At 40.0% G+C, this 57671-nt stretch carries 60 protein-coding genes (2 of these 60 running past the window's edge); 50 read left to right on the forward strand and 10 right to left on the reverse strand.

The annotated features are described in order from the left end of the window. The 4 genes in view from PMAN_RS02985 to PMAN_RS03000 are tightly spaced (each overlapping or abutting the next) and all read left to right on the forward strand, a layout consistent with a single transcriptional unit that may run on beyond the window. Nucleotides 1-210 carry the final stretch of a class I SAM-dependent methyltransferase gene (locus tag PMAN_RS02985; RefSeq protein WP_010555899.1) on the forward strand. 459 nt of this gene lie to the left of the window's left edge, so the window shows 210 of its 669 coding nt (coding positions 460-669); its start codon lies off the left edge, out of view; its stop codon occupies nt 208-210. Further along, complete coding sequence (locus PMAN_RS02990) at nt 201-1136, forward strand: DegT/DnrJ/EryC1/StrS family aminotransferase (RefSeq protein ID WP_010555900.1); 936 nt, start codon at nt 201-203, stop codon at nt 1134-1136. The genes PMAN_RS02985 and PMAN_RS02990 overlap by 10 nt, the downstream gene beginning before the upstream one ends. Next, a complete protein-coding gene (locus PMAN_RS02995) occupies nt 1117-1761 on the forward strand; it encodes a class I SAM-dependent methyltransferase (RefSeq protein ID WP_010555901.1) in 645 nt (214 codons plus the stop codon). Before PMAN_RS02990 ends, PMAN_RS02995 begins: the two co-directional genes overlap by 20 nt. Beyond that, a complete protein-coding gene (locus tag PMAN_RS03000) occupies nt 1752-2495 on the forward strand; it encodes a WbqC family protein (protein WP_010555902.1) in 744 nt (247 codons plus the stop codon). The genes PMAN_RS02995 and PMAN_RS03000 overlap by 10 nt, the downstream gene beginning before the upstream one ends. Here PMAN_RS03000 and PMAN_RS03005 read toward each other — a convergent pair. The 3 genes from PMAN_RS03005 to pseB are packed head-to-tail and all read right to left on the reverse strand — an operon-like array spanning nt 2487 to nt 5509. Beyond that, the gene (locus PMAN_RS03005; protein WP_010555903.1) at nt 2487-3344 is read right to left on the reverse strand and encodes an aldo/keto reductase; all 858 of its coding nucleotides are present in this window, start codon (nt 3342-3344) and stop codon (nt 2487-2489) included. The genes PMAN_RS03000 and PMAN_RS03005 overlap by 9 nt on opposite strands. Beyond that, the gene (gene pseC / locus PMAN_RS03010; RefSeq protein WP_010555904.1) at nt 3341-4492 is read right to left on the reverse strand and encodes a UDP-4-amino-4,6-dideoxy-N-acetyl-beta-L-altrosamine transaminase; all 1152 of its coding nucleotides are present in this window, start codon (nt 4490-4492) and stop codon (nt 3341-3343) included. The genes PMAN_RS03005 and pseC overlap by 4 nt, the downstream gene beginning before the upstream one ends. Before the next feature lie 15 nt (nt 4493-4507). After that, entirely contained in the window at nt 4508-5509 is a 1002-nt protein-coding gene (pseB, locus tag PMAN_RS03015; RefSeq protein ID WP_010555905.1) for a UDP-N-acetylglucosamine 4,6-dehydratase (inverting), read from the reverse strand. 185 nt (nt 5510-5694) lie between these two features. Between pseB and PMAN_RS03020 the strand changes: the two genes are divergently transcribed. Continuing rightward, entirely contained in the window at nt 5695-6480 is a 786-nt protein-coding gene (locus PMAN_RS03020; protein ID WP_010555906.1) for a flagellin N-terminal helical domain-containing protein, read from the forward strand. Between the two features lie 161 nt (nt 6481-6641). Continuing rightward, nucleotides 6642-8078: a sigma-54 dependent transcriptional regulator gene (locus tag PMAN_RS03025; protein WP_010555907.1), complete on the forward strand. Its 1437-nt coding sequence runs from the start codon at nt 6642-6644 to the stop codon at nt 8076-8078. 275 nt (nt 8079-8353) lie between these two features. Here the strand turns inward: PMAN_RS03025 and PMAN_RS03030 are convergent, their stop codons facing one another. Further along, nucleotides 8354-8947: a DNA-3-methyladenine glycosylase I gene (locus PMAN_RS03030; RefSeq protein ID WP_010555908.1), complete on the reverse strand. Its 594-nt coding sequence runs from the start codon at nt 8945-8947 to the stop codon at nt 8354-8356. Between the two features lie 131 nt (nt 8948-9078). On the opposite strand from PMAN_RS03030, the gene PMAN_RS03035 reads away from it, so the two are divergent. The 31 genes from PMAN_RS03035 to PMAN_RS03185 all read left to right on the forward strand — a co-directional run bounded on the left by PMAN_RS03035 (nt 9079) and on the right by PMAN_RS03185 (nt 39599). Continuing rightward, nucleotides 9079-10191, forward strand: coding sequence for a sensor histidine kinase (locus PMAN_RS03035; protein WP_010555909.1), 1113 nt, complete (start codon nt 9079-9081; stop codon nt 10189-10191). Further along, nucleotides 10188-11654, forward strand: a complete 1467-nt coding sequence (locus tag PMAN_RS03040) for a sigma-54-dependent transcriptional regulator (protein WP_010555910.1) — start codon at nt 10188-10190, stop codon at nt 11652-11654. The genes PMAN_RS03035 and PMAN_RS03040 overlap by 4 nt, the downstream gene beginning before the upstream one ends. Before the next feature lie 157 nt (nt 11655-11811). After that, nucleotides 11812-12144, forward strand: a complete 333-nt coding sequence (gene fliE, locus PMAN_RS03045) for a flagellar hook-basal body complex protein FliE (RefSeq protein WP_008132633.1) — start codon at nt 11812-11814, stop codon at nt 12142-12144. Between the two features lie 20 nt (nt 12145-12164). Continuing rightward, nucleotides 12165-13880: a flagellar basal-body MS-ring/collar protein FliF gene (fliF, locus tag PMAN_RS03050; protein WP_010555911.1), complete on the forward strand. Its 1716-nt coding sequence runs from the start codon at nt 12165-12167 to the stop codon at nt 13878-13880. Further along, nucleotides 13873-14919 carry a flagellar motor switch protein FliG gene (gene fliG / locus PMAN_RS03055; protein WP_006792737.1) on the forward strand — a complete coding sequence of 349 codons (1047 nt, stop codon included), beginning with the start codon at nt 13873-13875 and terminating at the stop codon, nt 14917-14919. The genes fliF and fliG overlap by 8 nt, the downstream gene beginning before the upstream one ends. Nucleotides 14920-14922: 3 nt before the next feature. Then, entirely contained in the window at nt 14923-15729 is an 807-nt protein-coding gene (gene fliH / locus PMAN_RS03060) for a flagellar assembly protein FliH (protein ID WP_010555912.1), read from the forward strand. A gap of 18 nt (nt 15730-15747) precedes the next feature. Next, nucleotides 15748-17082, forward strand: a complete 1335-nt coding sequence (gene fliI, locus PMAN_RS03065) for a flagellar protein export ATPase FliI (protein WP_006792739.1) — start codon at nt 15748-15750, stop codon at nt 17080-17082. Then, entirely contained in the window at nt 17082-17528 is a 447-nt protein-coding gene (fliJ, locus tag PMAN_RS03070) for a flagellar export protein FliJ (protein ID WP_006792740.1), read from the forward strand. Before fliI ends, fliJ begins: the two co-directional genes overlap by 1 nt. A 95-nt stretch (nt 17529-17623) precedes the next feature. Then, on the forward strand, nt 17624-19915 hold the full coding sequence (locus PMAN_RS03075) for a flagellar hook-length control protein FliK (RefSeq protein WP_010555913.1): 2292 nt from the start codon (nt 17624-17626) through the stop codon (nt 19913-19915). A 57-nt stretch (nt 19916-19972) separates the two neighbouring features. Continuing rightward, nucleotides 19973-20500 (forward strand): flagellar basal body-associated protein FliL, encoded by a 528-nt coding sequence (fliL, locus tag PMAN_RS03080; RefSeq protein WP_010555914.1) that lies wholly within the window; start codon nt 19973-19975, stop codon nt 20498-20500. Nucleotides 20501-20509: 9 nt separating this feature from the next. Further along, nucleotides 20510-21601, forward strand: coding sequence for a flagellar motor switch protein FliM (gene fliM, locus PMAN_RS03085; RefSeq protein ID WP_010555915.1), 1092 nt, complete (start codon nt 20510-20512; stop codon nt 21599-21601). 20 nt (nt 21602-21621) lie between these two features. Continuing rightward, nucleotides 21622-22020 carry a flagellar motor switch protein FliN gene (gene fliN / locus PMAN_RS03090; RefSeq protein WP_006792745.1) on the forward strand — a complete coding sequence of 133 codons (399 nt, stop codon included), beginning with the start codon at nt 21622-21624 and terminating at the stop codon, nt 22018-22020. After that, entirely contained in the window at nt 22017-22400 is a 384-nt protein-coding gene (gene fliO / locus PMAN_RS03095; RefSeq protein WP_010555916.1) for a flagellar biosynthetic protein FliO, read from the forward strand. Before fliN ends, fliO begins: the two co-directional genes overlap by 4 nt. Nucleotides 22401-22404: 4 nt before the next feature. Then, nucleotides 22405-23145: a flagellar type III secretion system pore protein FliP gene (gene fliP, locus PMAN_RS03100; RefSeq protein WP_010555917.1), complete on the forward strand. Its 741-nt coding sequence runs from the start codon at nt 22405-22407 to the stop codon at nt 23143-23145. A 40-nt stretch (nt 23146-23185) separates the two neighbouring features. Continuing rightward, the gene (locus tag PMAN_RS03105) at nt 23186-23455 is read left to right on the forward strand and encodes a flagellar biosynthetic protein FliQ (RefSeq protein WP_006792748.1); all 270 of its coding nucleotides are present in this window, start codon (nt 23186-23188) and stop codon (nt 23453-23455) included. 3 nt (nt 23456-23458) lie between these two features. Beyond that, nucleotides 23459-24238: a flagellar biosynthetic protein FliR gene (fliR, locus tag PMAN_RS03110; protein WP_006792749.1), complete on the forward strand. Its 780-nt coding sequence runs from the start codon at nt 23459-23461 to the stop codon at nt 24236-24238. A gap of 9 nt (nt 24239-24247) precedes the next feature. After that, nucleotides 24248-25378: a flagellar biosynthesis protein FlhB gene (gene flhB / locus PMAN_RS03115; RefSeq protein ID WP_010555918.1), complete on the forward strand. Its 1131-nt coding sequence runs from the start codon at nt 24248-24250 to the stop codon at nt 25376-25378. Between the two features lie 73 nt (nt 25379-25451). Beyond that, nucleotides 25452-27560 carry a flagellar biosynthesis protein FlhA gene (gene flhA, locus PMAN_RS03120; protein WP_006792751.1) on the forward strand — a complete coding sequence of 703 codons (2109 nt, stop codon included), beginning with the start codon at nt 25452-25454 and terminating at the stop codon, nt 27558-27560. A gap of 20 nt (nt 27561-27580) precedes the next feature. Continuing rightward, entirely contained in the window at nt 27581-29056 is a 1476-nt protein-coding gene (gene flhF, locus PMAN_RS03125; protein WP_006792752.1) for a flagellar biosynthesis GTPase FlhF, read from the forward strand. After that, on the forward strand, nt 29049-29909 hold the full coding sequence (locus PMAN_RS03130; RefSeq protein WP_006792753.1) for a MinD/ParA family ATP-binding protein: 861 nt from the start codon (nt 29049-29051) through the stop codon (nt 29907-29909). The genes flhF and PMAN_RS03130 overlap by 8 nt, the downstream gene beginning before the upstream one ends. A gap of 26 nt (nt 29910-29935) precedes the next feature. After that, the gene (locus PMAN_RS03135) at nt 29936-30646 is read left to right on the forward strand and encodes an RNA polymerase sigma factor FliA (protein ID WP_008132612.1); all 711 of its coding nucleotides are present in this window, start codon (nt 29936-29938) and stop codon (nt 30644-30646) included. Nucleotides 30647-30685: 39 nt separating this feature from the next. Continuing rightward, entirely contained in the window at nt 30686-31069 is a 384-nt protein-coding gene (gene cheY / locus PMAN_RS03140; protein ID WP_008132609.1) for a chemotaxis response regulator CheY, read from the forward strand. A gap of 18 nt (nt 31070-31087) precedes the next feature. After that, nucleotides 31088-31855, forward strand: a complete 768-nt coding sequence (locus PMAN_RS03145; protein ID WP_006792756.1) for a protein phosphatase CheZ — start codon at nt 31088-31090, stop codon at nt 31853-31855. Between the two features lie 15 nt (nt 31856-31870). After that, nucleotides 31871-34138, forward strand: a complete 2268-nt coding sequence (locus tag PMAN_RS03150) for a chemotaxis protein CheA (RefSeq protein WP_010555919.1) — start codon at nt 31871-31873, stop codon at nt 34136-34138. Between the two features lie 59 nt (nt 34139-34197). Then, nucleotides 34198-35352, forward strand: coding sequence for a protein-glutamate methylesterase/protein-glutamine glutaminase (locus tag PMAN_RS03155; RefSeq protein WP_010555920.1), 1155 nt, complete (start codon nt 34198-34200; stop codon nt 35350-35352). After that, nucleotides 35345-36109: a flagellar motor protein gene (locus PMAN_RS03160; RefSeq protein ID WP_010555921.1), complete on the forward strand. Its 765-nt coding sequence runs from the start codon at nt 35345-35347 to the stop codon at nt 36107-36109. Before PMAN_RS03155 ends, PMAN_RS03160 begins: the two co-directional genes overlap by 8 nt. Nucleotides 36110-36111: 2 nt before the next feature. Next, a complete protein-coding gene (locus tag PMAN_RS03165) occupies nt 36112-37071 on the forward strand; it encodes a flagellar motor protein MotB (protein WP_010555922.1) in 960 nt (319 codons plus the stop codon). Between the two features lie 12 nt (nt 37072-37083). Beyond that, nucleotides 37084-37854 carry a ParA family protein gene (locus PMAN_RS03170; protein WP_006792761.1) on the forward strand — a complete coding sequence of 257 codons (771 nt, stop codon included), beginning with the start codon at nt 37084-37086 and terminating at the stop codon, nt 37852-37854. A gap of 3 nt (nt 37855-37857) precedes the next feature. Further along, entirely contained in the window at nt 37858-38658 is an 801-nt protein-coding gene (locus tag PMAN_RS03175) for a chemotaxis protein CheW (protein ID WP_010555923.1), read from the forward strand. A 24-nt stretch (nt 38659-38682) separates the two neighbouring features. Further along, the gene (locus PMAN_RS03180; RefSeq protein ID WP_006792763.1) at nt 38683-39180 is read left to right on the forward strand and encodes a chemotaxis protein CheW; all 498 of its coding nucleotides are present in this window, start codon (nt 38683-38685) and stop codon (nt 39178-39180) included. A 17-nt stretch (nt 39181-39197) separates the two neighbouring features. Beyond that, nucleotides 39198-39599, forward strand: a complete 402-nt coding sequence (locus PMAN_RS03185) for a DUF2802 domain-containing protein (protein WP_006792764.1) — start codon at nt 39198-39200, stop codon at nt 39597-39599. A 35-nt stretch (nt 39600-39634) separates the two neighbouring features. On the opposite strand, the gene PMAN_RS03190 is transcribed toward PMAN_RS03185, so the two are convergent. Beyond that, nucleotides 39635-40288, reverse strand: a complete 654-nt coding sequence (locus tag PMAN_RS03190; protein WP_010555924.1) for an OmpW/AlkL family protein — start codon at nt 40286-40288, stop codon at nt 39635-39637. 262 nt (nt 40289-40550) lie between these two features. Between PMAN_RS03190 and dapE the strand changes: the two genes are divergently transcribed. Beyond that, the gene (gene dapE / locus PMAN_RS03195) at nt 40551-41735 is read left to right on the forward strand and encodes a succinyl-diaminopimelate desuccinylase (protein ID WP_010555925.1); all 1185 of its coding nucleotides are present in this window, start codon (nt 40551-40553) and stop codon (nt 41733-41735) included. Nucleotides 41736-41790: 55 nt separating this feature from the next. On the opposite strand, the gene olsF is transcribed toward dapE, so the two are convergent. After that, nucleotides 41791-43497 carry a bifunctional ornithine lipid synthase OlsF gene (gene olsF, locus PMAN_RS03200; protein WP_010555926.1) on the reverse strand — a complete coding sequence of 569 codons (1707 nt, stop codon included), beginning with the start codon at nt 43495-43497 and terminating at the stop codon, nt 41791-41793. A gap of 155 nt (nt 43498-43652) precedes the next feature. On the opposite strand from olsF, the gene PMAN_RS03205 reads away from it, so the two are divergent. Next, nucleotides 43653-44573 (forward strand): 2-hydroxyacid dehydrogenase, encoded by a 921-nt coding sequence (locus PMAN_RS03205; RefSeq protein ID WP_010555927.1) that lies wholly within the window; start codon nt 43653-43655, stop codon nt 44571-44573. A 203-nt stretch (nt 44574-44776) separates the two neighbouring features. Here the strand turns inward: PMAN_RS03205 and smrA are convergent, their stop codons facing one another. The 3 genes from smrA to PMAN_RS03215 form a co-directional block, all read right to left on the reverse strand. Beyond that, nucleotides 44777-45355 (reverse strand): DNA endonuclease SmrA, encoded by a 579-nt coding sequence (gene smrA / locus PMAN_RS03210; protein WP_010555928.1) that lies wholly within the window; start codon nt 45353-45355, stop codon nt 44777-44779. Between the two features lie 129 nt (nt 45356-45484). Further along, a complete protein-coding gene (locus PMAN_RS19095; RefSeq protein ID WP_006792771.1) occupies nt 45485-45730 on the reverse strand; it encodes a hypothetical protein in 246 nt (81 codons plus the stop codon). A 107-nt stretch (nt 45731-45837) separates the two neighbouring features. Continuing rightward, on the reverse strand, nt 45838-46281 hold the full coding sequence (locus tag PMAN_RS03215; RefSeq protein ID WP_006792772.1) for a hypothetical protein: 444 nt from the start codon (nt 46279-46281) through the stop codon (nt 45838-45840). Nucleotides 46282-46394: 113 nt separating this feature from the next. On the opposite strand from PMAN_RS03215, the gene PMAN_RS03220 reads away from it, so the two are divergent. Continuing rightward, on the forward strand, nt 46395-46778 hold the full coding sequence (locus PMAN_RS03220; RefSeq protein ID WP_006792773.1) for a response regulator: 384 nt from the start codon (nt 46395-46397) through the stop codon (nt 46776-46778). Nucleotides 46779-46843: 65 nt separating this feature from the next. On the opposite strand, the gene rpsT is transcribed toward PMAN_RS03220, so the two are convergent. Next, nucleotides 46844-47104 carry a 30S ribosomal protein S20 gene (rpsT, locus tag PMAN_RS03225; protein WP_006792774.1) on the reverse strand — a complete coding sequence of 87 codons (261 nt, stop codon included), beginning with the start codon at nt 47102-47104 and terminating at the stop codon, nt 46844-46846. A 294-nt stretch (nt 47105-47398) separates the two neighbouring features. Here rpsT and murJ point away from each other — a divergent pair, with 294 nt between their 5' ends. The 10 genes from murJ to PMAN_RS03275 form a co-directional block, all read left to right on the forward strand. After that, nucleotides 47399-48937 carry a murein biosynthesis integral membrane protein MurJ gene (murJ, locus tag PMAN_RS03230; RefSeq protein ID WP_033034929.1) on the forward strand — a complete coding sequence of 513 codons (1539 nt, stop codon included), beginning with the start codon at nt 47399-47401 and terminating at the stop codon, nt 48935-48937. Nucleotides 48938-49020: 83 nt separating this feature from the next. Next, the gene (gene ribF / locus PMAN_RS03235) at nt 49021-49971 is read left to right on the forward strand and encodes a bifunctional riboflavin kinase/FAD synthetase (protein ID WP_006792776.1); all 951 of its coding nucleotides are present in this window, start codon (nt 49021-49023) and stop codon (nt 49969-49971) included. A gap of 5 nt (nt 49972-49976) precedes the next feature. Beyond that, nucleotides 49977-52805: an isoleucine--tRNA ligase gene (ileS, locus tag PMAN_RS03240; RefSeq protein WP_010555930.1), complete on the forward strand. Its 2829-nt coding sequence runs from the start codon at nt 49977-49979 to the stop codon at nt 52803-52805. Between the two features lie 12 nt (nt 52806-52817). Continuing rightward, nucleotides 52818-53318 (forward strand): signal peptidase II, encoded by a 501-nt coding sequence (lspA, locus tag PMAN_RS03245; protein ID WP_010555931.1) that lies wholly within the window; start codon nt 52818-52820, stop codon nt 53316-53318. Continuing rightward, entirely contained in the window at nt 53315-53755 is a 441-nt protein-coding gene (fkpB, locus tag PMAN_RS03250; protein ID WP_008132561.1) for an FKBP-type peptidyl-prolyl cis-trans isomerase, read from the forward strand. Before lspA ends, fkpB begins: the two co-directional genes overlap by 4 nt. Further along, nucleotides 53755-54684 (forward strand): 4-hydroxy-3-methylbut-2-enyl diphosphate reductase, encoded by a 930-nt coding sequence (gene ispH, locus PMAN_RS03255; protein WP_008132560.1) that lies wholly within the window; start codon nt 53755-53757, stop codon nt 54682-54684. The genes fkpB and ispH overlap by 1 nt, the downstream gene beginning before the upstream one ends. Nucleotides 54685-54724: 40 nt before the next feature. Continuing rightward, entirely contained in the window at nt 54725-55759 is a 1035-nt protein-coding gene (locus PMAN_RS03260) for a sensor histidine kinase (RefSeq protein ID WP_010555932.1), read from the forward strand. Continuing rightward, nucleotides 55756-56463: a LytR/AlgR family response regulator transcription factor gene (locus tag PMAN_RS03265; RefSeq protein ID WP_010555933.1), complete on the forward strand. Its 708-nt coding sequence runs from the start codon at nt 55756-55758 to the stop codon at nt 56461-56463. The genes PMAN_RS03260 and PMAN_RS03265 overlap by 4 nt, the downstream gene beginning before the upstream one ends. A gap of 106 nt (nt 56464-56569) precedes the next feature. Then, nucleotides 56570-57130, forward strand: coding sequence for a type IV pilus modification protein PilV (gene pilV, locus PMAN_RS03270; protein WP_008132554.1), 561 nt, complete (start codon nt 56570-56572; stop codon nt 57128-57130). Between the two features lie 2 nt (nt 57131-57132). Continuing rightward, nucleotides 57133-57671 carry the 5' portion of a PilW family protein gene (locus tag PMAN_RS03275; RefSeq protein WP_010555935.1) on the forward strand. Its footprint extends 469 nt past the window's final position, so only the first 539 of its 1008 coding nucleotides appear in the window; its start codon is at nt 57133-57135; the stop codon falls past the right edge of the window.

Raw genomic sequence — 57671 nt, forward strand, 5'->3', positions numbered from 1 at the left:
AAACACTTTGAGCATGATATAAAAAGTTCAAGTGATCTGGAATATGAAAAAACGATTCCGTTAATACATCGTTATTCTCTATGGCGCTTTTTTTCTTTTGAGCAACTAGAAAATGATTTACAGCACTGTGTCAAAAAAGTAGAAATACTTACTCAGCCAGAGAGCTTTCCTTTATCTCGTTATCGCAAGGATTTGAGGTTATGGGTTTAACTCAATTACAGAGCTTTATTGCTACTAAATTTGACCGTCGGCATGCATTATTGACTAGCTCTGGCAGCTTTGCGCTTATAGCTGCGCTAAATGCCTCACAGGCTCCAAAGGGGAGCTCAGTAATAATGCCGGCAAGCTGTTGCCCGATTGTTTTGTTTGCTATTCAAATGGCAGGGTACAACGTTATTCTGGCTGATGTTTCGTTGTGCTCTTTATCTATGGAAGTCAATAATATAGAGCCGGTTTTTAATGATTCTGTATCAGTAATATTGGCCGTTCATGGTTACGGGCACTATTGTAAAATTGATGAAATAGCAAGTTTTGCAAAACAGCACAACGTTACATTAATAGAGGATGCGTGTTTAGCGTATGGCAGTATATATAAAGGCAAACTATTAGGTAGTTTTGGCGACCTTTCTATTTTGAGTTTTGGTTATGATAAACCTATTGATAATCAATATGGCGGAGCTGTTCTGACTAACTCTGAGCGTTTATTCGAATGTGCTAAGGGGTTTTTGAATGATAATAAAATGGCTCAATTTAGTGGCTCAAAACAATTAGAAATATTAAATGACCGCTTTTTAAATTTAAATAAGCAAATGCAAGTTCGAAAAAAAAATGTGGATTATCTGCAAAAAAAGATCATTAATTCTCTTTTTGTAAAAGCGAGTTTTGATGCTGACGTAACGTATTGGCGCTACCCTTTACTCATAAAAAATAGAGCTCACTTTTTAGCTAAAGCAAAAGAGAATGGTATTACTTTTACCAAGCATTATAAATCGTTAGGTGAATTACAAACCAATGGGCATTATCCAAATGCGTCATTAATTGATGAGCAAATTATAAATTTATTTGTTCGTCCAGAAACACCTCAAGAGCAATTAACCAATATGGTAATGTTTATAAATGACTACCAAGACAAGTAATATTTTAAAGTCATATTATCAGTCTCTGTATAAAGAGTATGGTGATAGCCACAAATCAGTACAGCATGTATCTAAAGAATCACAAAACGTAAGGTTTGCGATATTCCTGGATATGATTTCATCAAGTAGTCGAGTTATTGATTTAGGCTGTGGCTTGGGTGATATGCTTTTGTATCTAAGAAAAAACGGCTTTACCGGTGAGTATTTAGGTTACGACTTTGTGCCAGAATTTATAGATGTTGCTAGTGCCAAATTTAGCTCTGATGCAAAAGCTCAGTTTGAAGTGTTTGATATATATAAAGATGAGATAGCACAAGGCTATGACCATGTGCTTATTAGTGGCGTGTTTAATAATAAAATGACTGATAATATGGGCTTTTTAACGTTAACCCTGCAAAAAAGTATTAGGCAGTGTGAGAAGTCGGTTGTTTTTAATGCGTTATCGACATTCGTGGAATTTAAAAATGAAGCTCTTTTTTATGTATCACCCTTAGAGTTATTCGAATTATGCAAAACAACAATGACACCTTTTGTCTCCCTAAAGCATGATTACGTTACTAAGCCAGGTGGTTACCCTTATGAGTTTACAATGCAATTAAGTAAAAGCGAAACAACATGTTATTGAGCATAATGCAGCCTACTTACTTACCCTGGTTAGGTTATTTTGGCTTAATTAATAGCGCCGATAAATTTGTATTTTTAGACAATGTAAAGCTTGAAAAAAGTGATTGGCACGTTAGAAATAAAATTAAGTCAGGCAGACAAGAACTTATGCTGACTTGTCCGGTAAGTACCCCAAAAGGAAGGATGACAGCAACAATTGAAAATACTCAATTTGTTAGTGCAAATCCTTGGCGAAGAAAGCATCTTAAAAGCATTGCTGAAAGCTACGCAAAAGCACCGTTTTATAGTTCGTTATTTCCACTTTTAGATTCTATTTATAAAGACGAAAGCATTACTTTTTTGGCTCAAATGAATATTAAAATTATAAGAGCATTAATGGACTATATGAATATAACGACTTCGACATTTATTGCTTCAGAGCTTGAAGACGTGTCTGGTGTTAAAGATGCTCGGCTAGTATCTATTTGTAATGAGTTAGAATGTAATAATTATTTGTCACCAGTGGGCGCGCAAGCTTACATTGAAAAAGAGTCCCCAGGCGGGGCATTAGTTAAAAATGATATTGAAGTTTTTTATCAAAACTTTACCCATCCAAAATACCCACAAGTTAAGGGGGAATTTATTTCTCATCTTAGTGTGATCGATTGCTTATTTAACATTGGGCCCGTTGAAACGGTTAAATTAATTAACACATATACAGGCACACATACTCACTACCAATCGTTATCAGTTTAATTGCCAACGTGCTGGATTAATAAATTGCTCATCAACTAGGCTAAACTCAGAGAAATCTATGTGTGATACGCTTGTTGTTAGGCTGCCTAAAATTTCGTAAAGCTGTTGTTCGCTGTTGACGCCTAAAACCACTTTATCTACTTCATTAATACTAACCACATAGTTTAATGCTAGCGATAACTTAGAGATATTTAAGTGGTTACTCAGCTTGGTGAGCTTTTCCAATAAAGGTGCAATAGGTTTAAAGTAATCTGGATGCGTGCCACTATGCATCAGCAATAACCCCTGCAGAAAGGCTGAACGAGTATGAATCTCTACATTCGCAGCTTTTAGCTGTTTTAATGAATTTGATAGAACAAAGCGCTGATCAAGAATATTTAGTGGTAACTGAATTAGATCTGCAAATGTTAATACATCATCGCTAAGCTGATGTGGTGAATATAAAGATACACCCACCTTTTTTACTTTGTTATCTGCCTTTAATTGCTTTAAGCAATCAAGCGCAACAGGGAATTGATTAAAGTCTTCAAAGCGATGAAGTAGTAATCCATATAAAGCGTCACAATTTAAGTCACAAAGAGACTGTTTAACAGTTTTTGTTATAAAATCATCAACATTGGTTAAGTCAGGTATAGGTGGAATTTTACTAACTATATTGAATGGACTTAGTGAGCACTGGCCTAGTTCGGCTTCAGCATTACCATAGGCTGATGCAGTATCAATGGTCGTTATATTTTCGCTTTTAGCGAGATTGAGTATTTTTTTTATTTCTTTGCGGTGTGTTTTGCCTAGTGTGTTACTTATTCCGTAGTCAACACCAAATTGAACAGTACCTAGTGCTAGCTTCACAGTAACTTACCAACCTCATTAATAATATAGCTTTGTTCTTGCTCTGTTAGTTGAGGATGCAAAGGTATTGTGAATGCTGTTTTATAATATTTCATCGCGTTGGGGTAGTCGCTGTCTTTAAACCCCATTGCCTTATAAAAAGGTTGAGTGTGTATTGGAATATAATGAAGGTGACTAACAATGCCTTTACTTCTCAATTGCTCAATAATATGCCTGTGAAGGTGACTATATTCGTCAGCAAGTTTAACTACGTATAAATGGTAGCTTGAATAGCACTGCGTTAGTTGTTTTAAATGCGAAAGAGGCATAGTTTCAAACGCATTAGAATATGAAATAGCGAATGCGTTTCTGGTAGTGACAAATTCATCAAGTTTATCAAGTTGGCTGAGGCCAAGTGCAGCTTGTAGTTCTGTCATTCGGTAATTAAAGCCAAGCTCTATTTGTTGGTAATACCAGGGACCATGGCTTGGCTCGGTCATTTCGTTAGGGTCATTGGTGATCCCATGACTTCTTAAACGCTGTAGTTTTTTTGCAAGCGGTTGATTATTAGTAACCGCCATACCGCCTTCAGCAGAGGTAATTATTTTCACCGGATGAAAACTAAATACGGTTATATCTGAAAATTCACAGCAACCTACTTTATTGCCATTATATTGCGCGCCAATAGCGTGTGATGCATCTTCAATGATTTTAAAACCATACTGCTTTGATAAATCATAAATGGCTTTCATATCACAAGATTGGCCTGCCAAGTGCACAGGGATAACGACTTTAGGTAAACAATTATTTTGTTTTGCGCTAATCAGCTTATCAGTAAGGGCTGATACAGACATATTGCCAGTTGCCAAGTCTATATCTACAAAATCTACTTTAGCACCACAGTAAAGCGCACAATTGGCAGAGGCCACAAAAGAAATTGGCGACGTCCAAACAGTGTCACCTTCGCTTACATTTAATGCTAAGCATGCTATATGTAGTGCCGAAGTCGCGCTATTAACAGCAATACCATATTGAGCATTACAATAGTTTGAAATAGCAGCTTCAAAAGCCGGTACTTTTGGCCCTTGAGTCAGCCAGTCAGACTGTAAAACAGTTACAACACTATCAATATCTGCTTGGCTTATTAGTTGTTTACCGTATGGAATCATTTATTTTATTCAGCTTTAACTTAATGCCTGGGTGTTAAATTCTCTAATCTCATCAATCGTCATGTAATGCGAATTATGAAGAGAGTTATATTCAAATCCTTGCTCTACCTTTTTGCCAGTCTCGCCAATTGCGTTCACGGTAAAGTCATTACTACGGCTACTAAATTTAATACCTGGGGCAATAACAAAGTGGTCGTTGTACTCGTAGGTTTCAAAACATAAATCAGCGGGGCACATAACCTCATGAAGTTTTTCACCAGGGCGAATACCAATTATTTTTAGTGGTAAGTCAGGTGCCATTGCTTTTGCAAGATCGGTAATACGAATTGAAGGGATTTTAGGAACGAAAATTTCACCGCCTAACATTCGTTCAAAATTAGTAAGTACAAAATCGACGCCTTGTTGAAGGTTTATCCAAAAGCGAGTCATTTCATCGTGTGTGATTGGAATGTGATCGCGCCCTTCATCAATAAACTTTTGGAAAACTGGCACTACAGAGCCGCGAGAGCACACCACATTGCCGTAGCGAACAACAGAAAAGGTAGTGCGGTTGCCACCTGCAATATTATTAGCGGCTACAAAAAGTTTGTCTGATGCCAGTTTTGTGGCGCCATACAAATTAATTGGGTTTGCAGCCTTATCAGTAGACAAAGCGATTACTTTTTCAACATCGTTATCAAGGGCTGCATCAATTACGTTTTCGGCCCCATTAATATTTGTTTTGATACATTCCATTGGATTGTATTCAGCAGCCGGAACCTGCTTCAAAGCAGCTGCATGAATAACGTAGTTTACACCGCGCATGGCACGTATTAATCTGTCTTTATCTCTTACATCGCCAATAAAATAACGCATACAAGGTTGGTCAAACTCTTGTTGCATTTCAAATTGCTTAAGTTCATCGCGTGAAAAAATAATGATTTTTTTTGGATTGTAACGCTCAAGTAGTGTCTTGACGTATTTTTTCCCGAATGAACCGGTACCACCGGTGATTAAAATTGTTTTGTTATCGAACATAGTGCTACCCAAATTATTTATTATTGGCGTTGTATGACACGCAAACGTGATTTTTTAATACACATCTCAATACTTTAACCACTAAGCAAGCAAAGTGCCAAGTTAATTTAGTCTAACAATGGTACAAAGGGCAAAATTTCGCAAATTAAGCTATAATTTAATCAGTCAGCACCACGGAGGCCGTTATGAAAATTCAATCAGCATCAGCTAACTTTTTAAACCAAACTCAGCAAACAAATAACAAACTTGCAGAGCAACTTGCAACAGGTAAAAAAGTAAATACCGCAGCAGATGATGCAGCGGCTTTGCAAATTATTGATAGGCTTACTTCACAGCAAAATGGTTTTAGCCAAGCTGTAAGTAATGCGTATGACGGGATTTCATATACTCAAGTAAGCGAAGCTAACTTGAGTGGTGTGAATGATGCCGTTTCGCGTATTCAAGAGCTATCAATTCAAGCGGGTAACGGTGCATTGAATGACAATGATCGTGCTGCGTTGCAAGAGGAAGTCGTGCAATTGCAAAGCCAAATATCTGAAACGTTAGAAAATGCGAGTTTTGCAGGAAAGCCTTTATTTGATGGTCAAGCTGTCTCGTTTCAAGTTGGTGCAGATGCGAATACAAACCAAACGGTAAACTCTACAGATGGTAGTTTTGCCTCTGCGTTATCAACCATTGATATTTCAACCCAGGCCGGTGCTCAAGCGGCTATTGACATCAGTAAGCAAGCAAATGATGAAATAAATGCACAACGAGCTGAGTTAGGTGCATTTCAAAATACGTTGGCAAGCACAATTAAAGGGTTAGGGACGCAGCAAGAAAATATTGCAGCCAGTCAAAGCCGCATTCAAGATACCGATTACGCTCTAGCAATTTCTCAACAAGTGTCTAATGATATTTTAGCGCAATCATCAGTTGCTCTTCGTGGCCAGGCCAACCAATCTGCCGAGTCTATTTTAGGCTTACTTTAAATATTAATACTTAATAGTTAATTCTTAAGTATGATTGAATTAACGAGTGCGTCTGTTTTTTGGCGTTTATGTCAAAAAACTGCCGCTATCACTTGCATCCGTGCTTAACTGGCTTACAATTTAGTTAATTACATTAAAGAGTGAAGCACGGCTCGCTAACTATGATCCTGATTTTAGATAATAATAACAATCGCTCTATTGGGTTAAACGCATCACTTGGTTTTATCGGTGAGGTTACTCATCGTTTAGATGAAGACAACTTTGAACAAGAGTGTGCAAAATATCAGCAGCATGAGTGCATGGTCATTTTAGGGGCTTTACAGTCTCTCGATCACGAAAACTTAATTAAGCGCTACCCAACACTTCCATTTTTATTAATAGGTGAAACGTTAAGACCATTACTTAGCATTGCTAATGTAGTTGGACTTATTTGTGAGCCATTTAATCATGAAGTGACCACACAATTGCTTCATGATTGCCAGCAGTATCATCGTATGTTGCCGGGGGAGCACAAAAATACTCAGTCACATAAATCTTTTGATGGCCTTGTAGGTGAAACACAAGCCGTAAAAGAGGTCCGTTTTTTAATTGAACAAGTAGCAAAAACAGATGCAAACGTTTTAATTTTAGGTGAGTCAGGTACTGGTAAAGAAGTGGTTGCACGTAACGTTCACTTACTTTCTAAACGAAGTACAGGACCATTTGTGCCTGTAAACTGTGGGGCCATACCTGCAGAACTATTAGAAAGTGAACTTTTTGGCCACGAAAAAGGGGCGTTTACAGGGGCTATTTCTGCGCGTAAAGGCCGTTTTGAGTTGGCGCAAGGCGGTACGCTGTTTTTAGATGAAATTGGTGATATGCCGCTACAAATGCAGGTTAAACTTTTACGCGTATTACAAGAGCGAAGCTATGAGCGTGTAGGTGGCACTAAGGCGATTCAAGCCGATGTACGTGTTATTGCTGCAACACACCGCAACCTCGAAACCATGATTGAAGCAGGCAGCTTTCGTGAAGATTTATATTACCGGTTAAATGTATTCCCTATAGAGAACCCGTCGTTAAGTGAGCGTGCTGATGACATTCCGTTACTACTTAAGGAGTTAATGCGTCGCGTAAACGAGCAAACGGGCACGACAGCTAAATTCACTGAGCGAGCGATCGAAAGCTTAAAAGAGCATGCATGGCCGGGAAATATCCGTGAGCTTGCGAATTTGGTTGAGCGCATGGTTATAATGTTCCCTGAAAAGGTAGTGGACATACCTGATCTACCCAATAAATATCGTTACATTGAGGTAGATGCTTATGAGCCTGAATATCCTGAAGAACTTATGGAAAAAGATGCCTTTAACGATATATTCAGCACTGGGTTTAGTGATTATGACAATGAGCCAGAGCCTGAATTTAACCAAGCTGGCTCAGGCGTATTACCCGAAGAGGGCATTGAGCTTAAAGAGTATTTAGCAGAGCTTGAAATAAGCTTAATTACCCAAGCTTTAGAGCGTTTTGATTACGTTGTTGCGCGCGCCGCAGAAATATTAGGTGTAAGGCGCACAACACTGGTCGAAAAAATGAAAAAGTATAACCTCTCACGAGATTAGCAGTACGAAAATGGTGAAATACTCTTTGTTATTTTTATTCATTTTTGAGCAACTAATTTACGGGCTTTGCCAGTCACGCAAGCAAGCTTGGCGTCTACAAGATAAACGCAAACTTAGACTTTGATGCTAGACGCTGAGCTTACTTGCGTGAAAAGCGTAGCTTTTAATTACTTAAACACATATCTGAAAAATGAGGGTAAATGAGTGAATATAATTAAATTTTACGTTACTTCTCAAAAGCGCAGCGCCTCTTAACCTCTTTGTGAGCAAATTACTTACCCATTAAACGCCTGTATAATTTCTTCTTTTCTAAAGCAGTCATTACTATGATCGTTAACCATACCGCAGGCCTGCATATGAGCGTATACCGTGGTAGGGCCTAAAAATTTAAAGCCGCGCTTTTTTAAATCCTTCGCGAAGGCTGTTGATTCTTTGGTGATTGCAGGCGTCTCTTCGGTATAATTTAAACTGCTTACGATCGGTTTGTTATCAACAAACCGCCATTGATACGCGCTAAAACTGCCAAATTCTTTTTGAATGTTTATAAATTGCTTGGCATTATTTATTGTGGCGTTAATTTTTAAACGGTTTCGTACGATATTTTCATCAAGCATTAAACGCTCAACATCGTATTGGGTAAACAACGCGACTTTATTTACAGCAAAATTAGCAAATGCATTTTTATACCCTTGTCGTTTTTTTAAAATGGTATACCAACTTAAGCCTGCCTGAGCCGACTCTAGCGTTATAAATTCAAACAGTGTTTGGTCATCGTAAACAGGGACGCCCCATTCTAAATCGTGATATAAAACGTAATCGGGTTTGGTGGCGTCTAACCAAGCACATCGGCATTTTATTTGATCACTCATACATATTCCTTTTTATGCGCGTCATTTTTATGTCGCGCTATTATTATTGTAAGTTAATGAAAATAATATAAATAAATTTTGGTATACATTGTGCATTAAGCTCTATATCTATACAAATTCGAGATTTGATTATGGCCCTTGCGAGCGTGCTTAAACCACAGTTTATTTCTGCAAATCAGTATAACCCATGTTTACTTCAAGAGGAGTACATAGGTGAGTTAAGCGATCTGCGTCAGCAAGCAAGTTGGCTTTCACATTTAGTTGATACCATGCCCGCAGGTGTGGTTGTGCTTGATGGTAAAGGAATGATTGCAAAGGCCAACCAAATAGCCATTGATATGTTAGGCGAACCTTTAGAAGGTGAAAAGTGGTTTAGCGTTATTCAACGCTCTTTTAGACCGCATCAAGACGATGGTCATGAAGTATCGCTAAAAGATGGCCGTTTAATTAAGCTTGATATAACAGCGTTAGCGCCCGAGCCGGGCCAGCTAATTTTAATGACCGATTTGAGTGAAACACGCCGTTTACAAAAGCGAGTTGCTCATATGCAGCGCCTAAGTGCTTTGGGTAAAATGGTGGCGTCGCTTGCACATCAGGTTCGAACCCCACTTTCAGCGGCCATGCTTTATGCTGCTAATTTGGGCTCTAAGCGTTTACCCGAGGCATCTCGCGATAATTTTCAAAGCAAGTTAATGTCACGCTTAAAAGATTTAGAAACTCAAGTAAACGATATGCTACTTTTTGCCAAAAGTGGCGACCAACAAGTTGTTGAGCAAGTGTCTATGCAGCAGTTACTCAGTGAGGTAAAAGCGGGTGCTGATGCTATGGTGACACTAAATGACAGTCATTTAGCTGTTAACCTCCCAGAGCCAGATATTCAAATAACAGGCAATAAATCAGCCATAGCCAGCGCAATTCAAAATTTAATCCATAACAGTATTCAAGTCATTGGTGCTGGCGCTGAAGTAAAATTAAGTGCTGCGACTGACGAGCAAAATCCAGATTTTGTTCGTATCAGCGTATCCGATAACGGTCCAGGTATTGATTTAACTCAAGCAGAAAAAATATTTGAACCCTTTTATACCACTAAAAGCCAAGGCACAGGGTTAGGGCTTGCTGTTGTGAGTTCGGTTGCAAACGCTCATCAGGGGCGTGTTGACGTGACTAATAATAAAGGCGGTGGAGCATGCTTTAGTTTGTTTTTACCTATTCGCACCGCATCTAAATTAGAGGAATCATTATGAGTAACACTATTTTAGTTGTCGAAGATGATGCAGGGCTTCGCGAAGCCTTAATTGACACACTCGAAATGTCGGGGATTGAATGTATTGCGGCTAATTGTGCAGAGCAAGCCATGTTATTGCTGAAAAAAGAGCAATTTTCGCTGGTGGTGAGTGATGTACAAATGGGCACTATGAGTGGGCTTGATTTACTACGCAGTATTAAGCTTAACCACCCTGAATTGCCTGTTTTAATGATGACGGCGTACGCTACCATTGACGATGCTGTTGAAGCGATGCGCTTGGGCGCTATTGATTACATGGCAAAGCCGTTTGCACCTGAAGTTTTACTCAATATGGTAAGTCGATACTTACCTGAAAAAGCAAAAGAGACCGACGGACCCATTGTTGCCGACCCAAGCAGTATTCAACTTTTAGAGTTAGCAAGTAAAGTTGCACGCTCTGATGCGAGCGTTATGGTGCTAGGCCCAAGTGGTTCAGGTAAGGAAGTGCTTGCACGGTATATTCATGATAAATCGAACCGATGCGATGCGCCGTTTGTTGCGATTAACTGTGCAGCAATTCCTGAAAATATGCTTGAAGCAACCTTATTTGGGTATGAAAAAGGCGCGTTTACAGGCGCAATTCAAGCGTGTCCTGGTAAGTTTGAGCAAGCGCAAGGCGGTACTATATTGCTCGACGAAATAACAGAAATGGATTTAGGGCTGCAAGCTAAACTACTTCGTGTGTTGCAAGAGCGCGAAGTAGAGCGCTTAGGTGGAAGAAAAACAATCCAGTTAGATGTACGTATACTTGCAACAAGTAACCGCGATTTGAAAGAAGCGGTTACCGAAAACCAATTTAGAGAAGATTTATATTACAGGCTTAATGTGTTTCCTTTGATGTGGCGACCACTTTGTCAGCGACCTGGAGATATCCTTGTATTGGCTAAGCATTTAATTGAGCGTCACTTAAACAAAAGTAAAGAGCCTATGGCTTATCTTGATAGTGCCGCAGAGAAAAAATTACTTGCTCATTCATGGCCTGGTAATGTGCGTGAGCTTGATAACGTAATACAACGTGCTTTAATACTTAGGACTGGGGATACTCTAAACGAGCATGCTATTTTCATTGAAAACATAGCGGCGACAGATTTTGTAATGGAGCCTGCATCTGTCAGCGCGCAAAATACTAGTCAGCAGCAAGTAAGTGCTACTAATAGAGATATTGACCAAGGCGCTATGAGTTCAGCTTATTATGACGAACAGTCATCTCCTGCCGAGCCAACAAAACAAGACTTATTGGCTGTTGATACGGGAAGTTATAAGGATGAGCTAAAAGATAAAGAGCATCGCATTATTTTAGAAACGTTAGCAAGATGCCAAGGTAAGCGAAAAGATGTCGCTGAAACGCTAGGTATAAGCCCTCGGACTTTACGTTACAAACTAGCGCAGATGCGCGATTTAGGTATTTCACTCCCCGCATAACATCATTTTTAGCCCTAAATTTACCCTTTGAATTTAGGGCTGTCAAAACTCTGACTTGACAAATTCCTTCCAACTCATTGAAATTATTAATTTAATTTTTTGGCATGCTTTGTGCTTTATTCATGTTAAGAGTTAACTGCATTGTCAGAGAAAAATTATGAAAATTCAAAACAGCGCTGTATTTCAAGAAATGCAATCAATGGCTTTAGAGGCTGGCCGTAATAATCAAATCGAAAGACTGCCAGTAAAAACACAAGCCTCATCAACCGCTCAATTTGGCGATATGCTATCGGATGCAATTAATACTGTGCACGGTTTGCAGCAAGACGCTAAACAAAAAGTAGTGGCGGTAGAAACAGGCGACAGAAGCGTGTCTTTGGCTGAAGCAATGATTGCTTCTCAAAAGTCGTCAGTTGCATTTGAAGCGACAGTGCAGGTTCGTAATAAACTTGTCGAAGCTTACAAAGAAATCATGAACATGCCTGTTTAACTAGGTAGTGGAGAATTATTGTGGCGCAATCTAATCAATCAACCGATCTGGCTCTTGCTACTGGTGAAATGGACCATAGCGATAGCGACGATCAACAAGAACAGAAATCAGGCTACTTAAGTTCGCTAAATGGCGTTGATTTATTGCGCCAAGTAACTTTAGTTATTGCTTTAGGCATTTGTTTGGCGATTGCTATATTTATTATTATTTGGGCGCGTCAGCCAGATATGCGCCCGCTTGGTAAAATGCAGACAGAAGAGCTTATTGAAACGCTCGACTTTTTAGATGCACAAAAAATTGAATACCAAGTAGATGGAAATGTAGTGCTCGTCCCTGAAACTGAGTATCAAAATATTAAACTTTTAATGACTCGCGAAGGGCTAGAGCAAGGCCCTACATCGGGTTCAGATATTATTATGCAAGACATGGGGTTTGGTGTAAGTCAGCGTTTAGAGCGTGAACGCTTAAAGCATGGCCGAGAACAACAGTTAGCGCGCACAATTGAAGAGCTCAATAATATTACGCGTGCACGTGTATTGCTTGCCATTCCAAAAGAAAATGTATTTGCGCGCAGAGAGAAAAAGCCTTCAGCAACTGTTGTACTTACTCTTAAGCGTGGGCGTTCGCTAGATAGCGAAGAGGTCGACTCAGTGGTTGATATGGTTGCATCGGCTGTACAAGGTTTAGAGCCGGCTCGTGTAACAGTAACGGATCAAAATGGTCGCTTACTAAATTCAGGCTCGCAAACATCGCTTGCTGCACGTTCACGCAAAGAGTACGACATAGAGCGTAAGCGTGAACAAGAATATCTTGAAAAAATAGACAGTATTTTAATACCTGTTGTAGGGCTTGCAAACTACACCGCACAAGTTGATTTAAGTATGGACTTTAGTGCTGTTGAGGAGACGCAAAAACGCTACAACCCAGATTTACCAGCAGTAAGAAGCGAAACAACATTCGAAGAAAATAATATAGGTGGTTTAGCGGTAGGTATACCTGGTGCACTGACGAATCAGCCTCCAGTAAACTCTAATATCCCTGAAGTAGCAGGACAAGGTGGCGCAGGTAGTGCAACTTCACCATCAAGAACGCATAAAGAAGCGACGCGTAACTATGAGTTAGATACAACTATCTCACATAAGCGCCAGCAAACAGGTGTGATACGCAGAATAAGCGTGTCGGTGGCCGTTGACTACATTCCAAAAGTAGGTGAAAACGGTGAAACCACAATGACACCGCGTTCAGTGGAAGAACTGTCAAATATTCGTCGTTTATTACAAGGTGGCGTTGGTTTTGACATGCAGCGTGGTGATGCACTTGAAGTGGTAACGGTTCCGTTTGTTCGCGAAGCAACTGATTTTGACATTAGCGTGCCGCTTTGGGAGCAGGATTGGTTTATGAAAATAATCCGCTTGGTACTGGGTGCATTAGTTATTATTGTACTCATAATGGCGGTAGTTAAACCGATGCTTAAACGTTTAATTTACCCAGACGATACACTTGAAGAGTATGACGAAGATGCGTTAAGTGCAGGCGTAGACATTGGCGATAGCACGTTGGATATGCTAAACAAAGACTTTGATTCTGCTTCAATTGGTTTCTCAAGCGATGGTACACTGCAATTACCAGATTTACATGGCGACGAAGACTTACTTAAAGCAATTCGTGCCCTTGTAGCCAATGAACCAGAACTATCATCACAAGTAGTGAAAGCGTGGTTAACAGAAGATGACTGATCAAGATCAAGAACAAAAACAACTTCCAGCAGCGTTTGATGTTGATAAGCTAGACGGTGTAGATAAAGCCGCTATTTTATTACTGAGCTTATCAGAGGAAGATGCAGCCCAAATACTTAAGCACTTGGAGCCTAAACAAGTTCAAAAAGTCGGCATGGCAATGGCTGCGTTAGACGACCTGTCACAGGCTAAAATAAGTGCGGTTCACAACTTGTTTATTGAGCAAATTCAAAGCTTCAGTACTATAGGTTTTCAGTCAGAAGACTTTATTAAAAAGGCGCTTACTGCTGCATTGGGTGAAGATAAAGCGGCCAGCCTTATTGACCAAATTGTTATGGGGTCTGGGGCTAAAGGCCTTGATTCTCTCAAATGGATGGACTCTAAGCAGGTGGCGAATATTATTCGTAATGAACACCCCCAAATACAAACGATTGTATTGTCTTACTTAGAGCCTGAGCAGTCCGCAGAAATTATTGCGCAGTTCCCAGAGAAAGTACGTCTTGATTTAACCATGCGAATTGCCAACCTTGAAGAAGTGCAACCAGCCGCACTACAAGAACTTAACGAAATTATGGAAAAACAATTTGCCGGACAAGCAGGGGCACAAGCTGCGAAAATGGGTGGCTTAAAAGCCGCGGCAGACATTATGAACTACCTAGATACAAACGTTGAAGGGCAGCTAATGGATTCTATTCGTGAACATGACGAAGAGATGTCTCAGCAAATTCAGGATCTTATGTTTGTATTTGAAAACTTAATGGATGTGGATGACCGTGGTATTCAAGCCATTCTACGAGAAGTACAACAAGATGTATTAATGAAAGCAATCAAAGGTGCAGACGACGGTCTGAAAGACAAAATACTGGGCAATATGTCTAAGCGTGCTGCCGATATGCTGGCTGATGATTTAGAAGCAATGGCGCCTGTACGTATTAGTGAAGTTGAAGCTGCCCAAAAAGAAATTCTATCAACGGCACGTCGTTTATCTGATTCGGGTGAAATTCAGTTAGGCGGTGGTGGTGGTGAGGAGTTCTTGTAAACCATGAGTAAACTCAAAGGGCGTCCACTTCGAGCTGAAGAAGCTGATGAATTATTAAAGCATTGGGCTATTCCCGATGTAGCACCTAACGAAAAAAGCTTTGGTAATCGTTCTACAGCGTATGGCACCCCATTGGGCGAGCTTTATAAAAAAGAATTGGCCGAAGAGATGCCGACCGATGAGCCCGAAGAGCCCGAGCTGCCAAAGCTTACTATGGTTGAGCTTGAACGCATTAGACAAGATGCTTATGAAGAAGGCCTTAAACAAGGTCATGAACAAGGCTACATTGACGGCTTTGAAAAAGGCGTTAGTGAGGGAAAAGAAGCTGGTTATAAAGAGGGGCTAGAGCTCGGTAAAACTCAAGGCCAAGAAGATATAAAACCGATTATTGAAGAGCAACTAATTAGCCTTAAAGGTATTTTAGAAGCACTTAATTCACCGCTAAAAAAAGTGGATGAACAAGCCGAGTTACAACTTATTCAATTAGCTAGCATGTTGGCTGAAGCAGTTATATACCAAGAAGTACAAACATCGCCAGATGTTATTTTACATACATTAAAACACAGTATTGATTCGTTAAATGCGCAACAAGAAAAAGTAAAAGTGCATCTAAACCCAACCGATCTAGAGGTTATAAAAGATAGCTATGGCGAGCAAACTATAGCAGACAATAACTGGCAATTAGTTCCCGAACCCACGCTTGAAAGAGGTGGATGTGAGGTTAAAACCGCGCAATCCTCGCTCGATATGACGTTAAAAACACGCGTCAAAGAAACGTTGGATAGCTTTTTGCATAATAGTAATATCTAAATATTTTTTAGGCGTACTATGTCTGTGCAAATTGCTTCTTTGAGCGAACGCTTGTCGCAATATCAACAAAACATTAAGCCCTACACACCTGCAGTGGCGGGTATTTTAACGCGTGTTGTTGGCCTTACCTTAGAGGCAAAAGGTCTGAGGGCGCCTGTTGGTAGTCAATGTAAAATTGAAACCATGAATGGTTTTGTTGACGCAGAAATTGTTGGTTTTAACGACCAAACCTTATATTTAATGCCTAATGATCATATTTCTGGCGTACTGCCAGGTGCCCGAGTAATACCCCAAGTAAATAATTTGGGGTTACCTGTAGGAATGAGCCTACTAGGGCGTGTGGTTGACGGCTTAGGCCGTCCACTCGACGGACTTGGTAAAATAAACGCTGAACATTATTTAAAGTTTGCCCAAAATACAATTAACCCTTTAGCCAGACGTCCGATCAGTCAGCCAATGGACGTGGGGGTGCGTGCTATTAACTCAGTGATAACCGTAGGGCAAGGTCAGCGTATGGGCTTATTTGCAGGCTCTGGTGTAGGTAAGTCTGTACTGCTAGGAATGATGACCAGAGGCAGCGAAGCCGATGTCATTGTAGTTGGTTTGGTTGGTGAGCGTGGTCGTGAGGTCAAAGAGTTTATTGAAGAAATTCTTGGAGAAGAAGGGCGTAAACGTTCTGTTGTTGTTGCAGCACCCGCCGATTCATCGCCATTAATGCGTTTAAAAGGTTGCGAAAGTGCAGTGACCATTGCCGAATATTTTAGAGACCAAGGTTTAAATGTGTTACTGCTACTCGATTCAGTAACACGCTACGCAATGGCTCAGCGTGAAATTGCTTTAGCAGTAGGAGAACCTCCGGCAACAAAAGGATACCCACCATCGGTTTTTGCAAAACTACCAGCCTTAGTTGAACGAGCTGGTAATGGGGGGGAAGGGCAAGGTGCTATAACAGCCTTTTTTACCGTGTTAAGTGAAGGAGATGATATGCAAGACCCAATTGCAGACGCTGCACGCGCCATACTAGACGGCCATATTGTACTTTCTCGTGAGTTAGCCGATAGCGGTCATTACCCAGCAATAGATATCGAAAAATCTATATCACGTGTTATGCCCCAAGTGGTTTCAGAGCCTCATATGCAACAAGCCCGAGTGCTTAAACAAGTGTATTCAATGTACCAACAAAATAAAGACATGATCACATTAGGCGCCTATCAAAAGGGCACTGATCCCATGCTCGACCAAGCTATAAATATGATGCCAAGAGTAAACGGGTTTTTACAGCAAGGTATGCGTGATGTGATAAGTTATGACGATGGGCTGCAAGGGCTAGCCCAATTATTAGGTCAAGGGTAATGGCTAAAAACAAATTTGACTTGCTGCTAAAACTTGAAAGCGACAAAGAAGAAAGTTTACGTATGAGTTATTTGCAAGCTAATCAAAACCTGCAAGCAAACCAGCAAAAACTTCAAGGCTTAAATGACTTTAGGCTTGAATACTCTCAACAGTTACATTTAAAAGGTCAATCAGGTTTATCAAGCGCTGGTTTTGGGCAGTATCATGCGTTTATAGCAAAAATTGAAGAGGCCATTCGGCAACAAGCAAGTACTGTAAATACGGCAAAGCAAGTTGTTTCACAGCGAAAAACGTTGTGGTTAAAACAGCAAATAAAGGCTAAAGCGGTGGCTAAATTGATTGAAAATCAAAAAATAAAAGCAGCAGCTGTGGTTGCTAAAAACGAGCAAAAAATGCTGGATGAGTTCACATCTAATCAATTTTTTCAGCGTCGCAAACTTTCTTAAGTTAGGCACGTTTATTGCTTTGTTAATGGGTGGTATTTAATTTTGGGCAATGTGCGGTGACATGTTGCCGTAACCGTATTAGGTGACTTATGGCGATGAATGATATTTCTGTTTCAATTTCGGCTGATAAAGAGTCTTTTTTAGCATTTAAAGACAGTAGCTTAGCTGATTCTGCTGATGAATCAGGTACTGAGTTTTTTACTCAGTTGCAAGACGCCCACACTACATTTGAGCCAACAAAAAAAGAGATTAATAAGCCTGAAACAGATACTTTATCTGCCACCTCAGCAGATTCCTCATCAGTTACTAATGAAAAATTAAACAGTGATTCAGATGATGAAGACATAGCCCAAATAAATTTGTCTGGAAGCGATATTCTGGAGCAGATCAATTCATCTCAACTAATGAACACTGAGGTTACAAAGCCAAGTGAAAAAGCAAAAGATATAAACCTTGCAGATACATCAAAAAATAAAACACCGCTTGTTATTGCTGATTTAAAAGAGAAACTGCCGGTTAAAGGCTATGTTGCTGTGCCAGCAAAAGATTTACCTGTTAAAGATGAAGTAGGTAAAGTAATAAGACCACATGCAACACTTACTGATAACAACACAAGCGGTGTGGCAAGTTTAGTAAATGATGAAGATATTAATGACTCGTCAAATTCACAAAGACAAAATAAAATGTCTCTTGCTCAGGCTGTTGAAGCAGAACTAAATATAAAATCGGATAAAGTTAAACACCCTGCACAAGCGCAAAGTATAACTCAGGGCTTTGATACAAAAGATAATGAAGCAGATACTAACAAAGGCATTTTTACGGATAAAATAACAGCTTCACAAAGTTCAGTGTTCTCTGACGTGAGTGTCAATTCTGATCAGACTATTTTAAAAACGGATGTTGATAAAATAGTTACTACTCAAAGCACAGTAGAGAATAGCGGTAAAGTTAACGCCAATACTTTAGCTCAAAATACCATAGCTAAAAATACAGTTGCGGAACTAACAGAAAATACGCTCACAGCAACTTCACCCAACTCAAACATAACTGAAACTGAAAAAGCAGACGCGATAAATGCACTCATTGCTAAAGATGTAAATGCATTTAAAACAGATAAAGTATTAGCAAGCCTAACGCCTGAGCAGCTAACAAAATTACAGACTGAAATTAAACCAGTAATGCTTGACGCATCAAGCAAAGCTGAAAAATTGACGGTTTTAAAGCAAATGCTTACCCAATTTATAGCGGATAATAAACAGCCACAAAGCACTGACGTTAAGTCGTCAGCCAGTGAGCAGTTCAATACGCTTTCAGGGACCGAAAAGCAGGCATTACTGACTCAATTAAATGCCTTTATTAAAGCCGAGCAGCCAAAAGGTGAACAGTTAGCGGCTATTAAGCAAGCGATTGGTGAGCTAAAAGTGTTGGTTGCGAAAGATGCGAATCAATCATCAGACACTAAATTTACGATATCGCAAAAAGCTGTAAATGACTCACAAAACTTGCCGCAAACAAATGAATCGCAAATAGACAAAGTGGTTACCTTACCGGTAAAAGGTGAAGAGATAACAAAACCAGTTACTTTTGTAGCTTCACAAACACCAAATACGGTAAACAGACCACAAAAAGTGAGTGTGAAATCAAGCTCTGAAAATAGCGCTGATCCAACTAAATTAGCAGCACAGCCTACTAGTGATGAAGAGCTTACAAAAGCGCTTGAGCAATTGCAAAAAGAGGGGCTAAAAAATACCACAGCTGAGCAGTCACCCGCTAAAGTTATGCAGTTGTTTAACCACATAACTAATGCATTAAATACAACCCAAACCAGTGCCCAAAGTTATTATGATTCGCTTGATTATGAAATGGGCTTGTTGGATCAACAAGCTATGCAAAATCAGCAGTTACAAAGTACAGCACAGACAAAGCAGGTAAGTATTGAACCTGGTATGATGCAGGCGATTAACATCGTTAAAAGTGACGCGGCCAAGTTACTACAAGAGCGCGTTAGTTCAATGCTAAGCATTAATAATAAAGAGGCTGAAATTCGTCTTGATCCACCTGAGATGGGCAGCATGCAAATACGAGTTCGTAGCGATGCAGAACAAGCACAAATTAACTTTGTGGTACAAAACCAGCAGGCCAAAGAAGCACTCGAACAATCTATGCCTCGCTTACGCGAAATGTTAGCACAACAGGGATTGGAGCTTGGTGAAAGTACTATTTCATATGGCCAGTCAGGTGGTGAAAACGCAGAGCAAAATGAATCGGGGGCGGGTGAGCAATTAGCCAAAAATGGAGCAGCAAATAGTGAAAGTGATGAGCCATCAAATAGCCCAGAACAAACTTCTGAGCAACAAACATCATCATCAATAGATTACTATGCCTAACTACTGCTATTATAATAACTAAAACAAGCAAATACCTTTGCGATGTAAGGAATCATGATGGCTGAAGAAACAAGTTTAGAAATAGAAGAAGCGCCAAAAAGTAAAAAAAAGCTGATAATTATTATTGCAGCAGTCCTGCTCGTTGTAGGTGGTGCTGCGGGTTTCTTTTTAATGTCGGGCTCGGATGAGCCTGTTGAAACATTAGATGAAGAAACGACCCTTTCAGAAGAAGCGCCAGCAGCTTCTGGGTCATCTGCAGAAATAGGCAGTGCGCTTTATGTTGCGATGCCAAGACCTTTTGTTTTTAACGTTCCGGGCTCGAGCCGAGATAGAATTGTACAAATTAAAGTGCAACTTTTGGTACGTGGTGAGGTAAATGAAGAAACAGCTAAAAAGCATATTCCGCTGATTGAAGGTAAGTTACTCAGTGTATTTTCAACCACTACTGCTGACGAGCTTAGTACCAGTGCAGGTAAAGAAACACTGCGTTTTACTGCGCTAGAGACAGTGCAAACTGCCTTAAATGACGTTGAAGGCAGCAAAGTAATTGAGCGGGTATTATTTACCGGCTTTGTAATGCAATAAGGGGTTAGCGTGAGCGACTTATTATCCCAAGACGAAATTGATGCGCTATTACATGGTGTTGATGACGTTGAAGAGGAAGATATAAACGATGGTGAAGATGGCGGGGGAAGTACGCTTCAGTACGATTTTTCTTCGCAAGATCGAATCGTACGTGGTCGCATGCCGACGCTGGAAATTGTTAATGAGCGTTTTGCTCGCCATATGCGAATTAGCCTATTTAATATGATGCGCCGCACAGCGGAAGTGTCTATTAATGGCGTTCAAATGATAAAGTTTGGTGAGTATGTTCACACTTTATTTGTACCAACAAGCTTAAATATGGTGCGTTTCAGACCTTTAAAGGGTACCGGCCTGATCACCATGGAAGCACGGTTAGTATTCATTTTGGTGGATAACTTTTTTGGCGGTGATGGCCGTTACCACGCAAAAATTGAAGGCCGTGAATTTACCCCAACAGAGCGCCGAATTGTGCAAATGTTGCTAAAAATAATCTTTGAAGATTATAAAGAGGCATGGGCACCGGTAATGGACGTGTCGTTTGAGTACCTCGATTCAGAGGTAAACCCCGCAATGGCTAATATTGTGAGCCCGACTGAAGTTGTGGTTATTAGCTCTTTTCATATTGAACTCGATGGTGGCGGCGGTGATTTTCATATTGCCTTGCCATATTCAATGCTCGAACCAATAAGGGAACTTTTGGATGCGGGTGTTCAGTCAGATACTGAAGATACCGACTTGCGTTGGAGTAAGGCATTACGAGATGAAATAATGGATGTTGAGGTTGACATGTCAACTCAGCTTTTAGAAGTTGACTTAACACTTCAACAAATAATGGAGCTTAAAGCAGGTGATATTATTCCTGTTGAAATGCCAGAGCATATAACTGTATTTGTAGAAGAACTACCCACGTTTAGAGCTAAAATGGGCCGCTCTCGTGATAATGTTGCGTTGCAAATTAGCGAAAAAATTAAACGACCTGATTCAGTTAAATCTGAGCTGCATGTATTTACCAAAGGCGGCAAGAAAATTGACTCAGATGCAGAGTTAGCAGAATTAGAAGAAGATTTACACCTTTCAGACGGTGTAGACTTAGACTGGTAATTGATTAAAAGGTTAAACGTATGAGCGATGATCAAGACACAATGGACGAATGGGCAGCCGCACTTGCTGAGGCTGAAGGCGGCGATGATGCTGGCGAAGCGCAAGTTGCCGAACTTGATGAATTAAGTGATGAAAAAAGCGAAATAACAGGCGAAGAAAAGCGCAAGCTCGATACTATTTTAGATATCCCAGTGACCATATCGATGGAAGTTGGACGCTCAAAAATTAATATTCGTAATTTGCTACAACTTAACCAAGGCTCTGTAGTTGAGCTTGATCGTGTTGCTGGTGAGCCATTAGATGTATTGGTTAATGGTACCTTAATTGCTCACGGTGAAGTGGTGGTGGTAAATGACAAGTTTGGTATTCGCCTAACGGATGTTATCAGCCAAGTAGAGCGGATCAAAAAGTTACGATGAGTGCCTTTTTTGCGCTAACAGCGTCTGTATTTACAAAAACAGAGTCAGTTACGCCTACGGGCGATTTAATTTCTATGGTGCTTTCGCTTATTGTGGTGCTAGTGCTCATTGTTGTTCTGGCTATTTTTGTAAGGAAACTTAATCCTAATTTGGCAAACAGTGATGAATTTAAAGTGGTTCGAAGTCTTCCCTTAGGCTCACGCGAACGCTTAATGGTGGTAGAAATTGATAATGCGCAGCATTTATTAGGCGTCACGCCGCACAGTATTAATTACCTTCATAAATTAGAATCACCACTGAGTGAAAAAGAAATCCCAGAACTTGCTAAGCAATTTAGTAAACTGTTAAACCCCAAATCGAAACAAAATAAAAAGAACTGAACCTATGACTAAGTGGCTGCTAATTATTTTTGCCATTGTGTTTGTTCCAAGCGTAAGCGCTGAAGGTATTGATGCGCTTACTATCACAACAAACGCAGATGGCACACAAGATTACTCGGTGACATTGCAAGTTTTAGCCATTATGACGGCGCTGAGTTTTATTCCGGCAGCCATAATCATGATGACGTCTTTTACACGTATCATTGTTGTACTCGCAATTTTACGCCAAGCAATTGGTTTGCAGCAAACGCCCTCTAATCAAGTACTGTTGGGCATGTCTTTATTTTTAAGTATTTTTATCATGGCGCCTATTTACCAAAAGGTTAATGACGTAGCCATAGAGCCTTATTTGAGTGAGCAAGTTACGTCGGTACAAGCATTGGAGCTTGCAAAAGAGCCAATGAAAGCATTTATGCTCTCGCAGGTTCGTTTAAAAGACTTAGAAACATTTGCCAAAATAGCAGGCTACGACAAGCTAGAGTCACCTGAAGAAACTCCGCTTATAGTTCTTATACCCGCATTTGTAACAAGCGAACTGCAAACCGCGTTCATTATAGGATTCATGTTTTTTATACCTTTTTTAATCGTCGACTTAGTTGTTGCGTCTGTACTCATGGCTATGGGTATGATGATGCTCTCCCCCATGATTGTTTCCTTACCCTTTAAAATAATGCTGTTTGTACTTGTTGATGGCTGGAGCTTAGTGATGGGAACCCTCGCCAAAAGCTTTGGTTTAGGCACGTAGTATGTTTTTTTTGAATGGTACTAAAAGATAGGATTACAGCATGGAACCAGAAATTTTTGTTGATATTCTTAGCGATGCACTGTTTTTAGTTATTAAATTAGTATCGGCTATTGTTGTTCCAGGTTTAATTATTGGCCTAGTGGTGGCGGTGTTTCAAGCGGCTACGTCTATCAATGAACAAACGTTGAGTTTTTTACCGCGTTTGCTAATTACTATAAGTGCATTAATTGTTGGTGGTCACTGGTTTACACAAGAACTTATGGACTTTTTTACCCGGTTGGTGTTGCTCATTCCCGAAATTGCAGGTTAGCAAGTGGAGTACCCGTTTTCAGTTGTCATTCAATGGTTGAGCGACTTTTTACTACCTTTGGTACGTATTAGTTCTATGATTATGATAATGGCGGGATTAGGCGCTAAAAATGTGCCAACACGTATAAAGCTGGGTTTATCAGTGGTCGTGACTCTTTTGGTTGTGCCTGTTCTTCCTCCAGCTACATTTACTAACTTGTTTTCGTTTGAAATGATTTTAGTGGTCATACAGCAAATGCTTATTGGAATAGCGATTGGCTTTGCTTCTACCTTGTTACTCAATACCTTCGTTTTGGCAGGTCAGATACTTGCTATGCAAACCGGTTTAGGTTTTGCCTCTGTCATTGACCCCTCAAATGGGGCCAGCGTTCCGGCTGTTGGTCAGTTTTTTCTTATTTTAGCAACACTATTATTTTTTGTATTCAATGGCCATTTAATGATGATACAGATGGTTGTACATAGTTTTGAAGTACTGCCAATTGATGGTAATTGGTGGTCAGTAGATCATTACTGGGATATTGTAACGTGGGGCGGTTGGATGTTTACAACGGCTTTAGTGCTCTCACTTGCACCATTGACGGCAATGCTAGTTATTAATATTTCATTTGGTATTATGACCCGTGCGGCGCCTCAGCTAAATATTTTTGCTATTGGTTTTCCATTCACCCTTGTTGCAGGGCTTGTCATTATTTGGGCAACACTGGGCAACTTCATCCTGCAATTTGAATTTCAGTGGCTTAAAATGATTGAACTAATGTGTACCTTAGTTGGTTGTTCACCTTAGGAGTGTGTTATGGCTGAAGATTCAGGTCAAGAAAAAACAGAAGAACCCACAGGGAAAAAAATAGAAGAGTCTAAAAAGAAAGGGCAGGTTGCTCGTTCAAAAGAATTAGGCACTATGTTTGTTCTTATATTTTCAGCTATTTCATTGTTAATGTACGGCCCTGAAATTGGTAAGGGGTTATACAATATTATGGGCAGAATGCTCAGCCTTAATCGAAATGAAACCTACGATACCACTAAAATGTTTGCGGTTTGGTCCAGTGTTGCCGACGCGCTTATTTTTCCTATGGCTATGTTTGTATTCATTATTTTATTTGCAGGCATTATAGGTAATACTTTACTAGGTGGCTTTAATTTTAGTTGGCAAGCAGCCGCTCCTAAAGCAAGTAAAATGTCTCCATTTAAAGGCTTTAAACGCATGTTTGGCCCACAAGCTGCGGTAGAGCTTACTAAAGCTATTTTAAAGTTTTTAGTGGTCGCAAGTTTTGCCTTTTTTTTAATTAATACCTTTTTTGACGAAATATTACACTTAAGCATTGAGTCTGCACCTAATAATATTATCCATGCGCTCGAAATACTCTCGTGGATGTTTTTGGCATTGTCGTGCACATTGGTGATTATTGCAGCAATTGATGCTCCGTATCAAAGTCATACTCACCATAAGCAGTTAAAAATGACACTGCAAGAAGTAAAAGATGAGTACAAAAACTCTGAAGGTGACCCTCAAATAAAAGCGCGTATTAGGCAAACTCAGAGACAAATGTCTCAAAAAAGAATGATGCAAGACGTGCCCGATGCCGATGTAGTTGTTACCAACCCAACGCATTATTCTGTTGCTCTTAAATACGACACTGAGCGAGCAGGAGCACCTATAGTGCTTGCTAAAGGCGTGGATGAACTGGCTATGCAAATTCGAAAAGTGGCAAACGGTAATGATGTACCCATTGTTGAGTCGCCAATGCTTACTCGAGCGCTTTATCATACCGCAGAAGTAGGAGAACAAATTCCTGATCAACTGTTTACTGCCGTTGCACAGGTGCTAGCTTATGTTTTTCAGCTAAAACGCTTCAATAAAGGTCGCGGAAAACGCCCGACTAAGCTTAATAAAAAGCTCCCCATTCCTGATGCCTACAGGTATTAATATTTCCCCTTTATTAACTTGGAATAGTTATTGCTAATTCTACGTAGTGTCAATTTTTTGAAATTGTAGAATTATGAGTTTTAAAGCGGTATTACAACAACTTAATGCAGATAAAAAAGAATATGCAAAAGGCGTAGGTACGCCTTTGCTTGTGCTTGCAGCTTTGGGAATGGTCATTTTACCGTTACCGCCATTTTTACTTGATATCCTTTTTTCATTCAATATTGCGTTAGCGTTGGTGGTACTACTCGTCACCGTTTACACCATGAAACCCGTTGAGTTTGGTATGTTTCCGGCCGTGTTGCTTATCGCCACAATTATGCGCTTAGCACTCAACGTAGCCAGTACACGAGTTGTACTTTTAGAGGGACATAATGGTGGAGATGCTGCGGGGAAGGTAATAGAAGCCTTTGGCTCTGTTGTTATTGGCGGTAATTATGCTGTTGGTTTAGTGGTGTTTTTAATTCTGATTATTATTAACTTTGTAGTAATCACAAAAGGTGCGGGTCGTATTTCTGAGGTATCTGCACGTTTTACACTTGATGCAATGCCTGGTAAGCAAATGGCAATTGACGCTGATTTAAACGCAGGGTTTATTAGTGCCGAGCAAGCGCGCGATCGCCGAGAAGAAGTAACCCGCGAGGCCGATTTTTATGGTTCAATGGATGGTGCAAGTAAGTTTGTAAAAGGTGATGCTATTGCGGGTATCGTCATTTTAATTATTAACATTGTTGGTGGCTTATTTGTCGGCATGATCCAGCATGACTTAAGCTTTGGCCAAGCTATGGAAGTTTACACACTCCTTACGATTGGTGATGGCTTGGTGGCTCAGCTCCCCTCATTACTACTATCAATTGGTACCGCAATTGTAGTAACACGCCAAAACGAGTCTCTCAATATGGGCGACCAGTTTAAGAAACAACTTGGCAACGAAAAATCTTTATTTATAGCCTCTGGCATATTAATTACCATGGGCTTAGTGCCTGGCATGCCTCATTTAGCATTTTTAAGCCTAGGTGCATTATTAGGTTATTTAGCTTATTACACTCAACAAAGTAAATTAAAAGTGGCTGCAGCAGAAGCCGAGGCTGCTGCAAATGGAACTGCTGGTACGGGTGTTGCCAACAAGCAAGAGCAAAAAGAACTAGGCTGGGACGACGTTCAGCAAGTAGATGTAATTGGCTTAGAAGTGGGTTATAGATTAATTCCTTTGGTTGACCAGTCTCAAGGCGGAGAGCTACTAAATCGTATTAAGGGAGTACGTAAAAAGCTTTCTCAAGAGCTGGGTTTTTTAGTTCCACCCGTACATATTCGCGATAACTTAGAGCTTGATCCTAATGCATACAGAATTACGCTTATGGGGGTATCTACCGGTGAAGGTGAACTCAAGCATGGTGATGAGTTGGCAATAAATCCAGGTCAAGTATTTGGGCCAATTAAAGGGGTCGAAACTAAAGACCCTGCTTTTGGGCTTGATGCGGTATGGATAAAACCAGATCAAAAAGACGAAGCGCAATCGCTAGGCTATACCGTGGTAGATTCAGCGACAGTTGTGGCTACACACATTAGCCAGTTGCTTACTAACAGCGCAGCATTGCTTTTAGGTCACGAGGAAGTACAGAACTTATTAGATATGTTAGGTAAAAGCCACCCTCGCTTAGTTGAAGGTTTAGTCCCTGACGTATTACCGTTAACTGTGATTGTAAAAGTACTACAAAATCTACTTAATGAAGGCGTTGCAATTCGTGATATGCGCTCAATTGTACAAACCCTTGTTGAGTATGGGCCACGTAGTCAAGACCCTGATGTGCTAACGGCTGCAGTACGTATTTCATTACGTCGATTAATCGTTCAAGACGCTGTAGGCATGTCTTCAGAAATCCCTGTCATAACCTTGGCGCCTGAGTTGGAACAGATGTTGCATCAGTCACTGCAAAATGCAGGCGACGAAGGTGCCGGTATAGAACCAGGACTTGCAGAGCGACTTCAAGTGTCACTAAATGAAGCGCATCAAAATCAAGAAATGTCCGGTGAACCTTCAATATTGCTAACGTCGGGAATGTTACGCACTGTGTTATCTCGTTTTGTTAAGTACACCATCCCGGGTTTAAGGGTGATGTCTTATCAAGAGGTACCAGATGAAAGACAGATCAAGATAGTCAGCTCTGTTGGCCAACAATAAGATTTTAAAGGGGTTGAATCATGAAAATAAAACGTTTTTTTGCTAAAGATATGCGCACAGTACTTAAAGAAGTTAAAGACGAATTAGGTGTTGATGCGGTTATTATGTCAAATAAAAAACTAGCTAACGGTGTAGAAATTGTAGCAGCAGTAGATTATGACAAAGCAGCCCCTAAAAAAGAGCAGGCACTTAGCACTCCAGCACAAAGCTCAACAAAAACACAGCCAGTGCATAATTTTGTAAAACCAGAGCCTCTTCGCGCTAAACCAGAGCCACAAGCGAAAGTAGCCGATAGTCTTCAGGCATTATTAGAGCGTCAAGCCCCACGCCCTCGTTCTGCAGAATTGGCTTCTATGTTTTCTCAATCAGGTATTGATACTACAGACAACTACCAAGAGCCAGTTCAAGAGCAGCGTCCTCGTCCTATGTTCACTAATGAACGTCAAGCTTCAGCGCGTCCGCAAACACAAGCAGACAGCCTTGGATTTGATGATTTAGAAAGTGGTTTTGATGATCTTGACAGTCCAGTGACACCTCGCCAAGAAACTAAGCATACTGAAAGTGAGCAAATTTCGTCAATGCGTGACGAAATGAATGCCATTCGTCAATTGTTAGAACATCAAGTGTCAGGGCTTATGCAACAAGACATGGCAAGACGCGATCCTACTCGTGCATGCATGATTGATCGTTTAGTCGGTATGGGAATAGATAAAGATGTTGCTGAGCAAATGGCGTGCTTTGTTCCTGACGATGTATCTCGCCAGCAAGGTTGGAAAGCACTTTTAACAATGGTTGAAGATCAGATGCAGACAACCAACAACGAGATTTTACGTCAAGGCGGTGTATACGCCTTAGTCGGCCCAACGGGTGTTGGCAAAACAACAACCGTTGCTAAATTAGCTGCACTTGGCGCACAAAAATACGGTGCAGACAAAGTCGCTTTAATCACAACAGACACATACAGAATTGGTGCTTATGAGCAACTCGCCACTTATGGCCGAATTATAGGTTGTGGTGTAAAGCAAGTAAAAGATGCTAATGAATTAGCTGAAGTTTTATATCATTTACGAAATAAACGACTAGTATTAATTGATACTGCGGGTATGAGCCAACGCGACTTGCGCTTAACAGAGCAACTTAATACGCTAATGCGTAATCAGCGTGTTGATATTCGCAGTTATTTAGTGCTCAGCGCAACATCGCAAATACATGTGTTGCAAGAAACCGTTAGGCACTTTAAAAAAGTGCAGTTAAGTGGTTGTATATTCACCAAATTAGACGAATCTTTAAGTTTAGGTGAGATTATTAGTATAGCGATTCAAAATCGCCTTCCAATAGGGTATCTTACTAACGGTCAACGAGTACCAGAAGATATTCGAGTTGCAAATGCTGAAAAACTAGTTAAAAAGGCTGAGCAACTCTATTTAAAAAGAGCAAAAGCACAACATTCAAGGCACCAAGCAGTGGCGCCAAGCACAGTAGGGATGTATGATTAACACAGTATTAGATCAAGCAAGTGGCCTGCGCAAAATGAGTCAAAACAATAACAACGGCGTAAAAGTTATCGCTGTCACTGGCGGTAAAGGTGGAGTAGGAAAAACAAATGTTTCTCTGAATACTGCAATTGCATTAGGCCAGCAAGGTAACAGAGTGTTGGTTCTTGATGCCGATTTAGGCTTAGCAAACTGTGACGTTATGCTAGGGCTACGTGTTGAACGTAACTTATCACATGTTTTATCTGGTGAATGTGAACTTGATGAAATTTTAGTTGAAGGCCCCGCAGGTATAAAGATTGTACCCGCAACGTCAGGCTCTCAAAGCATGGTTGAATTGTCGCCTTCAGAGCACGCGGGACTTATACGGGCTTTTAGTGAATTAAATACAGAATTTGATATTTTAATTGTCGATACAGCCGCAGGTATTTCAGACATGGTGCTGAGCTTTTCTCGCGCGGCACAAGACGTCATGGTTGTTGTATGCGACGAGCCCACATCGATTACAGATGCTTACGCGCTAATTAAAGTGTTGAGTCGCGAGCATGGCGTATACAAATTTAAAATTGTTGCAAATATGGTCCGCAGTATGCGTGAAGGGCAAGAGTTATTTGCTAAACTTTCCAAAGTGACCGATCGCTTTTTAGATGTATCAATGGACCTGGTTGCAACGGTTCCCTACGACGAAAATATGCGCAAAGCAACGCGTCGCCAAAAAGTTATTGTAGAGCTTTTTCCAAATTCGCCTGCGGCACTTGCGTTTCAAGCGTTAGCAACAAAAGCAGTTAAATGGCCAATACCTAATCAACCATCAGGTCATCTGGAGTTTTTCATAGAGAAACTAGTAAACGGCTAATTATGACAACATTGGTGAATAAAGTTATGGGATATCAATCAGCACAAAATTTAAATGTGATTGTTGAAAAACATGCATCACTTGTCAAAAAAGTGGCATGTCATCTTATAGCGCGTTTACCAGCCAGCGTGCAGCTGGACGATTTAATACAATCAGGAATGATAGGTCTGATTGAAGCATCTAAAAGTTTTGATGCAACCAAAGGGGCTAGCTTTGAAACTTTTGCGGGGATTCGTATTCGTGGGGCAATGCTTGACGAGATGCGACGTGGCGATTGGGCACCCCGTTCAGTACATCGTAAAAGCCGTTTGGTGGCCGAAACAATTGCTTTTTTAGAAAAAAGCTTAAACCGTGAGCCAACAGATATAGAAGTTGCTGAAAAACTTGAAATTTCGTTAAATGAGTACCATCATATCTTAAACGATGTAAATGCAAGTAAAGTACTCGGTATTGAAGACCTTGGTGTTGATGAAGATGCCATCAGTCCAGTGGGCCAAGATTTAGCGCTAGACAAACCGTTTAATAATGTTAAAAATGAGCGGTTTAACGAGTCTTTATTAGGTGCAATAAAATCTTTACCAGAACGTGATGCAATGGTGCTGTCTTTGTACTATAACGATGAAATGAATTTAAAAGAAATAGGGCATATACTCGATGTAAGTGAATCGCGTGTAAGTCAAATACATGGTCAGGCGATGATTAAGCTTAAAGCTAAAATCAATGACTGGATAAATTAGTAGTAAGTAAACAAGGTTAAGACCTCACTGGGGGATGTTTTGGATAAAAACATGAAAATTCTGGTTGTTGACGATTTTTCAACAATGAGACGTATTATTAAAAATCTGTTGCGTGACTTAGGTTTCACTAATGTTCAAGAAGCAGACGATGGGTCAACCGCTTTGCCAATGCTACAAAATCAAGTATTTGATTTTGTTGTTACCGATTGGAATATGCCAGGAATGCAGGGTATAGACCTACTTAGAGCAATACGTGCGGATGATAAGCTTAAACACATTCCAGTATTGATGGTAACGGCTGAAGCTAAAAAAGAACAAATTATAGCGGCAGCTCAGGCAGGTGTTAATGGTTATATCGTTAAGCCATTTACTGCTGGAACACTCAAAACTAAATTAGAAAAAGTATTTGAACGTTTAGGCTAATGATAGGGGGAGAGGCTTATGTCAGCACTTGCTGCGCCTCAAATAACTTTAGAACAAGCTCGTCAGCTCGTTGTTTTTCTTGAAAACGGTGAGCAAGACAAAGCCAATCAGTTAATTTTAGATACCGCTTCTAAGGAGCAATCTGAAATATTTGCTGAGGTTGGAAAGTTAACCCGTCAATTGCATGAAGCTTTAAAAAGCTTTGAGCTAGACACTCGCTTATCTGACTTAACTACCGATGCTATTCCAGATGCAAAAAAACGGCTCAATTATGTTATAGAAATGACAGAAAATGCCGCGAATAAAACAATGGATGCAGTTGAGGCTAGCCTACCAATTGCTCAACAGTTGGCAGATGAAATATCTCATATCAAACCGACATGGGATCGCCTAATGAATCGAGAGATTGAGTTAGGGGAGTTTAAATCGTTATGCCACAGCATTGATAAGTTTATGAACAATTCTCATCATAAAACCGATGAGCTGCAAAGTTTGATGACTAATGTACTTATGGCACAAGACTATCAAGATTTAACCGGCCAAGTTATTCGCCGAGTTATTGAGCTTGTTAGAGAAGTTGAAGAAAGCTTAATTCATCTTTTGACAGCCTTCGCTGATCAAAGCGAAAGCAAAGCCGAAAAAATAGAACAACAAAAAACAAATGAACCATTAGACGAACAAACTTTAGCAGGTCCAGAAGGCCCTATTATTGATAAAGAATCACGTAATGATGTTGTATCTGATCAAGATGAAGTCGATGATCTTTTATCAAGTTTGGGCTTCTAAGAGGAGAGTAACTGCATGTTTGAAGTCGATGAAGATATTTTACAAGACTTTCTTGTAGAGGCAGGAGAAATCCTAGAGCTTTTATCTGAACAGTTAGTTGAGCTGGAAAACAATCCAGAGGACACCGAATTACTCAATGCCATATTTAGAGGGTTTCACACTGTAAAAGGTGGTGCTGGGTTTTTAGCTATGACCGAGCTCGTTGACGCATGTCATGGCGCAGAGAATGTGTTCGACCTGCTTAGGCAAGGCGTACGAACGGTTAATTCGGAATTGATGGACGTAATTTTACAAGCTCTCGATACGATTAACGAGATGTTTGCCACCATTCAAAATCGTGACAAACCAGAACCCGCTGATCCCGAACTTCTTGAAACCCTTCATAAACTAGGTTTACCTCCAACAGAAGAAGAGCTTGCTGGTGACTCACCCGTTGATTCAACTGAAGAACCTCAAGCCGAGGTTATTGATGCCCCAGTTGCCGAGGAAGCCTCAGGAACTGATGAAGAAGATCCGTTTGCATTTGACGAGCTATTTAGCGGTGGAACAGTTGAACAAAGCGATGATGAAACTCAGATTGACGAAATAACAGAAGATGAATTTGAAAACTTACTAGACGAATTACATGGAAAAGGTCAAAGCCCTGTAGCTGAAAGCGCGTCCAGTAGTAGTGATGTCAGTGGAGACATTACAGATGATGAGTTTGACAACTTACTTGATGAACTTCATGGCGTTGGAAGCTTTGGTGCTGTTGCGGCCAGTGAGCCTGTAAAAGAGCAAACAGCAAGTAATAATTCTGCAGAAAGTTCTGCAACGCCTTCAACAAGTTCACCTGCAAGTGATTCTAGCGATGATGAAATTAGCGATGATGAATTTGAAGCATTGCTTGACGAGCTTCATGGATCAGGTGCGCCTAAATCAATAGAGAGCCCTGCAGCTTTAGAGCCGAAGCCCGCAGCTAAACCCGTAGCTAAGGTAAGTGAGCCTGTCAAAAAGCCTGAACCTGTAAAAGCCGCAGCCCCAAAACCTGTTCAAAAGACAGCAGACAAACCGCCAGCAAAACCGGTAGCAAAAGCGGCTCCAGCGCCTGCAGCTGTGAAAAAGCCAGCTCCTCCGCAAGCAGAAACAACAGTCCGAGTTGACACAAAACGCCTAGACCAAATAATGAACATGGTGGGTGAGTTAGTACTAGTTCGTAATAGGTTGGTAAGTTTAGCCACTAACTCAGAAAGTGAGGCAATGGGTAAAGCCATTTCTAACCTAGATGTTGTGACGGCTGATATTCAAGGTGCAGTAATGCAAACACGAATGCAGCCAATTAAGAAGGTATTTGGCCGCTTCCCTCGCGTTGTTCGTGACTTAGCACGGAGCCTTAATAAAGATATTAGCTTACAGCTTGTCGGTGAAGAAACCGATTTAGACAAAAACTTAGTTGAGGCACTTGCAGACCCGCTTGTTCACTTAGTTAGAAACTCAGTTGACCACGGAATAGAAATGCCAGCTGACCGTGAAGCAGCAGGTAAACCTCGGACAGGTAATGTAACACTTTCAGCGTCTCAAGAGGGAGACCATATTTTGCTTACCATCAAAGACGATGGTGCGGGTATGGACGCAGAAAAGCTCAAAAAGATAGCGATTGGTAAAGGGGTAATAGACCACGATCAAGCAAGTCGTTTATCGGATACTGAGGCCTACAACTTAATATTTGCACCAGGTTTTTCTACCAAAGAAGAGATCTCTGACATCTCAGGGCGTGGTGTGGGAATGGATGTTGTAAAAACTAAAATCACTCAACTTAATGGCTCAGTGAGTATTCAGTCAGAGCTAGGTGTTGGTACAATTTTAGAAATAAAAGTACCGTTAACACTTGCAATATTACCAACCTTAATGGTTGTAGTTGGCGAACAAACATTTGCATTACCATTAGCTGGTGTAAGTGAAATATTTCATTTAGATCTAACCAAAACAAATGTTGTTGATGGTCAATTAACAATTATTGTACGTAAGAAAGCGATACCGCTATTTTATCTTGAGCATTGGTTAGTTAAAGGAGCAGATCGCACTCAGCGCAAAGCGCAAGGTCATGTTGTTATTGTTCAAATAGGTACTCAGCAGGTTGGTTTTGTAGTTGATTCTTTAATAGGTCAAGAAGAAGTTGTAATTAAACCTCTTGATGCTCTTTTGCAGGGTACTCCAGGTATGGCAGGCGCAACTATTACATCAGATGGTGGAATTGCACTTATTTTAGATGTTCCAAATATGTTAAAACACTACGCTGGCTAAATCATAAAGTAGGTACACATAAGATGTGTGCCTACGTATAAATTTAATAAGAGAGCTAAATGGCCGTAAAAGTTTTAGTTGTTGATGATTCAAGCTTTTTTCGTCGTAGAGTAAGCGAAATCCTTGAACAAGACAGCGATATACAAGTTATAGGTTTTGCCATTAATGGCAGAGAGGCTGTAGAAAAAACGGCTCAGCTTCGTCCTGATATGATCACGATGGATGTAGAAATGCCTGTGCTTGATGGTATCAGTGCTGTTAAAGAGATAATGGCAAGTAACCCCACGCCAATCTTAATGTTTTCCTCTTTAACCCGTGCTGGCGCAACAGCAACACTTGATGCGCTTGATGCTGGAGCGATGGATTTTTTACCTAAAAAGTTTGAAGATATTGCACGTAATAATGAAGATGCGATAAAGCTCCTTCAAGCTAAAGTCAAAGAAATTGGTAATAAGCGCATTCCTAGAGCCTTTAAGCCAATAACACACCAGAAACCAGCGGCACGCTCTGTGCCTGATAAAACCAGTAATACTGGGTCTTCAATCAGGCAACCAGATAGAAGTTTTCAGCGTTCAACAACCGCATCGACATTAACAAAAACACAAAACAACGTACCAACTCGTGCAAGTGGCAAGCAATACAAGCTTGTGGCTATCGGTACATCTACTGGTGGTCCTGTTGCTTTACAAAATGTGCTTACGCAATTACCCGCTAATTTTCCGCATCCCATTTTACTTATCCAGCATATGCCTGCTGCTTTTACACCGGCATTTGCAGCTCGTTTAAATGGATTGTGCAAAATAAAAGTAAAAGAAGCACAGCAAGGTGATCGTCTTGATGCTGGAACTGCCTATTTGGCTCCTGGCGGGCAACAAATGATGGTTGAAGGGCGAGGTGGTTCTAAAACATTGCGCGTTTTTGAAGACAATAGCGAACGAATCACTTATAAACCCAGTGTTGACGTTACATTTGCAAGTATTGCAAAAGCTTATCAGGGAGATGTTTTAGCTATTATTTTAACCGGCATGGGGGCTGATGGTAGAGATGGCGCAAGAATGTTAAAACAAACTGGCGCCACTATTTGGGCACAAGATGAAAAAAGCTGTGTTGTTTATGGTATGCCACAAGCTGTTGCTAATGCGGGACTTTCAAGTGAGAGTTTAGCGCTTGACGATATTGCAACGCGGATAAAAAGCGAAACCGGTTGTGGATAAGCTTTCTGTACTTGGTTTAATTGTTGCACTAAGTGCTATAGCAATTGGCTATCATTTAGAAGGTGGTGTTATTGCCGCCCTTTTTAATGGCCCTGCGCTCATTATAGTACTAGGTGGGACAGTAGGCGCTGTAATGCTGCAAACGTCTACTAGTACCTTTAAAAAAATGCTTAGAATGAGTCACTGGGTATTTGTGACTCCCAGTTACAATATTGATGATGCAATTGAGCAAGTTAAACGTTGGTCTCATAAAGCGAGACAAGAAGGATATTTGGCATTAGAGGATGAGGCCCTAACTCACTCAGATGTATATGCAGCAAAAGGGCTGAGTTTACTTGTTGATGGCGGTTCAGAGCAGAGGCTACGTGATACGCTTGAAATAGATTTAATGTTGGAGCGTGAGCGTTTGCTTGAAGCTGCACGTGTATACGAAGCAATGGGCGGTTATAGCCCTACCATCGGTATTTTAGGAGCTGTTCTTGGACTTATTCAGGCTATGTCTTTTATTACCGATCCACAATTGCTTGGCGCTGGAGTTGCAACAGCCTTTATTGCAACGATTTATGGTGTGGGGTTAGCTAATTTATTATTTTTGCCAATGTCACATAAGCTCAAGCAACGTGTAGAAGAAAAGATGCTTTACCATGAAATGCTTGCAGAAGGGATAATTGCAATCAGCGATGGCCAAAGCCCAATGAACATTGAGCTAAAGTTAGAAGCTTATCGTGTTGAACGGCCAAGCCTAGTGGACGCATAAAAATGATGCGTCGACGATTTGGTCGCTCGGCCCATAAAAACCAGCATACAGAGCGCTGGTTAGTATCTTATGCGGATTATATGACCATTATGTTTGCCTTCTTTGTTGTAATGTATGCGATTGCGATTAACAAAGAAGAAAACTTCCAAATTTTATCCGATTCCCTAGAGCAAGTATTCGACAAGTCGGCTCGTGTTTATTCTCAGCAAGGTACGGGGATAGATGGTACTGGAATACTTACTGATAGGGTTACTCCTGAAGATGAATTGCTGTATGGCGAAAGTATCAACAAGGAAGAGCAAGGCCCAGAGTTGTTAGACGGCCAAAGTGAGACAAGTAATATACAGCAAAAATATTTAGGAAAACCACTTGATAGCTTATTAACGAAACTTCAGTCAGCGCTTATTGATGAAATACGTGATGGTGAAGCCAATCTAGAATTGCACCAAGATTGGCTCATAATAGAACTGAGTTCAGGTATGTTATTTTCAAGTGGTAGCGCAGTTGCTCATTCTAGAGCAAAACAAGTTGTTAAAATTGTAAAAGATATTATCGCGCCAGTGGATAACTATATACGTGTGCGTGGATATACAGATGATGAAACAATTAAAAATGAAATATTTCGCTCTAACTGGGAGCTTTCTGTCGCTCGCGCAACTTCAATACTTGTTGAGCTTGAAGCACTTGGCATAAATTCGGCCCGAATGGCTATTGAAGGGTATGGACAGTATTCACCCTTTGCACCTAACGACACAGATGAGGGTCGAGCTGAAAATAGAAAAGTAGTAATAGCGTTATCTAAATATGGGTTGCCAGAAGAGAAAAATAATTCAGCAGAAGAGCCAATAGTTGAGGCAGTAGCGCCTGAGCCAGAAGTAGAATTACCGTCAGACGATGACACAATAAAAATTATTCGTTTACCACATGGTGGAATTCGTATTACAACTCGCAATGAACAGTAACTAGGATATGATGTGAAGATTTGGACTGTAGCCAACCAAAAAGGTGGCGTTGGTAAAACAACGACTGCGGTCAGTCTTGCTGGTACTTTAGCACTGCAGGGTAAACGTGTATTACTAATAGATACCGATCCTCATGCGTCATTAACGTATTACTTTGGTATTGATTCTGAAGATTTAGAAGTCAGCGTTTACGATATTTTCGCTCGTGGAACTAGTATGCAAAGTGAGGAAATACTTCAAGCATTGTGCCCATCCACTCTCGAAAATTTAGATATATTACCTGCTACTATGGCTATTGCTACATTAGATAGAAGCATGGGCAATAAAACAGGCATGGGGTTAATTTTAAAAAAGACGCTTGCCAAAATAAGCGAACATTACGATTATGCTATTTTAGATTGCCCCCCTGTTTTAGGGGTTTTAATGGTTAATGCATTGGCTGCGAGTGAGCGCATTTTAGTACCTGTTCAAACTGAGTTTTTGGCGCTTAAAGGCTTAGATAGAATGATGCGTACAATGGAATTAATGCAGAGCTCACAAGCGAAAAGTTACGAATATACTATAATACCTACAATGTACGATAAAAGAACGAAGGCATCACTCGAAGCCTACAAAACATTACAAAAAACCTACGGTAATAGAGTTTGGCCAGGTGTTATTCCCGTAGACACAAAACTAAGAGATGCAAGCTTAGCACAAAAAGTACCCATAGAATTTTGTCCTCGCTCTCGTGGTGTATTTGCTTATAAAGCATTATTAGATTATTTAATTGAACAAGGTTAATGAATGAGTAAGCAATTATTTGCTAATGAAAAAGTAATGACTCAGTACTTAGGTGCCTTACTTTGCGAAGAAGAGCTTGCCAGTGACTTAGAGCCCGTAGCAAAACTTTTAGAAAATATACCGGGTGACTTGCCAAGCGAAGAAGCCACTCATGAAAGTCAGAAGCCAGTTACTAAAGTTAAAGTAGTGGCTGAGCATGAATCATCTTCGTTAGATGATACGCATGAAGTTAAAGAAGCAGAAGCTACAACACCGAAAGTTAACGTCATTGAAACGCCAAAAGAGACAACGAGTACAGACCTTAAAATAGCAAAACAGAAACAATTAAATCTTTCAAATAACAGTGAGTCAGATTACTTTGACGGCGAATTTCAGGCATTGTTCTTTGAAGTTGCAGGACTTACGCTAGCAGTCCCGCTTAAAGCTCTTGGCGGTATACATCAATTAGGTGAAGTGAATCACCTGTTTGGTAAACCAAAGTGGTTTAAAGGCGTTATGCTTAATCGTGATGAAAAGCTCAATGTTGTAGATACAGCACGCTGGGTTATGCCAGAGAAGTACGATGAAAAACTTGAGGCATCACTTGATTATCAGTATTTAATAACTTTAGGAGATAGCCAATGGGGATTATTAGCTGAGAAGCTTATAAATAACATTACATTGACAAAAGAAGATGTAAAATGGCGTACAGATCAAAGTAAGCGCCCATGGCTTGCCGGGGTTATTAAAGAAAAAATGTGTGCTTTAATAGATGTAGACAATTTAAATACGTTATTAGAAGAGGGCTTAGATAGCCGTCAGTAGTAATGACCATTATGGGGTAACAGCATGAACCAAGAGAAATTACTGTCAGAAAATAAAAATGCAGATAATAATGATGAAATATTACAGTGGGTTACTTTTAAGCTAGAAGAGGAAACCTACGGTGTTAATGTAATGCAAGTTCAAGAAATACTGCGTTACACCGAGATTGCACCAGTCCCTGGTGCGCCTTCTTATGTAATAGGCATTATTAACTTACGTGGTAATGTAGTAACCGTTATTGATACACGTGCTCGATTCGGTTTGTCAGCAGCTGATGCAACTGATAACTCACGTATATTAATTATTGAAGCTGAAGAACAAGTTATAGGCATTTTAGCTGATAGCGTTTCTGAAGTTGTATACCTGCGTAGCTCTGAGATTGACAGTGCGCCAAATGTGGGTACTGAAGAAAGCGCTAAGTTTATCCAAGGTGTCTGTAATCGAGATAATGAGCTTCTTATTTTAGTTGATTTAAATAAGCTACTTAGTGATGACGAATGGGATGAGTTAAGCGATTTATAAGCTTTATCAGATAAACTATGCTGTTACTTAGTATTGCTGTAAGCGCGTTAGCGGTAGGTCTTATATCGTTAACGCTTATTATTGCATTTAAAAATAAACACACCAGCGATGTTGCTGATGTACATCAAAAGCTTAAAGAATGTGCAGAACAAGTTCATATTTTAAGAAGCGAAGCCGCTGAATTAAGAACCGGTTTACTCAGTATCGGCAAGCGAGTTCTAGAGGTTGAGCAACAAAACCAAGATTTACTGCAGCAGCAATCGGCTCAAAAATACGATGATCCCGATGCTAAGATTTATTCCCGTGCTGTGAAAATGGTTGAGTTAGGTGCAGATTTAGACGAAGTTATTCGCGAGTGTGAGTTACCAAGGGCTGAGGCCGAGTTATTGTTTTCGTTGCACAAAAAAAAAGGCGCTTAGCGCCTTTTTTACACACATAACATCGTACTTAGACTTTAAAAACTATACTTCACACCAAACATTGCCACTACAGGGTCAAGCTCAACTGTTGATGTTAATGCTTTTGCATTGTTAGCGTACACAGTTGCATCTGTATCAATATCCATTATAGAAACCATTGCGTGAAGTCCCCAGTGATCATCCATTTTATAATTAGCCCCTACTTGTACTAAAAATCCTACAGAGTCATCAAGCTCAACTTTAACATCGTCTGTACCAAGGGTTGCTTTAAGAGCTTGCGAAGGCTGTTCATCAAAAAAGGTTGTATAATTAACACCAACACCTATGAATGGTCTGAGCTGGTAGCTTGTATCTAAAAAGTGATACTGTGCCACTAACGAGGGGGGCAAGTGTTTAATGTTAGCAATTTTATTACCAGCCAAACCGCCTGTTCCATTTACATCATGAGAGAATGGCGTAGCAGCAATCAATTCTAATACCCAATTGTCATTAAATGCATAGTCTACCGTAATACCTAGCTGAGTATTAGAATCACCTTTTAGACCTAATGAAGGGGCTTCGTTAATTGTAGAGCCACTGTTATCTGGGTTTACGTTAATAGCGCCCAGATTTACGCTGAAGTTAGCGTGTGCAGCTGGAGAGAGTACTAATAAAGAGGTCAATAATGCAATGCTAATTTTGGTTTTCATGTTGTTCTCCAAGAACTACTTTTTGATTGACGCCATTATTACGCTTAACAAATATGAAAAACCTGTTCTAGATCAAAGTTTCAAAAATGATTGAACGTTGAAAAGTATTTTATTGATTTAGATTAATTTTGGCGCTGTTTCGTAACAGCAATGATTGACAATCTATGTAAAGAATAATCATCAGAATGTATAAAAGCTGACATCTCTTAGTCATACTCTCACTATTTAATAATGCCTTACTTAGTAATAAAGGTGTTAAAAAATGTCTTTAGTTGTTTCACAACAAGCAGTCACTTCTCAAAGGTTAAACGCCGAATTAATAAATAAATTACAAACGCTTATCAAATTTAAATCAGTGACGCCGAATCAAGCCGGCGCAATAGATTGGCTGGTTGAGCAGTTATGTGAGCTAGGTTTTTGCTGTGAAAAGTTTACGAGTAGTGGTGTCACTAACTTAATTGCGCATATTAAATTCAATAAGGGACCGTGTGTCGCTTTTTCAGGGCACATTGATGTGGTTCCCGCAGATAATGGTGACTGGCTAACCCCTCCGTTTGATGGAAGAATAATTGATGGGGTAATTTACGGAAGAGGTGCCGCTGATATGAAAGGGGGTGTGGCAGCGATGCTAACTGCGACAAAAAAATTAATAAATAACACATCATCAAAAGTGGGGACTTTTTATTGGCTCATTACCTCTGATGAAGAAGGCGAGGCTGAGTTTGGCTCTGCGCAAATAGCCAATAAGCTTTCTTCAAATGGGGTTGTTTTAGACGGATGTATTGTAGGCGAGCCAACGAGTTCGACACATGTTGGCGATACAATTAAAAACGGTCGACGCGGTGCACTTTCAGCACGTATTCTGGTAAAGGGCAGGGCAGGTCATGTAGCTTATCCTCAAAATACCATTAACGCCGCACATATTAGTGCCCAAATAGTCAATAAATTGAGTGAACAAGCGTGGCACTTAGATGACGCAGGCTCAAAAACAACACTGCAAGTTACAGGCATAAATATTGACAATGTGGTCGATAATTTAGTCCCTAGTCACTGCGAGATAACATTTAATATTCGCTATAGCCATCGGTACAGCAGTGAAAAAATTAAATCGATATTGAACAATTCGTTGGATGAATTTTCACGTTACATAACGATTAATTGGGAGCGTCCATGTGAACCATACTATACCCAACCTAAGAGCAAGTGGAGTTTAATTACTTGTGTTGAACAAGCCATACATAGTCAAACTGGAAACTACCCAGTTCTAAGTACCAGTGGTGGCACATCTGACGGTCGTTTTTTTGCTAACAGCCACACTCAAGTAATTGAATGTGGGCTAAGAAACCATACAATTCACCAGGTTAATGAGCACGTATCTATTGATGACTTAATAAAAGTTGAAGCAATTTATTATGACTTACTTTCACGTATTTATATAGAACGATAATGTTAGTTAGTTCTCAAATAAAACCCAGATAGGGGCGAGGGTAACCTCGCTTCAATTAGCTTAAGTATCGCTTTGCTTTGTTATCTTTAACATTTTGCAAGTCAACCAATACTAAACCATCAATGCAATTGTTAAAGTCGGGATCTACGCTAAAACTTAAAAATTTCACCCCACCAGGTTTGCATAGCTCTGTATATTGTTTAAATAAAGTGGGAACTTGCGCACCCATATTAGCAAGCACATGCTTTAGTTCTACAAAGTCTTCTTTAACGTCGTTTTTGCAAAAAATCATGTCACACTGCGCAAGTTCATGTTCGCTTAGTTTGAATTCATTGTTTGGAGTCGCAAGTACTTCATCGGTTTTATAATAATGCTGATAGTAATACACTAGCATGGCCTTTGCCGGGTCAGGTAACGTATTAGACACGCTAACAGCGCCAAATAAATAACGATATTGTGGGTAGTTTTTAACAAATGCGCCAATGCCGTACCACAGGTAATCTAGGCTTTTACGTCCCCAATATTTTGGCTGAACAAAGCTACGACCAAGTTCAATTCCTTGCTCTAGGTAGGGGCCCATTTCAGTGCTATAAGTAAATAAACTGTCGGTATACAGCCCTTTACGGCCATGTTTATCAATTATTTCTTTAGCGCAAGCTAGCCTATACGCGCCTACCAGCTCTAATTGTGTTGGGTCCCAAAGAACTAAGTGTTGATAGTCCATATCGTACTTATCAATATCACGGCGTTTTCCACTGCCTTCACCTACAGCTCTAAAAGCTATTTCTCTCAACCTACCTAGCTCTCTAAAAATAGGTGAGCTACCCGTATATTGATATAAATGAATATGCATACCATCTTGTGTTTCCCCCAGAAGCTGACACGCATCTATTGCTTTTTTAAGCTCTTTCCTACACTCAGGAACAGCAATAGGAGTTTGTGTTTTAAGTGGTAAGGTTTTTTTAGTTGTTAGGCGATACAGTTGCTTTCGTATTAAATTAACAATCTCTTTATCTTTTAAATTTTCTATGAGGTATGACGCTGGAGGAATAGACGCACCAATTTCAAACTCTAACGATTTCTGGCGTTGTTTAAACATTTCTTTTACTAGTAATAAGCTTGCTAAGGGTTTGTAAATTATTGAAGTCCCATAAAATAATGGGCTGTTTTTAGCTTTTATATAAATAGGTAATATAGGGCAATTGGCTTTTTTTGCCATGCGCAAAAAACCGCTGTTCCATTTACAATCTTTGATACCTGTAGGGCTCAGCCGTGATACTTCACCAGCGGGAAATATCAATAATACCCCCTCATTTTTTAAATGCTGGTGAATATTATAAAGCTCTTGTTTTTTACTTGTGCCAGATAAGTTATTTACAGGTAAAAGTAAGTCGTGCATTGGAGTCACCGACATAAGCATACGGTTAGCAACAACCTTTAAATCTTTTCTTACGCTTGAGAGCACTTTAATTAATGCAAGCGCATCTAAAGAGCCTATAGGGTGGTTTGCAACAATAATTAATTTACCTTCGCTAGGAATATGCTCTATTTGCTTTGGCTTGTAACGTGTATCAAAATTGAGCTCATCGAGAACTTGTTCAACAAATTCTAGCCCTTGTAAATGAGGATAGGTGTCGGCAAAGGCCACAAACTCTTGTTCATGTAGTAAATAGCCTAATCCCTTTTTTACTAGGCTTTTTACTTTTGGTGAGCTTTCTAATTGTGGTAAGTTTGCTGCAATTACTTTATCAACACTGATCATACAAACCTCTTTTTAATTTAGCATGATTGCCATGTCTGTAGAGTAAAAAAAGGGTGTGACAGTTATTTTGCAGTTGTGTGACCTTTTAAAGTGTGCAGGGTGGAAGTGTTGGTTAGTCAGCGTGGATTTTATAAAAATTTATTATGGAAGTAACTATGTCGGTATTAGTAGCAATTACAGGGCGAGATAACACAAAGTTAATAGCGCAATTACAAGCCCGATTACCCTCTACAAAAATACAGCAGTGGCCAGATTGCAATAATCTAGAAGCTATTGATTTTGTATTAGCATGGAAAGCACCGCACGATATGTGGGCAAAGTTGCCAAACCTTAAAGCGGTATCGTCATTTGGTGCGGGTGTAGACAGTATTGATTTAAATTTGCTTGGTGATGACGTAGATGTAGTGCGTATAGTTGATGAAAAATTGGCACAAGACATGGCCGAATATGTACTTACCCATGTTTTAGCGCAAAAATTACGATTAAAAGAATACTTTATTAAGCAAATGCAGCACCAATGGAAGCCCAAAAGGGCTTATCAACAAAACAATGTAGGTATTTTAGGATTTGGGGAGCTAGGTAAAGCATGTGCGAAACGACTTATTGCTAATAACTTTACTGTAAATGCTTGGGCTCATACACATAAAACCAGTAACACAGTTAATTTATTTTATGGCGAACAAGGGCTTAAAAAAATGCTTTGTAACATTGATTATCTAGTCTGCCTGTTGCCATTAACCAATAAAACAAAAGGTATTATCAATAAAAGTACAATTAGTTTGCTTCCTAATCATGCTGTTATTATTAATGTTGCACGAGGAGATCATGTTATAGAGACTGATTTACTTAACGCTTTAGAGGATAATTCGCTTCGGGCTGCAGTCATTGACGTGTTTGAACACGAACCCCTTAGTAAAGAACACCCTTATTGGCAGCATGATAAAATAACCCTTACACCGCATTGTGCTGCATTATCAGATATAAACAGTGTTGCAGCACAAATAGCAGAAAACGTTGAACGCTTGCAGCAAGGTATTACTTTAAATAATCGAATAGATAGAACGAAAGGATATTGATAAATTTAAAGAAACAGCTTGTTAACATATGTAATTTTTATTAATGTTGTATATGTTCTCAACAATAAAAATATAAAGAGGGTGAAATGAAAACAAATCAGGGTGGTGCTAGATTAAGCTTAATTATAATTTCTATAATAATATTAGGCGTATCTGCTTGGTTTAATCAGCCAACTATTTTATAGAATGGCACCACAGCAAGTTTAGCGTTTGCTGTGGATTTCTCTATTTTCGTGTTTTTTATCGGCACTTTTTTTGAGTAAAACATAAGTCGCACCACTCCCTCCATGATGCCTCTGTGCAGTATGATATGCCAAAACCGCCGGTAATTCAGGTAGCCATTTATTTACAAAACTTTTTAGTATTCCTGGTTTAGTTTTATTTTTAATTCCTACACCATGCCTAATAAGCACCACGCGAACATTTTGCTGCTGACAGTCATTAATAAAATTAAAGAGCGTATTGCGTGCATTTTTAAGTAGCTGGCCATGAAGGTCTAAGGTCGCATCAACTTGATACTTTGCTAAACGTAAGTTTTTAAATACAGGGCCTTGTACTCCGTCTTTTTTAAAACTTAATATAGCAAATGGCTCAACAAGCTCTACAGACTCTGTACTTAAGTAGTTTTCATCTGTTGATAGAGTATTTTCGGCCGCTTGTCGCTTTTGTTGTTGCGCAAGTGAAGAATGAGGGTTGCTTGATAACGGTTTAATAGTATCACTGCTAATAGGGGTCACATCTTCCATAGAAGATAAAAACAAATCAAAATCAGATAAGGACATACCGAAATCTCAAAATAATGTAGTACGAGGTCAATATTATCTTAGTTCACCTAATTACCCAACCATTTTGATTTATACAATAAAAAAAGCCCAGCAATGCTGGGCTATAAAATATTCTAGGGGAAATTGTTAGCTCTGAGTTACATTAAGTTGCCCAAATGTATAAACCTTAAACAGATAAAATGTATTGATCAATACTAAACTCATATTTGAAATAACACTCGACGACATAAGATCTAAGCTAAATGATAAAAATAACAGGCCACATGCACTTATGGCGGCTACGCGCAGTAATGTTATGTGGTTAATAAAGAATGCACCTAAACCTAGTGCAAGTAGTATCGTGTTTAAAAGCCAATCTAGCTCATTTAGCATGGTCGTTTCAATAGTTCAGTTGTTGAAAAAAGGAGCGCCATTATGGTGATCTTTTGCGCACCTTTCAACCAAATAATTTTACATTTTTCAGATTAGTTTTATTAATGCTAAAAGTAACTTTTAATCGCTGAAATGAGACCGTCGTCAGCAATAACTTGATACTTTTGGCAGCTCTGAGGATTCTGTAAATCACTGCATAAATAAAGAGATTTACGCTTATCGTCAAACTTAGGATGTAAATGCGAGTCAACAAGCGTTGCACCGTATCCAAATACACCAGGCCAATAAATACTTTTGCTAACCATCCCTAATTTTTTATAGGTGAGTAAAGTTGGTTTTGGAAAAGCTATAATGATAACTGCAATAATAGCGAGCGTTATTAACAGCCCTTTTTTAGGTTTAGGGTTTTGGCTATTTAACTCTGTATCAATAGTGTGTTGTTTAGTTTGTGCCTGCCTTTGAGAAGTTGCCCGAGTTTTATTTTTTTGTGTTGTATTTTTTCTTGCCGGTGTTTTACCTAGCAAGGATTGTTTTTTTGGTGTTTTTGACATAAAGCAGATCTGGCCTTTTTTACATAGGTCTTTATAATTCAAATAGTAAATTTATATACTAAGCTAATTATTATAATAACGTAAAGTTAGCTTATAGCCTATGAGGAATGAAGATGGACACGCAGCTATCAATTTTAATAGTGGATGACGTTAGCACGGTGCGTAGTTTTTTGAGCCAAACGCTCATGCATCTAGGGATAGACAATGTAAAGGAAGCATCTACTGCCTCACAGTGTATTAGTGAATGCCAAGCAGCAAAATACAGTATGATTTTTTTGGATATTGAGTTACCGGATGGAGACGGAAAAGAATTAATTGCACAAATCAACGAGATGAGTCCAGAAACGAATGTAATTATGGTGTCTGCGCATTCAGCTGTTGAAAATGTAAAAGATGCCATAGATAAAGGCGCTAAAGGGTTTATCGTAAAACCGTTTACACCTAAAAAAATAGCAGCCATGCTTAAAAAGTTTTATCCAGATTTAGAAATTATGTAGTCGAAAAACTTTTAAGTAAAAAAAAACCGGCAAAAGCCGGTTTTTTATATTCTAACAAAAACAAATTATAGCGCTTTGATCTTAGCTGCTAAACGGCTCTTATGACGAGCTGCTTTGTTTTTGTGGATTAGACCCTTAGTTGCGTAACGGTCTAGGATAGGTGTAGCAACAGAAAAAGCTTGCTGTGCAGCTTCTTTATCGCCAGCTTCAATAGCAACAACTACTTTTTTGAAGTAAGTGCGCATCATTGAGCGACGGCTTGCGTTGTGCTGACGGTTCTTTTCGCTAGTGATAGCGCGTTTTTTTGCAGACTTGATGTTAGCCAAGGTTTGCTCCTAACAATCTTAAAATAAAGCTTAAATTAAAGGCCGTGGAATATGCCTGTTTCTATCATGAATGTCAATTAAATTTAACTATTCAAGAAAAACTGCTCCTTATAACGAACATTAATTTGCCGCTTTAGCAGTTAATGACGCTATTGTAACAAAGCACAGACCCCCAGCCTAGTGCTTTAAAGCGATTTATAAAAAAGACTGTGGCATAATCGCGTATCTTAGGGATTTTTAAGTAGGTTTAAGGTGTCAAAAGGTTTATTTCGCTCCGGTATGATTGTTAGTTGTATGACTATGATCTCGCGTATTTTAGGGCTCGTAAGAGATGCCGTTGTTGCCAATTTACTCGGCGCAAGTGCTGCGGCTGATGTATTTTTATTTGCTAACCGAATTCCTAACTTTTTACGTCGCTTATTTGCCGAGGGCGCTTTTGCACAGGCATTCGTACCCGTTTTAAGTGAAATAAAAGAGCAACAAGGTGATGATAAAGTTAGGCTCTTTGTTGCCCAAGCTGCAGGTACGCTGGGCACTATTTTATTGTTAGTGACTATTTTTGGTGTAGTGGCTTCGCCGGTTATCGCCGCTTTATTTGGTACCGGCTGGTTTATTGATTGGTGGCAAGGCGGCCCCAATGCAGAAAAGTTTGAGCTGGCCAGTTCGTTATTAAAATTTACCTTTCCGTATTTGTTGTTTGTAAGTTTAGTCGCGCTGAGCGGTGCGGTAATGAATGTTTACAACCGTTTTGCCGTTGCCGCATTTACTCCTGTGTTACTCAATATATCAATAATCACCTGTGCTATTTTTTTACATGATAAGTTTAGTGTTGGTGCATATGCTCTCGCTATAGGTGTATTTGTTGGTGGCATTGTTCAGTTGTTATTTCAATTACCTTTTTTATTACGCGCTAAAATGTTGGCTCGCCCGCGCTGGGCTTGGCATGACGAAAACGTAAAAAAAGTGCGTAAGCTTATGCTGCCCGCATTGTTTGGCGTATCGATAAGCCAAATTAATTTATTACTAGATACTATGATTGCCTCATTACTGATGACAGGTTCTATAGCATGGCTTTATTACTCAGACAGGCTAATAGAGTTTCCGCTTGGTTTATTTGGGATTGGTATAGCCACTGTCATTTTACCGGCGCTTTCTAAATTGCACAGCAGTAAAAAATTGAGCGATTTTCAGCATACGTTAGATTGGGGAGTTCGCTTTGTAATATTTTTAGGTATACCAGCAATGGTTGGCTTAATGATAATAAGCCCACTTATAATTACGGTCCTATTCGATCATGGTGCCTTTAAAGAGGACAGTGTTGATCATGTAGAAGCGGTAAGTTTAGGTGTTGTAGCTTACTCTGTTGGGTTAGTTAGTTTTATGTTGATTAAAGTGCTCGCGCCTGGGTTTTATTCACGTCAAGATACTAAAACGCCCGTACGCATTGGTATTATAACCCTTGTGCTAAATATGGTATGTAATATTATGTTAGCCCCTTTTATAGGTTACTTAGGGTTAGCACTCGCTACATCAATGTCAGCCAGTTGTAATGCATTTTTACTTTATAGGCAGCTAAAAAAAGAAAATGTTTATCAGTTTTCTTCTATGAGTTTGCGTTTCACTATCAAGTGTATTGTTGCAAGTTTAGTCATGGGCTGTGTTACATGGTATGTAAGTAGTTACTATTTCTGGGCCTCGTGGGCTTTCGCACAACAAGTTATATTATTAATTGCCCTTGTTGTATTAGCAGGAGTTAGCTACTTTGCAATGCTCTTTTTAATGGGTGTAAGACTAAATACGATAAAAAGTGTAGCAATTACTGAATCAAACTAAAAAAAAGATTATAATCGGCAGCCTTGTGGCTTTTCCTTGATATAAGTCGTGATAATACTTGCTGAAAAAAGGCTTTAGGTGGCATGGAGTTAATTAGAGGTATACACAATATTCGCCCACACCATTTTGGGTGTGTGTTAACTATTGGTAATTTTGACGGCGTTCACTTAGGTCATGCGCAAGTATTAAAAGGCTTGTTAGCCGACGCAAAAGCACACAATTTACCCAGTACGGTGTTGTTGTTTGAGCCTCAACCTCAAGAGTTTTTTGCAAAAAATAATGCCCCAGCAAGGTTAACTCGCTTACGCGACAAGTTACGTTTATTAAGTGATTTAGGCATTGAACGTGTAATTTGTATTAGCTTTAATCAGCGGTTTGCAAATATGCATGCAGAACAGTTTGTAAACGAGATACTAATAAAAAAACTCGGTGTTAAAGCGTTAACGGTGGGTGACGACTTTAGATTTGGCCAACAACGTAAAGGTAATTTTAATTTACTTGTAAATATGGGTAAACAAGCAGGCATGGATGTACAAAGCACTGCGAGTTTTCATCAGTTAAATGCTAGAGTAAGTAGCACGTTAATACGTGAGGCATTGGCATGTGGTAACTTAGCCGATGCAAAAGTGATGCTTGGTCATAATTATGCGATTTCTGGGCGTGTTATACACGGTTGGAAACGAGGCCGTGAACTTGGCTTTAGAACTGCAAATATAGCGCTAAAGCGCCAAGTTTGCCCCGTGAATGGGGTATTTGCTGTGCAAGCGACTATTGCAGGGAAACAGGTTTTTGGGGTTGCTAATATAGGCAATAAACCCACATTTAATGGGACACGTGCACTTCTGGAAGTTCATCTTTTTGACTTTGCACAAGACATTTACGGACAATTTATGCACGTTGAGTTGATACAAAAACTCCGCGATGAAAAAAAATTCGAGACATTAACACAATTAACGGCGCAAATAGCAACAGACGTTGCCGCCGCTAAACAGTGTTTTGGTTTAAATCAGGTAGCCGATAGAGACGGAATGTAGGATAAATGAGCGACTATAAACATACTTTGAACTTACCGGAAACACCGTTTCCAATGCGTGGCAATTTGGCACAACGTGAACCAAAAATGCTAAAAGCATGGTATGAAGACGACCTATACGGTCAAATCCGCAGCGCTAAAAAGGGCAAAAAAACCTTTATTTTGCATGACGGTCCTCCATATGCGAATGGCGACATTCACTTAGGTCACTCAGTAAATAAAATTTTAAAAGACATTATTGTAAAGTCTAAAACCTTATCAGATTTCGACTCACCATATATTCCAGGTTGGGACTGTCACGGTTTACCAATCGAGCTAATGGTTGAGAAAAAAGTAGGTAAGCCTGGCGTTAAAGTAACTGCGAGCGAGTTTCGCGAAAAATGCCGCGCTTATGCTAAAAAGCAAGTTGAAGGTCAAAAAGTAGACTTTAAACGTTTAGGTGTGTTTGCCGATTGGGACAAGCCATACCTAACAATGAATTTTGATTTTGAAGCGAATGCAATTCGTGTACTTGGTCGTATTATTAAAAATGGTCACCTACACAAAGGTGCAAAGCCTGTGCACTGGTGTACTGATTGTGGCTCTGCATTAGCTGAGGCTGAAGTTGAGTATCAAGATAAACAGTCGCCAGCCATTGATGTGCGTTTTATTTTTGCTGACCAGGACGCCGTAGTTAATGCATTTGATATGGCACAAGGGCATAAAGGTAAAGGTAGTGTAGGTACTGTAATATGGACTACAACACCATGGACGCTTCCAGCAAACCGTGCAGTAGCCGTGCATGCTGAGTTAGAATATGCATTAGTACAAGTTGAAGATGAAGGCGCTGAGCAGCGTTTAATTTTAGGTTCAGAGCTTGTAAAAGATGCTATGGATCGTTTTGGTTTTAATCATTACCATGTTTTAGGTTACGTAAAAGGTGCTGCACTTGAAAACTTGCAAGTAGCGCATCCTTTTTATGACTTTAATGTACCGGTAATTGTTGCAGAACACGTAACTACGGACTCAGGTACTGGCGTGGTGCATACAGCACCGGGTCATGGTCAAGAAGATTTCGTGGCAGGCTTAAACTATAACCTAGAAGTTGCTAACCCAGTTGGCGCTAACGGTGTGTACTTGCCTGATACAGAATTATTTGCAGGCCAGCACGTATTTAAAGCAAACGCGAGCGTAATTGAAGTATTAAAAGAGCGTGGCGCTTTAGTGCATCACCATGCGCTTACTCATAGTTACCCACATTGCTGGCGTCATAAAACCCCTATTATTTTCCGTGCTACGCCACAATGGTTTGTTAGCATGGATCAGGCTAACTTACGTAAAGATTCACTTGCTGAAATTAAAAATACGCAGTGGTTACCAGAGTGGGGTGAAAGCCGTATTGCAAACATGGTCGAAGGTCGCCCAGATTGGTGTATTTCTCGCCAACGTACTTGGGGTGTACCCATTGCTTTATTTGTTGACAAAGACACCGGTGCATTACACCCAAATACCCAAGCGCTTATTGAGCAAGCTGCCGCATTAGTAGAAAAATCAGGTATACAGGCATGGTATGACTTAGAGCCAGAAACACTATTAGGCGAAGAAGACGCTAAACAATACATGAAAGTGCAAGATACACTCGATGTATGGTTTGACTCAGGCGTGTCGCATGCGTGTGTTGTTGATGCTCGTGAAGAATTAGTAGGTCCAGCAGATTTATATCTGGAAGGGTCGGATCAACACCGTGGTTGGTTTATGTCGTCGATGATGACATCGGTTGCAATTAATGGTCATGCCCCTTATAAACAAGTGCTTACGCATGGCTTTACCGTTGATGAAAACGGCAGAAAAATGTCTAAGTCATTGGGTAACGTTATCTCTCCGCAAAACGTTATGAATAAGTTGGGTGCTGACATTTTACGTTTATGGGTCGCGTCTACCGACTACACGGCTGAAATGACTGTATCGGATGAAATATTTAAACGCTCTGCAGATCGCTACCGCCGTATTCGTAACACAAGCCGTTACTTATTAGCTAACTTAAATGGTTTTGATCCTAAAACAGATCAGGTTGCTGTTGACGATATGGTTGAGCTTGATAAGTGGATTGTTGGCCGTGCTGCACAGCTTCAGGACGAAATTTTAGCCGCTTACGATAGCTACCAAATGCTATTAGTTACGCAAAAGCTAATGAACTTCTGTACGGGTGAGCTTGGTTCGTTCTATTTAGATGTAATTAAAGACCGTCAGTACACAGCTAAGAGCGACAGCCATGCACGCCGTTCTTGTCAAACTGCGCTTTACCACATTGCGGAAGCAATGACGCGTTGGATGGCACCAATTATGAGCTTTACAGCACAAGAAATTTGGGAAGCTTTACCTGGAGAACGTAGCGATTACGTATTTACATCAGTATGGTATGAAGGTTTACAAGCACCAACAAGTACCCAGTTTAGTAATGATGACTGGCAAGCAATTTTAAATGTACGTGACGAAGTGAACCGTTTATTAGAAGCGGCACGTAAAGAAGAAGTTATTGGTGCGGCTCTTCAAGCTACAGTTAATTTATTTGCGGGCGAAGAGCTGGCAAACAAATTAACAGCATTGGGTGATGAGCTGCGTTTTGTACTGCTAACGTCAGCTGTTAATGTAGCGCATGTTGATAGCCAGCCTGCAGATACGCAAGAAACAGAAATTGAAGGTTTGTACATTAGTGTTGCAGCAACAGATGCCGCCAAATGTGAACGTTGTTGGCATTACAGCGACGATGTAGGCATTGAGCCTGCTCACCCAGAAATTTGCGGTCGTTGTGTTAGTAATGTTGATGGCGAAGGCGAAAAGCGTCAATTCGCTTAGGGGATGTTTTTAGTGAGCAAACTAGCCCAAAAAAGTGGTTTAGTGTGGTTATGGTTGAGTCTATTGCTTTTAGCAATAGACTTTGCCAGTAAAACACTTGTTGTAAATACTATGGCTTATAGCGAGTCTATTAATTTACTACCTGTTTTTAGTATTACCTATGTGCATAACTATGGTGCTGCTTATAGTTTTTTAAGTGATGCTGGTGGTTGGCAACGTTGGTTTTTAAGCGCAATTGCAATTGCTATAAGTGCCTTATTGGTGTGGTGGCTAAAAAGATTACCCGCAACTAATAAAGTGTTATGTGGTGCTTACTCGTTAGTGCTTGCTGGCGCTATTGGTAACTTATACGACCGTATTGCTTACGGTTATGTAATTGACTTTATTCACGTATTTTATGAAGACTCACATTTTCCAGTATTTAACTTTGCTGACTGTGCTATTTGTGTAGGCGCGGCATTGTTATTATTTGACGCCTTTACAGGTGAGAGTCCGAAGGAGCATAAAGCATGAGCCAAGCTGTAATTGGTGAAAACTCGCAAGTTATTTTTCATTTTTCTATAAAACTTGAAGATGGCTCTGCCGCTGATTCAACTAAAGTGCACAACAAACCTGCAAAGTTAACAATGGGCGATGGCAGCTTAACGGCAAATTTTGAGAAGTGCCTATTAGGTCTAAGCGCAGGTGAAAGTAAAACCTTTGAATTAGAACCTGAAGATGCATTTGGTCAGCCAAACCCAGATAACATTTATTATGTTGATCGTAGTAAATTTGGCGCAGAAACACCTGCGAAAGTAGGTGCTATTATTGCGTTTACTCAACCTGATGGTACAGAGCTTCCGGGCTTAGTGCGGGAAGTGCAGGGTGAGTCGGTTACTATTGATTTTAACCATCCGCTATCTGGCCAGCGTTTAACATTTGAAGTTGATATTATTGAGGTAAAAGGCTAATGGATATTTTATTAGCTAATCCACGTGGCTTCTGCGCAGGCGTTGATAGAGCAATTAGCATAGTAGAGCGCGCTTTAGATATTTTTGAAAAGCCAATTTACGTACGTCATGAAGTTGTTCATAACAAATATGTTGTTGACGGCTTAAAGAACCGGGGCGCAGTGTTTGTAGAAGAATTACACCAAGTACCAGACGACAGCATTGTTATTTTTAGTGCGCATGGTGTATCTCAAGCGGTACGCTCTGAAGCCAAGCGCAGAGAGTTAAAAGTATTTGATGCGACTTGTCCACTTGTAACTAAAGTACATATGGAAGTAACCCGCGCAAGCCGTAAGGGTATAGAATGTATTTTAATTGGCCATCATGGTCACCCAGAGGTTGAAGGCACCATGGGGCAATACGACAATGATGCTGGCGGTATTTATTTAGTAGAAACCGTAGACGATGTTATTGCGCTTAATGTTAAAGATGCAAAAAACTTATTTTATTGTAGTCAAACAACGCTCTCTGTTGATGACACTGCTGATGTAATAGATGCATTACGAGAAAAATTTCCTGCAATTGACGGCCCGCGTAAAGATGATATTTGTTACGCGACTCAAAATCGCCAAGATGCTGTTCGCGACCTAGCTGATAAGGTTGATGTATTATTAGTTGTTGGTGCGAAAAATAGCTCAAACTCAAATCGCTTGCGTGAACTTGCAGATAAAATGGGTACAACCGCTTACTTAATTGACGATGCTACTGATGTACAGGAGCAGTGGGTTTCAAGCGCTAATTCAGTAGGGGTTACGGCTGGTGCGTCAGCACCTGAAGTGCTTGTTCAGCAGGTAATAAGTCGTTTAAAAGAGTTGGGTGGCACACAAGTTGTAGAAAACCCAGGTGAAGAAGAAAATATCGTATTTGCTGTTCCTGTGGAGCTGCGTTAATCTATATAAATTAATTATTTAGATTACAAGGAGAGCTGTGATGAGCAAAACGCCTCAATCGGATGTATTGCTTTTTTCAGCTCTTTTTAATGAGCGAGGTGTGCTTGCCTCGCTTGTTGTCACTCAAGTTATTGCGGTTGTTTTAGCATTTGCTCCGCATGCTCAGGGTGATATATGGCTTAGGCTTGGAATAATTAGCCTATTTTTACATTTAATTGTTTTATCAAGTACTTCCTCGTTATATATAGCTCGGCACTTTTTACAAAAGCGCACACGTGCTATACAGCTTTCACTTTTTTTTGTTTCTTTTTTATTATTTACCAGCCTATTCAGTGTTTTATTTTCGCGCTTTGCGTTTGATATAAATACAACTGAACACCTTATTTATTTTGTTATTCAAAATACTATTATTGTTGCATTTTTAGTTGCTTTATTTGTGCAGTTTTTGCTTATCTATGCTGAAAAAGAGCAACAAACTAAGGCACTTTCCCGTGCTGAGTTAGACGCTTTGCAAGCACGAATTCGTCCACACTTTTTATACAACAGCTTAAATACAGCGGCAGAATTAACGCATCACGATGCCGCGGCTGCAGAGCAAGCTATTTTAGCATTAGCTGCATTGTCACAAGCGGCAATGCGTTCAGGGCAAAGCGTGTTGTTGAACGATGAGGTAACACTGAGTAAGCAATATATTGCCTTAGAAACTTGGCGCTTTGGTGAGCGGTTAAAAGTTAATTGGCACATTCCCTCAGATTTACCAGCATTAAATATACCGTGTTTAACACTTCAGCCATTAATTGAAAACGCAGTATGCCACGGTGTTGAAACAAGTGAAGACGGCGCGACAATAAATGTAGAGCTGCATATCACCACCGGCTATATAACAATGATTGTCTCAAACCCAATTACAGCCTCAAAGGAGCAGACTAGGCCTAATAATGGAATGGCACTTGATAATATTCGCCAGCGTTTAAATATTTATTATAAAAATAAAGCGCAGCTTACTATTACTAATAGGGATGGCGTATACAGGGTGAAAGTCGTTATTCCTAAACATATTGAGAATAGCTTATGAATGTACTGATTGTTGATGATGAACCATTAGCTAGGACGCGATTAAAACGGCTTTTAGCAGTTGACAAAAGCATAGTGATAAAAGCAGAGGCAGCGAATGGGAATGAAGCGTTAGAGCTTGCTAAAAAGTATAACCCTGATTTAATTTTTTTAGATGTCGATATGCCAGGAATGAATGGCTTAGAGGTAGCGCATAAGCTAAACAGAATGCCTTTACCACCCGCTATTGTGTTTGTTACGGCTCACCCAGAGCATGCATTAGATGCCCTGCAATTAAGTGCTGCGGGATATCTAGTTAAACCTATTACCGACCAATCTTTAAGTAAAGTGCTAGATCAGCTAGGGCGTTTAAATAAAGCGCATGTGCAAAAACAGCAATCAGCTAAAATTAGTTACCAGGTGGCAGGGGTTATAAAAAGTGTAGAGCTTGACAGCATTATTTATTTTATCGCGCAGCAAAAATACACAAACATGGTTTTTGAAGGTGGAGAAGCCTTTATAGAACAGAGCTTAAAACAGTTAGAGCTACTTTACCCCGCCCAGTTGTTACGAATTCATAGAAATACCTTAGTAAACAAAAGTAAGCTGCTATGTTTGAAAACACAAAATACAGGGGTACATACAATAGAACTTGTTGGTTGCAAAGAGCACTTAGCTGTAAGCCGACGGGAACTAAAAGCAGTTAAAGATATATTAAATGCCTAGCTGTTAACCGTTTATCAACAAATCCTACCGCTTATCCTAGTAAGTATTGAATCTAAATTTTAATGCCATAAACTTACAATCAGACAATTTTTTATTTGGTTTTGGTATGCAATCGTCTCAAACAAAATTTCAAAAAGGCTTCACACTAATTGAAGTACTTATTGCATTTATAATTTTAAGTTTTGGCTTATTAGGGGCCGTGGCTTTGCAAGCTAAAGCTAAGCAGGCAAGTTTTGATTCTATGCAGCGAGCTGCTGCTGTTGCGCTAGGAAACGATATTATTCAACGTATTCGTGCAAATGATACACCGCAATTAGTTGGGCTTTACGCTAAAACATTTAATAGTGAAACCTCTACAACAACGTCTCAAACTTGCTTCACAGCAAGCTGCAGTGCAGCGCAAGTTGCAGCTTTAGATTTAGAACAATGGAAACGCGCGATTAGAGCGCGAGAAAATACAGGCGCCTTAGATGACGCAACTGTGTGTATTAGGCCAACAGCAGTTGGTGGCTCAGGTGGTAAAGCATTTAATTTAGAAGTGATTATTTCATGGCAAGGCAGACAAGAATTTACAGCCAATGATGCAACAGCCGCAATTGAGTGTGGCGAATCAGACAAAAAGCGCCGTTTAGTGGTTTTAACTAGTTACATTTACCTTAGGAGTTAAGCATGAGCATTAAGCAAAAAGGTTTTACCCTTGTAGAAATGATGATCTCGCTTTTTATAGGGGGCTTAGTACTTGGCGGCGTTATGTTCACCTACATTGGCATGAAAGTAACCACAAAAGACACCATGACCATAGGTGAGATCCAAGAGTCTGCGCGCCTTGCTATTAACATTATGCAGCGTGATATAGAACAAATTGGATTTTGGGGCACATACTACGATGACTCTTTTGTCGCAGGGAATACAACAAGGGCGACGGCAACAACTCCTGCACCAGATTGTTTTGAAGGGGCTAATAACGGGAGTTTTCCTGATTTAGCGTCTGCCACTAACTTTAGAACCATTTATGCAAAGGTTGCAGAAGAGTCCAAAGAACTAAATTGCGTGAGTAACCCTGTTAAAAGTACAGATATTTTACAGCTTAAATTTTTACAAGGTAACCGCTTAACAGTAGGAGCCGCAGGAAACGAAACCCAAGCAGGTCAAAACTACTTTGTTGCAGAGCAAGAAAAGGCGCAATTTGTTCGCGGCGTAGTCAATGC

The organism is Pseudoalteromonas marina, assembly GCF_000238335.3.
Lineage (GTDB): Bacteria > Pseudomonadota > Gammaproteobacteria > Enterobacterales > Alteromonadaceae > Pseudoalteromonas > Pseudoalteromonas marina.

Bases quoted from the DNA above. Each gene is read 5' to 3' on its own strand.
- PMAN_RS02990 (WP_010555900.1), top strand. From the start codon at position 201: ATGGGTTTAACTCAATTACAGAGCTTTATTGCTACTAAATTTGACCGT.
- PMAN_RS02995 (WP_010555901.1), top strand. From the start codon at position 1,117: ATGACTACCAAGACAAGTAATATTTTAAAGTCATATTATCAGTCTCTG.
- PMAN_RS03000 (WP_010555902.1), top strand. From the start codon at position 1,752: ATGTTATTGAGCATAATGCAGCCTACTTACTTACCCTGGTTAGGTTAT.
- pseC (WP_010555904.1), bottom strand. From the start codon at position 4,492: ATGATTCCATACGGTAAACAACTAATAAGCCAAGCAGATATTGATAGT.
- pseB (WP_010555905.1), bottom strand. From the start codon at position 5,509: ATGTTCGATAACAAAACAATTTTAATCACCGGTGGTACCGGTTCATTC.
- PMAN_RS03020 (WP_010555906.1), top strand. From the start codon at position 5,695: ATGAAAATTCAATCAGCATCAGCTAACTTTTTAAACCAAACTCAGCAA.
- PMAN_RS03025 (WP_010555907.1), top strand. From the start codon at position 6,642: ATGATCCTGATTTTAGATAATAATAACAATCGCTCTATTGGGTTAAAC.
- PMAN_RS03030 (WP_010555908.1), bottom strand. From the start codon at position 8,947: ATGAGTGATCAAATAAAATGCCGATGTGCTTGGTTAGACGCCACCAAA.
- PMAN_RS03035 (WP_010555909.1), top strand. From the start codon at position 9,079: ATGGCCCTTGCGAGCGTGCTTAAACCACAGTTTATTTCTGCAAATCAG.
- PMAN_RS03040 (WP_010555910.1), top strand. From the start codon at position 10,188: ATGAGTAACACTATTTTAGTTGTCGAAGATGATGCAGGGCTTCGCGAA.
- fliE (WP_008132633.1), top strand. From the start codon at position 11,812: ATGAAAATTCAAAACAGCGCTGTATTTCAAGAAATGCAATCAATGGCT.
- fliG (WP_006792737.1), top strand. From the start codon at position 13,873: ATGACTGATCAAGATCAAGAACAAAAACAACTTCCAGCAGCGTTTGAT.
- fliH (WP_010555912.1), top strand. From the start codon at position 14,923: ATGAGTAAACTCAAAGGGCGTCCACTTCGAGCTGAAGAAGCTGATGAA.
- fliI (WP_006792739.1), top strand. From the start codon at position 15,748: ATGTCTGTGCAAATTGCTTCTTTGAGCGAACGCTTGTCGCAATATCAA.
- fliJ (WP_006792740.1), top strand. From the start codon at position 17,082: ATGGCTAAAAACAAATTTGACTTGCTGCTAAAACTTGAAAGCGACAAA.
- PMAN_RS03075 (WP_010555913.1), top strand. From the start codon at position 17,624: ATGAATGATATTTCTGTTTCAATTTCGGCTGATAAAGAGTCTTTTTTA.
- fliL (WP_010555914.1), top strand. From the start codon at position 19,973: ATGGCTGAAGAAACAAGTTTAGAAATAGAAGAAGCGCCAAAAAGTAAA.
- fliN (WP_006792745.1), top strand. From the start codon at position 21,622: ATGAGCGATGATCAAGACACAATGGACGAATGGGCAGCCGCACTTGCT.
- fliO (WP_010555916.1), top strand. From the start codon at position 22,017: ATGAGTGCCTTTTTTGCGCTAACAGCGTCTGTATTTACAAAAACAGAG.
- fliP (WP_010555917.1), top strand. From the start codon at position 22,405: ATGACTAAGTGGCTGCTAATTATTTTTGCCATTGTGTTTGTTCCAAGC.
- PMAN_RS03105 (WP_006792748.1), top strand. From the start codon at position 23,186: ATGGAACCAGAAATTTTTGTTGATATTCTTAGCGATGCACTGTTTTTA.
- flhB (WP_010555918.1), top strand. From the start codon at position 24,248: ATGGCTGAAGATTCAGGTCAAGAAAAAACAGAAGAACCCACAGGGAAA.
- flhA (WP_006792751.1), top strand. From the start codon at position 25,452: ATGAGTTTTAAAGCGGTATTACAACAACTTAATGCAGATAAAAAAGAA.
- flhF (WP_006792752.1), top strand. From the start codon at position 27,581: ATGAAAATAAAACGTTTTTTTGCTAAAGATATGCGCACAGTACTTAAA.
- PMAN_RS03130 (WP_006792753.1), top strand. From the start codon at position 29,049: ATGATTAACACAGTATTAGATCAAGCAAGTGGCCTGCGCAAAATGAGT.
- PMAN_RS03135 (WP_008132612.1), top strand. From the start codon at position 29,936: ATGGGATATCAATCAGCACAAAATTTAAATGTGATTGTTGAAAAACAT.
- PMAN_RS03145 (WP_006792756.1), top strand. From the start codon at position 31,088: ATGTCAGCACTTGCTGCGCCTCAAATAACTTTAGAACAAGCTCGTCAG.
- PMAN_RS03150 (WP_010555919.1), top strand. From the start codon at position 31,871: ATGTTTGAAGTCGATGAAGATATTTTACAAGACTTTCTTGTAGAGGCA.
- PMAN_RS03155 (WP_010555920.1), top strand. From the start codon at position 34,198: ATGGCCGTAAAAGTTTTAGTTGTTGATGATTCAAGCTTTTTTCGTCGT.
- PMAN_RS03165 (WP_010555922.1), top strand. From the start codon at position 36,112: ATGATGCGTCGACGATTTGGTCGCTCGGCCCATAAAAACCAGCATACA.
- PMAN_RS03175 (WP_010555923.1), top strand. From the start codon at position 37,858: ATGAGTAAGCAATTATTTGCTAATGAAAAAGTAATGACTCAGTACTTA.
- PMAN_RS03180 (WP_006792763.1), top strand. From the start codon at position 38,683: ATGAACCAAGAGAAATTACTGTCAGAAAATAAAAATGCAGATAATAAT.
- PMAN_RS03185 (WP_006792764.1), top strand. From the start codon at position 39,198: ATGCTGTTACTTAGTATTGCTGTAAGCGCGTTAGCGGTAGGTCTTATA.
- PMAN_RS03190 (WP_010555924.1), bottom strand. From the start codon at position 40,288: ATGAAAACCAAAATTAGCATTGCATTATTGACCTCTTTATTAGTACTC.
- dapE (WP_010555925.1), top strand. From the start codon at position 40,551: ATGTCTTTAGTTGTTTCACAACAAGCAGTCACTTCTCAAAGGTTAAAC.
- olsF (WP_010555926.1), bottom strand. From the start codon at position 43,497: ATGATCAGTGTTGATAAAGTAATTGCAGCAAACTTACCACAATTAGAA.
- PMAN_RS03205 (WP_010555927.1), top strand. From the start codon at position 43,653: ATGTCGGTATTAGTAGCAATTACAGGGCGAGATAACACAAAGTTAATA.
- smrA (WP_010555928.1), bottom strand. From the start codon at position 45,355: ATGTCCTTATCTGATTTTGATTTGTTTTTATCTTCTATGGAAGATGTG.
- PMAN_RS19095 (WP_006792771.1), bottom strand. From the start codon at position 45,730: ATGCTAAATGAGCTAGATTGGCTTTTAAACACGATACTACTTGCACTA.
- PMAN_RS03215 (WP_006792772.1), bottom strand. From the start codon at position 46,281: ATGTCAAAAACACCAAAAAAACAATCCTTGCTAGGTAAAACACCGGCA.
- PMAN_RS03220 (WP_006792773.1), top strand. From the start codon at position 46,395: ATGGACACGCAGCTATCAATTTTAATAGTGGATGACGTTAGCACGGTG.
- murJ (WP_033034929.1), top strand. From the start codon at position 47,399: ATGACTATGATCTCGCGTATTTTAGGGCTCGTAAGAGATGCCGTTGTT.
- ribF (WP_006792776.1), top strand. From the start codon at position 49,021: ATGGAGTTAATTAGAGGTATACACAATATTCGCCCACACCATTTTGGG.
- ileS (WP_010555930.1), top strand. From the start codon at position 49,977: ATGAGCGACTATAAACATACTTTGAACTTACCGGAAACACCGTTTCCA.
- fkpB (WP_008132561.1), top strand. From the start codon at position 53,315: ATGAGCCAAGCTGTAATTGGTGAAAACTCGCAAGTTATTTTTCATTTT.
- ispH (WP_008132560.1), top strand. From the start codon at position 53,755: ATGGATATTTTATTAGCTAATCCACGTGGCTTCTGCGCAGGCGTTGAT.
- PMAN_RS03260 (WP_010555932.1), top strand. From the start codon at position 54,725: ATGAGCAAAACGCCTCAATCGGATGTATTGCTTTTTTCAGCTCTTTTT.
- PMAN_RS03265 (WP_010555933.1), top strand. From the start codon at position 55,756: ATGAATGTACTGATTGTTGATGATGAACCATTAGCTAGGACGCGATTA.
- pilV (WP_008132554.1), top strand. From the start codon at position 56,570: ATGCAATCGTCTCAAACAAAATTTCAAAAAGGCTTCACACTAATTGAA.